Here is a 55629-nt window from a genome sequence, read left to right on the forward strand (position 1 = left end):
TCGGCCAGCAGGGAGTCCAGGTCGGCGGACCCGGAGTGCAGGAACGGGTAGAGCGACTCGATGCTCATGACCATCGGCCTCCGTGCCGGGCCGGTCCGGAAGGGTCCACCCTGGCGATGGCCTCGCCGGCGTGCACGAGGACGGTGTCACCGACCACGGCGTCCACGAGCGCGACGCTGACCTCCTCCTCGGTGCCCGGCCCCGCGCCGGTGTCCACCATGGCGAGCCCGTCGCCGAGCAGGGCGGTGACCGTGACCGCCACCGCCGTGTCGGAGCAGGTGATGCACACCTCGCCCGGGTGCGGGTCGGGAGCCGGGTTCATGCCAGCACCTCCGGAGCGTCCAGGAAGACGTGCACGAGCTCCCACAGCACGTGGTAGACGGTCACCTGGCCCTCGCGCACGATGCGGGTGTCGTCGGAGCGCACCGCGATGACGTGGTCGAGGCCCCCGAGCGACGCGACGAGGCCGCCTTCCCCGCCCAGCAGCGCGACGGTCAGGAGGCCGCGGTCCCGCGCCGCCGCCAGGCCGTCGGCGAGAGCGGCGTCGCCGCCGTCGGGCGCGATGCCCAGTGCGATGTCCTCGGGCTCGCCGAACAGACCGAGCTCGGCCCGGAACCCGGTGGATCCCCCGGGCAGCGACAGCGCGGGCAGCGCACGTTTGCCGATGATCACCGGATGCACGAACTCCACCACCACGTGCGCGGCGTCGGCCGCGGAGCAGCCGGTGCCGAACGCGAGCAGGCGGCCCCCGCGGTGGAAGCGCCGCGCCATGGCGTGGCAGGCGGCGGCGAGCGCGGGCGCGTCAGTGGCCAGCAGGCCGATCGGCCCGTCGCGCCGCGTGAACACCGTTCGTGTATCCGCAGCTGTCAGCTCGACGGTCAATTCGGCTCCCCTCGGGGCATCCCCGCTTGGCGGCGGCGACCACCCGGGCGTAGCGATCGAGGAAGATGTGCAGGGCCTCGTGCGTCTGCTCGAGGCTGTCGGCGAGCGAGTCGAGGCAGGTCACCCCGTCCTGGGTGACGTAGTAGGTGCGCCGGGCCGGGCCGACCTCGGAGGTGTGCCACTCCGAGCGGACCAGTCCTTGCCGCTCCAGGCTGCGCAGCGCGCGGTAGACCCCGCCGGCGTCGCCGTCCCCGTCGTGCATGGGACGGAGCCGCGCGGCGAGCTCATAGCCGTGGTCGGGCTGCTCCCGCAGGAGCAGCAGCAGGCAAGGCTGCAGGAAGTTTCGCGGTTCGAGCTCGGCCATGGTGGGCGTTGCCCTCCGGGTCGGCGGTGGTGGGCGCCTGACCTGGCCGATGTTCCCACTGTGTGACGCGAACCACAAGACAGGTCGGTCTCACGGGTGGACGACATCGGCCCCCCCGACCGGGTGTAGCGGCTATCACATCGGGCGATAACCCGTCGAGAACGGGATAATCGGCCCCGGATCGCGAACGTTCCTGGTAATCGCGCGCCTCTCGTTGACCGTTCCTGCTGGCCCGACTACCCTTTCCTCGCACGCGTGAGACAGACCTGTCTCCTTCTGCCGTCCTGCCTATTCACATGTCTTCGCCGCCGGCACCGAGTACCGCGTCCGTCGATCACGCCGAGCCCGGCGTCCGCGTGTCCAGGATTCTCGAGGAGGAGATCCACAATGGCCTACGACCCGCGCACGGCCACCGGAGTCCCCACCGAGCCGGTGGGCTCACTGCCCCGGCCCGCGAAACTGCAGGAGGCCTACGCGAAGTACGACGCAGGCGAGATCAACAAAGATGACCTCGAGAAGCTGCAGGACGCCTCGGTGAAGGACTCGATCGAACGGTTCGAGGCCACCGGCTCACCGATCATCTCCGACGGCGAGCAACGGTGGTCGTCGTTCGCCACCTATCCGATCGCCGACACGTTGGCCGGCACCGGACTGGCACCGGGACTGGCCCCGGGCGGCCAGTTCTTCGCGATCTTCGCCGACGGCCACGGACGTCAGCTGCCGAAGCTGGAACACGGACCGTTCCGCTACAACCAGCATGCGGCCGACACGCTGCGCAAGTCGATCCCGTACGCGAGCAGGCCGATGAAGCAGGCCGTGATCGCGCCGTCGATGCTGGCGCTGCTCCACCCGTTGAAGGACCCGGTGGAGGGCTACAGCCGCGAGGAGTTCGAGGCGGCACTGGTCGACGAGTGCGAGAAGGACATCCGGGAGGCCTTCGCCGCCGGGGCCGAACGGGTGTCGGTCGACTTCACCGAAGGCCGGCTGGCCACCCGCGAGGATCCCCGCAACCCGTGGACCGGAGCCGGTCTCCTGCCGCACTTCATCGAGCTCAACAACCGAGTGATGGCCCGGTTCTCCGCCGAGGAGCGCCGCACCATCGGCATCCACACCTGCCCCGGCGGCGACCGCGACTCGGTGCACTCGGCCGATGTGCCCTACAACAACCTCCTCGGCACGATGTTCGACATCAACGCCGGGTACTTCCTGATCCAGCTCGCGTCGGAGCGGGAGAAGGACCCCGTCTACGCGACCATCGGCAAGAACCTGCGCTCCGACGCCGGCGGTGTCGCGCAGATGGCCTACATCGGCGTCACCAACCCGCAGAACCCGCGGGTCGAGAGCCCGCAGGAGATCGCCGACCAGCTCATCCGGGCGGCCAACTTCATCCCGAAGGAACAGCTCGGCTCCACCGACGACTGTGGGTTCTCCCCGTTCTCCATCGACGAGAAGCCCAACCACGGCTCACCCGACTACGCCAGGGACGTGGCCTTCCAGAAGATCACCTCCCGCGTGGAGGGTGCCCGCCTGGCCGCCGAGAAGCTGGGCCTCTGAGGGGGTGCGCGACGCCCGGTCAGTCCGGGACGCCGTGGGCCCGGAGCAGCAGCACGCCCAGCTCACGGGCGGCCGACGCCGCGCCGGCATCGCCCTCGTGGGCCGCCATGATGGAGCCCTTCATCAGCACGTGCCACTGCCGGGCCACCTGGTCCGGGTCGGCCACGCCCGCGGCCTCGGCGAGCTCCCGGAGGTAGCCCCGGATGCGCGCGAGGTGCGCCACGCTCGCCTGGAACACGGGGCTGCCCTTGTCGTTGACCGCCATCATGGTGGTGAGGAAGGCGCAGCCCTCGAAATCGGGCCGCTCGAACCATTCCGAGAACAGGTCGAAGATGGCCAGCAGCTGATCCTGGGGGCGCGTGCCACGCAATTGGCTCTCGTGCTGGAGCCATTCCTCGGTCCACAGCCGCTCACGGCGCCGGAGGAAATCGAGGATCAGGTCGTCCTTCGACGGGAAGTTGCGGTACAACGTCATCTTGGCGGTGCCGGCGCGAGCGATCACGGCATCCACACCGACGTCCCGCACGCCGTTGCGGCTGAACAGCTCATAGGCGGCACGGCGGATCCGCTCGCCGCCACTCTCCGGCAAGCGTCGGGAACCGTCACTACCCGTTGTCGTCACCCGCATCCGTTCAGCCGTGGTTCGCCGAAACGATACCTCCCCGATCGGGCGGCAAACGGGTCGCGGCGTGGCGTTCCGGTGACCTGCGGCGGCACAGACGGCACGGTTGTCAGCGGTGACCGGACCGGCTGATCCGCACGACCGCGAAAGCCTGCACCGCCGCGGCGGCGAGCAAGACGGCGATGGCAGGCGGGTAGCCGCCCGCCAGGTCGACGAGCAGCCCCATCAGGAGCGGTCCGAGCCCGGCGACGGTGTACCCGACGCCCAGTGCCATACCGCTGGTCGCCGCGCTGGCAGCGGCGTCCGGCGTCCGCCACGCGACCACGGCGAGCCCGAGCGGGAAACCGGCACCGGACCCGATCCCGACGAGCACCACCCACGGCCACGGCCCGGCCGGCGGGTTCGCGGGAGCCAGCAGCAGCCCCGCCGTGCCGACGGCGGTGCAGGCCAGCGCCACCGCCGACCAGAACCCCCAGCGGCGGTGCCGCTCGGCCAGTGCCGGGAGGAACAACGCCCCCGGGATCTGCGCCATCGCCCACACCGCGAGCAGCAGGCCGGCCCGCTCCCCGCTCCACCCCAGGCTCGAGACGTAGGGCGCGAGCCAGGTCATCCAGCCGTACACGATCAGCGACGCGCCGGCCTGGTGACAGGCCACCAGGCGGGAGAACCCGTCGCGCCACGGCAGGCGCGGGCGCGCCGGTGCGGCCGCAGCGGCGGGTACGCCGCGCGTGACCGCGCGCCAGCCGGCCAGCGCCAGCACCGCCGGTACGGCCCACCCGGCCAGCGCGAGCGACCAGCCGCCGACGACCACGGCGAGCGGCACCGCCACCGCGCTGGCCACGGTGGCCCCCACCATCATCGCCACCACGTAGCCGCCGGTCACGGCGCCCGCTCGCGCGGGGAGGTACTCCTTCACCACGCCGGTCAGGAGCACGCCGGCGAGCCCGATGCCGAACCCGACCAGCAGGCTGCCTCCGATCAGCGCGACGATCGCGGGGACGCCGCGGGCAAGACTGCCCGCCGCGACGAGGCCCACCGCGGCACCGAGCGCGCGCTCGGAACCCAGCCGGACTCCCAGCGCGGGACCGGCGAACGACCCGGCCGCCATCATCAGGACCGCCGCGGTCTGCACGAAGCCCGCCTCGGCCGCAGAGATCCCGAGGTCGGAGCGGACGCCCTCCAGCAGCGGCGGGTAGCCGGCCAGCGCGGCCCTCAGGTTGAGGGCGACGGCCAGCACGCCCAGCAGCACCGACCCCGGGCGGACCCGGGATGCGACGGATGTCGAGCCCGGCACGGCCATCACCTCTCGAAAGGGATGTAAGGTCTCTTCATCCATTACCTTACGAAGGGCGTGTAAGAGGTGCAAGTCCTGTTGGACGATTACGTGCTGGGAGCGGCCGTGGCCACGGACCTCGTCAACACCGCCCCCGAGGTGATGGTGAACACGGGCGACACCCTCGCCGACCCCGACGCGTTGCTGGCCTTCCTCACCGCGCACGACCTGCGCCTGGACGCGCTGGACGGCGGCACCGTCCCGCTCTCCCCCGCCGACGTCGCCTCGGTGCACGCCCTGCGCCGGACACTGCGCGACCTGCTCGACGCCCCGGACGCCGGGGAGGCAGCCGCCCGCGCGGGCGTCCTCAGCGCGGCCGCCGGAACGGGACCCGCGCTGCGGCGCGACGCCGAGGGGCGATGGCGCTGGGAGGTCGGCTCCCGCGACGGCGCCGGCGTGGGTGACGAGCTCGCGCTCCTGACGGCCACCGCCCTGCTCTCCGTGCTGCGCACCCTCGGGTTCGACAGGTTCCGCCACTGCGCCTCACCGATCTGCACCGGGATGTTCGTCGACACCAGCCGGGCCGGACGCAGGCGCTACTGCGTCCCGGAGGTCTGCGGCAACCGGATCAACGTGGCCAACCACCGGGCCCGCCGCCGGGCAGCCGGCCGCCTGTGACGTCCAGCCCTCACGTCGGCTGCGCCGTCGCCCGCCGCTCCCGGTGGACGGCCACCCCCGCCACCACCAGCACGACTCCGAGGATCTCGACGGCGCTCGGTACCTGGACCAGCACGACGATCCCGATCACCGTCGCGGTCGCCGGCAGCAGCGACACCATCAGGGCGTAGGTCGCGCGGCGCAGACGCGCCATTGCGAGCTGGTCGCAGACGTAGGGGATCACCGATGACGACACTCCGACCCCGATCCCCGCGGCGAGCGCGACCGGGTCGGCGAACGCGGGTGCGGCGTCCACCACGCCCGTCGGCAGCGCGACGACGGCGGCCACCAGCATGGACAGGGCGAGGCCGTCGATGCCTCGCACCTGCGGGCTCTGCGCCACCCGGTGCCCGAGCACGATGTAGAACGCGAACAGCACCGCGTTGGCGGCGGCGAACACGAACCCCCACGGCTCGGCGACGAACCGTACGTCGGTCAGCAGCCAGACCCCCACCACGGCCAGCAGCAGCGCGACCGCGTTGCGCCCGGTGCGGGCGGCCAGCGCGGCCAGCGCGATCACGGGCACGAACTCGATCGCCGCGACCGTTCCGAGTGGCAATCGGTCGATCGCGAGGTAGAAGACGCTGTTCATCACGGCCAGCACCGCTCCCCAGCCGACGAGGAGCCACCGGGTGGCACGGTCGAGCCTCAGCCACACACGCCATGGCCTGCGCCACAGCGCGAAGACGAGCGCCGCCGCCGCGATCCGCAGCCAGGCCACACCGAGCACGTCGACCCGTGCGAAGAGCAGCACCGCGAACGCGGGTCCGAGGTAGTGGAACACCGCGCTGACGAGGAAATACACGTGCGGCGGGACCCGGGTTTCGTCCATGGTCCTATCGTCGAAGGCTGCGATCGGGTGGGCCATGGGCATCGAAAGGTGGAGTAGGCGTTATGACCACGACCGGCACGCCACGCCCCCCTAATGGCCTTCCGGATGGAAAGTCACTGCTCGACGAGGTCAACCGGCGCATCCTCGCCCTGTTGACGGAGGACCCTCGGCAGAGCAGCGCCGAGCTCGCGCGCCGGGTCGGGATGTCGGCTCCCGCGGTACGGGAGCGCGTGGCACGGCTCGAGCAGACCGGTGTGATCCGCGGTTACCGCCTCGACATCGACCCTGCTGCGATCGGGCTGCCGGTCACGGCGTGGGTGCGGGTGCGGCCCGGTCCCGGTCAGCTCCAGAAGATCAGCGAGCTCGCCCGGCGCGTGCCCGAGGTCAGTGAGTGCCACCGCATCTCGGGCGAGGACTGCTTCCTCCTCAAGGTGCACATTCCAGCCATCGACGCCCTCGAGGCCGTCCTCGACCGGTTCCTGCTGCACGGGCAGACCACGAGCTCCTTCGTGGTGTCGACGCCCGTCCCGCCGCGACACCCGCAGGCCGGTGCGACCACCGAGCCGGCGTAGCGACACCCCCGGGTCAGGACGGTGCGGCGGGCAGGCTCGGATCCGACTCCACCGGATTGAGCTCCGGCGGCCGCGGCGGCCGGGCTGACGCACCTGCCGCCCGCAGCGGAAACCACAGCACGAAGGTCGCGCCCGCACCGGGAACGCTGTGCACCGCGATGGTGCCGCCGTGGCTCTCCACCACCTGACGGACGATCGCCAGCCCGAGGCCGGTTCCACGGTCGCGGCGCCCGCTCCCCTCGGGGCCTCTCCAGAAGCGGTCGAACACCCGCTCCTGGTGCTCGGCGGTGATCCCCGGGCCGCGGTCGCGGACGGCCAGCCACGCCCAGCCTGCACGCCGCCCCGTGGCGATCAGGAGCTCCCGGCCCGGCGGCGACGCGCGCAGCGCGTTGGACAGCAGGTTGTCCGCGGCGCGGCGCAGCGACTCGGCGTCGCCGATCAGCACCAGCCCCGGCTCCAGGCGGCGTACCAGCTCGTGGCCACCGCTGTCGGCCAGCAGCGCGAACCCGTCCGCAGCCTCGGCGGCGACGAGCGTGAGGTCAACGTCGGTCTCGCTGAAGGCGGGCGCGGTCCGGCGCGCCGCGGCGAGCAGGTCCTCGATGAGAGTGCCCATCCGCTGGACGGCCCGGCCGGCCACGGTGCTCGCGCGCTGCCGCTCGGCCGCCCCGACGTCGTCGCGCGAGAGCACGGCGTCGAGGTTGACCTGGATGACGGCGAGGGGGGTGCGCAGCTCGTGGGAGGCGTCGTCGATCATCCGCCGCTGGGCGGAGAAGGCCCGGTCGAGCCGGCCGAGCATGTCGTCGACGGTGTCGGCGAGGTCGTGCAGCTCGTCCTGCGGACCGTCGAGTGCGATGCGACGCGACAGGTCCGTGGCCGTGATCTCCCGCGCCGTGGCCGTGACCCGCCGCACCGGACGCAGCACCCGGCCGGCCAGCCACCAGCCCACGCCGAAGCTCGCGACCAGCATGACGCCGAGCACCAGGACCAGTGCGCCTCGCAGCTTCTCCAGAGTCTGGAAGTTGACCGCCCGCTGGACGCCGGCGAGGTCGGCGGCCTGGAACGCCTGGCCCTCGCGCAGCTGGAGCTGTCCACCGACCTCCGTCACCTTCTCCACCGTGATCGGGTCGAGCGGCGCGGCGTCGACGCTGCGGTACATCACCACGTAGACCGCGACCAGGACCAGTGCGACCACACCGAACTGCACCAGTGAGTAGGTGACGGCCAGCCGGAAGCGGATCGTGCGGGTCCACGGGGGCCGCAGGTGTCCCGCCCACCCCCGGGCGGCGGTGGTCACGCCGGCTCCCGCAGCCGGTACCCGCGCCCGATCACGGTCTCGATCACCGGCTGCTCGCCGTCCCGGGTGAGCTTGCGACGCAACGTCCCGACCGTCACCCGCACGGTCTGGGTGAACGGGTCGGCGTTCTCGTCCCACACGTGGTCGAGCAGCTCCTCGGCCGACACGACGTGACCCGGCCGGTTCATCAGGTAGCGCAGCACGGCGAACTCCTTGCGGGTCAGCGTCAGCTCACGGCTCCCCCGGCTGGCGATGTTGCGGCCGTCGTCGAGCGACAGCTCGCCGACGGTCAGCACGGACGTTCCGCCGCTGGTGTCGCGGCGCAGCAGCGCCCGCACCCTGGCCAGCAGCTCGGGCAGCGCGAAGGGCTTCACGAGGTAGTCGTCAGCGCCCTCGTCGAGGCCCCGGACGCGGTCGGTCAGCTCGCCCCGGGCGGTGAGCATGAGGATCCGCAGCTCGGTGCCGCCGGGGCCGGCGATGCTGCCGTCGCGGACGTGACGGCACAGCGTGAAGCCGTCGACGTCGGGCAGGTTGAGGTCGAGCACCAGCAGGTCGTAGGTGTTCACGGCGAGCTTGGCGGCCGCGTCGCCGCCGGTCAGCGCGATGTCGACCGCGTAGCCCGCCCGCCCGAGACCGACGCGCAGCGCGCTCGCGAGGTCGGCGTCGTCCTCCACCAGCAGCAAGCGCATGGCCCGACGGTAGCGAGAATGCCGCGCTCCTCCCACGTGTTCTTTCGGTCCGTCTTCGCTGCGGTTTCCGAGGGTTTTCGGGTTCGGCTGTTCTGATGTGCCGACCGATGACGGTTCCTACCCCGCCGCCGCTCCCCTGACCGGTCCGGCCGCCGCCCGTCCACGGCGGCCGGACCGGAACCGACGTGCGCGCGAGATGGACAGGAGCGTCGTTCGAATCGGGCGAGAACGACGCCCACGTTCATCTCACGGCGCTCGCCCCTCGGTTCGGCTGCGCCGGAGCGTTCCGGGCGACGGGGAACCGTGGGGCGTGGGGGCGTAGCTCGCCCACCGGTCGCGCTTGCGCGAGGGCGGCGAGGAACTCGCGCGGGCCGTCGAAGTCCGGCATCTCGACGTAGGCGGCGCCGAGGCCCGTGACGTCATGGGCGTCCGACCCGGCGGTGACCGGCAGGCCGTGCCGGGACGCGAACGCCGCCGCAGCGTCGTTGTGGGCGGGGTCGTGCACCTTGGCGTTGAACACCTCGACCAGGTCGACGGCGCCTTCGGCGCAGAGCGCGTCGGCGACGGCCCCGGCGCCTGCACGCAGCGGGTCGAAGGGATGCGGAAGGCCGACCAGCCCGCCCTGGGCTCGGATCCGGCGCACCACCTCCCGGATCGGGAGGACATAGGGGATCCGCTCGGTGAGGAACAGCCCCAGCACCTCCCCGTCGGCGGTGCGCACCTCCTCCCCCACCTCGATCCGGACGCCCAGGTCGCGGCCCTGCGCGGCGAGCGCGGCCGAGGTCTCGTTGTGGTCGGTCACGAACACGACATCGAGACCCAGCTCGACCGCCCGGCACGCGAGCTGCTCGACCCGCAGCACCGCGTCCCCAGAGGCGACGGTGTGCACGTGGCAGTCCACGCGGATCCAGCCCGCCGCCGTCATCTGCTCGGGATGGCGATGCCGAGCTCGTTCAGGAGGTCCTGGGAGTAGGCGATCCGGCCGGTGAGGGCACGGCCGCCGTCGGCGGGCGGGTGGCACAGCGCGAGCGCGGCCTCCGCCATCACGGCCGGCGCTTCGGCGTCGGGCGCGTCCTCGGTGGTCAGGTGGTGGAAGACGGTGCCGGGTGTGGGCACCACCCGGTTCGGCGACAGCGCGTTCACGGCGATCCCGTCGGCGTAGAGCTCAGCCGCGAGACCGGTGGAGAACCGCTCCAGGGCGGCCTTGCACATCCCGTACACCGTGCCGCCACGGGACGCCCGGCCGGTCGGCGGGAGCTGCGGGTGGATGGCGGCGCGCGAGGAGATGTTGAGGATCGTCCCGGCGCCGCGCTCCCGCATGCCGGGCAGCACCAGCTGCGCGAGGTGCATCGGCGCCTTGACCTGCACCTCGAACATGAGATCGACGCGCTTGGCGGTGAACTCGGCGACCGGTGTGAACCAGGTGACGGCCGCGTTGCTCACCAGGATGTCCACCGGCCCGTGCGCGGCGGTGACCCGCTCGACGAGCGTCACGCGGTCCTCCGCGCGGGACACGTCGGCCGCGACGGCCTGTGCCGTGCCGCCGGCCGCCTCGATGGAGGCGACCGTGTCGGTGAGCGACCCGGCCAGCGGCGAGCTGCCGGGGTCGAGCGTGCGGGCCGTCGCGATCACCGTGGCGCCCTCGGCCGCGAACCGCCTGGCGATCTCCGTGCCTATCCCCCGGCTCGCCCCCGTGACGAGCGCGATCCTGCCGTCGAGCACACCCATGTCCACCCACTCCTCATCTGGTCGGGGTCGTCGTCGCGGCCCTCCGGCTGATGGCGTGCACCTGACGCCCGACCGTGGAGGCGACCAGGCAGAGCACCGACATCACCGCCATCAGCCCGAAGGCCCACCGGTAGCCGGTGACCAGGTCCTCCAGTGCTTCCGGAGAAACCTGCGACAGCGATCCGTCGAAGAGCTGCGGGCGCAGGGCGACCGGCAACGGCGCAGCCACCAGCGTGAGCGCCACGGCCGTGCTGATCACCACCCCGGAGCTCTGCGCCATCAGCCGCACCGCGTTGGTGATCCCGAGCCGGTCGGGCGGCAGGTCCTGCAGCATCGCCGTGCTGTTCGCGGGGATGAATGCGCCCGATCCGATCCCGAGCACCACGACGGCGCCGATCAACACGGGATACGGGGTGTCGACGGAGATCGTGAACAGCAGCAGGGTGACGCCGACCAGCGAGATCGCGCACGCGGCCACGGCCACCGTGCGCGGGGCGATGCGGCGCAGCAGCGCCCCGGCCAGCGGCGCGGCGATGATCGACGCGATGGCGATCGGCAGCACCTTCAGCCCCGCCTCGGCCGGGGTGTCGCCGGAGACGGCCTGGAAGTACAGCCCCATCAGCAGCACGACGGCGAACCGCGGCACCGTTGCGAGGAACCCCGCGAGCGTGCCGATGCCGACCACCGGGTCGCGAAACGTCCGCAGGTCCACCACGGGTTCGGCGACCCTGCGCTCGACGAGCAGGAACGCCGGCACGGCGAGCACGAAGACCCCGAGGCCACCGAGGACGAGCGGGTCGTCCCAGCCGGACGTCCCGACCTGGGACAGCGCGAGCAGCAGCCCGCCGAGTCCGAACAGGACGAGCAGGTTGCCCACGGGGTCGATCCGCAACCGTTGGCGACGGCGCGGGACGCGCTCCATCACCCGCAGCCCCCAGAGCAGGCACACCACACCGACCGGCACGTTCGACCAGAACGTCCACTGCCAGCCGAACTCGGTGGCCAGGAGGCCGCCGAGCGTCGGTCCGAGCAGCTGGGCCAGCGAGAACGACGCCATGTAGATGCCCAGGCCCTGCCCCAGCAGCCGGCGCGGGAACGCCGCGGTGACCAGCGCAGCGCTGTTCGTGATGAGCATGGCGCTGCCGACCGCCTGGGCCACCCGGCAGGTGATCAGCAGGCCGACGGTCGGGGCGAACCCGGCGGCCAGACTCGACGCGGTGAACAGGGCGACGCCGGTGAGGTACATCGGACGCCTGCCCAGCAGGTCGGCCAGCCGGCCGAAGAAGACCATCAGCGAGACGTTCGTGAGCTGGTAGGCCAGCAGGATCCAGGTGGCCTCGAACACGGTGGCGTCGAAGCTCCCGACGATCGCCGGGAGCGCGATCGTGAGCGAGCTGTTGTTGAGGCCGCTCATCAGCGACGCGAGGCAGACCACCGACAGCACGCGCCAGGCGTAGCGGGTGCGCTCCCGCTCCTCGGCGGTCTCCTCCGTATCGCCGGGGGTGTCGACGCTGATCCCCCTGGAACCGTTCACAGGCCGATCGACACCGCCAGCCGTTCCCGGTGGAACGCCGGGTCGCCGAGGAACAGCTTCGTGGCCGCCGCCCGCTTGAGGTACAGGTGGGCGTCGTGCTCCCAGGTGAACCCGATGCCGCCGTGGATCTGGATGTTCTCGGCTGCCGCGGCGAAGAACGCGTCGGAGCAGTAGGCCTTGGCGAGGCTCGACACCGCGGGCACCTCGTCGGAGTCCCGCGCCACCGCCCACGTGGCGTAGTAGGCGGCGGCCCGCGCCGACTCCACCTGCAGGAGCACATCGGCCGCCTTGTGCTTGAGCGCCTGGAAGCTGCCGATCGGGCGATCGAACTGCTTGCGGACCTTCGCGTACTCCACGGCCATCTCCAGCGCGCGCTGCGCGCCGCCGACCTGCTCCAGTGCGAGCGCGACCGCGGCCCGGTCCAGCGTGCGCCGCAGCGTGGAGCCGGCAGCGCCGTCCGTGCCGACCAGCCGCGCCGGCACGCCGTCGAACTCCAGCCGGGCCAGCCGTGAGGTCTGGTCGAGGGTGGGCAGCATCGTCCGGACCAGGCCGGGCGCCGAACCGTCGACGGCGAACAGCGACGCCCCGGCGGCGGTCCGCGCCGACGCCAGCACCAGGCCCGCGAGGTGTCCGTCCGGCACCTGGTCGACGCTGCCGCGCAGCACCCACCCATCTCCCGCCGGCTCGCTCGACAACGCCGGCACCTCGGGATCCCACCGGCCGTCGTCCCCGGAGGCGGCGAGCGTGGCGATCGTCGACCCGTCCGCGATGCCGGGGAGCAGCTCCTCCGCTGCCGACGGGTCGGCGGCGTCCAGGACGGCGTGCGCCGCGAGCACGACCGTGCTGGCGAACGGCCCGGGCAACAGCGCCCGTCCCACCTCCTCCTGCACTACGGCGAGCTCCACGAACCCGTAGCCGCTGCCGCCGAACTTCTCGGGGATGGCCAGGCCCTGCAGGCCGAGCTGCTCGGCCATCTGCCGCCAGACCGCGGGGTCGTACCCGGCCGGGTCCTCCATCACCGCGCGGACCGCCGGCATCGGGGACTTGTCGGCGAGGAACCGCCGCACGGACGCGCGCAGCTGCTCCTGCTCGGGGCTGAACACCAGGTCCATCGCCGCTACCGCCCGTTCCCGGTCACGGCGGGCTTGAACGTGCGCTCGACGAGCTCGGCCAGCCGTTCGGGCTCCCACGGGCCGTCCGAGACGATGTGCCGGACGGGAGCCGGCTTGTTGTACAGGTGCACCTCGTAGCCGCGCGCGCCGACGATCTGCCCGGTGAGCCAGTCCGACGCCTCGCTCGCGATGTACGCGACGATCGGAGCGATGTTGTCGGGCGAACGCTCGTCGTCGTCGCGGGGAGCGCCGGACTTCCGCTCGCCGGGGATCGACGCGGTCATCCTGGTGGCGGCGCCCGGCGAGATCGCGTTGGCGGTGACCCCGTAGCGACCCAGCGCGTTGGCGCAGGAGTAGGTGAGCCCGACGATGCCCATCTTCGCCGCGGCGTAGTTCGGCTGTCCCGGGGCGCCGTGCAGCCCGGAGACCGACGTGAAGTTGATCAGCCGGTAGTGGCCGTCGGGGTTGCGCTGGTCGCGCCAGTACGCGGCCGCGGGCTTCGTGGTGTTGTAGTGGCCCTTGAGGTGGACGCGGATGACGTCGTCCCACTCCTTCTCGCTGAGGTTGAAGATCATCCGGTCACGCAGGATGCCGGCCACGTTCACCAGCACGTCGAGCTTCCCGAACTCCTCGATCGCCGTACGGACGAGCCCGTCGGCCTGGTCCGGGTCGGAGACGTCACCGCCGTCGGCGATCGCGGAGCCACCGGCCTCCGTGATCTCCCGGACGACCTCTGCGGCGGGGCCCTTGTCCGCACCGGAGCCGTCCAGCTCCACTCCGAGGTCGTTCACCACCACCGACGCGCCGTGCGCGGCCAGCAACCGGGCGATCCCGGCGCCGATGCCACGTCCCGCTCCGGTGACGACCGCGACCCGTCCGTCCAATGTCGTCATGCCCTCGCCCCCTTCGGCTCAGCCGGGCGCGGCTCCCTCGGGAGCCCGAGTGCGCGTTCGGCGATGATGTTGCGCTGGATCTCGCTCGTGCCGGAGTAGATCGTTCCGGCCCGGCTCGCGAGGAAGACCTGCTGCCAGCGGGAGAGCCGGTAGCCCTCTCCGTCGGGGCGCACGAGCGCGGCGGGCCCCAGCAGCTCCATCGCGATCTCCCCGGCCCGGCGCTCGTACTCGCTCCAGAAGAGCTTCGTGATGGACGCCTCCGGGCCCGGCTCGCGCCCCTCGGCCAGCTGGGCGAGCAGCCGCAGGCCCTGGTACCGCATGATCTCGACGTGGGTGTGCGCCCACGCGAGCTGCTGGCGCACCAGCGGGTCCTTGTCCCGGCCCACCTCGCGGGCCAGCTCGACCAGCGCGGCGAGCTGCCGCTGGTACTTCAGGTGGCCGATCGTGGCGCTGCCGCCCCGCTCGTGGCCCAGCGTCGTCATCGCGACGCGCCAGCCGTTGTTCAGGCCGCCGATCACGTTGAACAGCGGTGCCCTGGCGCCGTCGAAGAACTCCTCACCGAACTCGGCGTTGCCGGTGAGCTGGCGCAGCGGGCGGGCGTCGATGTTGTTGTCCCGCATCGGGAGCAGCACGTAGGAGATGCCCCGGTGCTTGGGCGCCGCGGCATCGGTGCGGCACAGGACGAAGATCATGTTCGCCCGGGCGAACCCCGAGGTCCACACCTTCTGCCCGCTGATCACGATCTCGTCGCCGTCCACCACGCCGCGGGTCTGGACCGCCCCCAGGTCGGAGCCGTGGTCGGGCTCGGAGAAACCCTGGCAGTACACGTCCTCGGCACTGATGATCCGGGGCAGGAAGTGCTCCTGCTGCTCGGGGGTGCCGTGCACCATCACCGAGGGGCCGACCATCCCCTCGCCGAACCCCCGCCGGATCCGCGGCACGCCGGCCCGGGCGCACTCCTCGCTGAAGATCGCGTTCTCCACGGCGCCCCAGCCGCGGCCGCCGAACCGCTCCGGCCACTGCGGGCAGATCATGCGCTCGGCCAGCAGCCTGCGCTCCCACTCCGCGTGCTGCGGGCTGTCCTGGGCCCGCGCGTGGCCGGAGTGGTCCCCGGCCGTCATCGGCGGGGTGTTCCAGTCGATCAGGTCGGCCAGGCCGTCGGGCGCGTTGGCGGCGATCCAGTCCCGGGTCTCCTGCCGGAACGTGGACGCCTCCGGTCCCAGGTCGAGTTCCACGTCGTCGCCTCCTCGGGCGGTGTCGACAGCTGTGTCGATCAAGCGGGTCGATCAGCTGGGCCCGGTCACCACGAGCACGTCGAGGGCCTCGACGTCCGACCCGTCCACCCGGAGCGGGTTGATCTCCAGCACCTGCAGGGCCGGGCCCAGCGACCGGGCACACTCGGCGACCCTGGTCGCCACCTCGGCCACGGCCTGCAGGTCCACGGGAACCGTCCCGCGCGCGCCGGCCAGCACCGGCGCACCGCGCAGCTCACCGAGCATGCGCACCACCTCTGTGGGGTCGACGGGCAGAACCCGCAGGCTGACGTCGCGCAGCACCTCGATGAACACCCCGCCGAGGCCGACGGCGAGGACCGGCCCGAAGGACGCGTCCACCGTGACTCCGACGAAGAGCTCCGTACCGCCGGTGCGCATCGGGCTCACCAGCACGCCCTCGACGTCATCGGTGACGGTGCGCCCGGCCGCGATCACCCGGGCGAAGGCGGCCCGGACGGCGTCGGCATCACCGAGACCCAGCGCTACGCCCCCGACGTCGGACTTGTGGGCGATGGCGGCGGAGCAGACCTTCAGCACCACCGGGTAGCCCAGGAGCTCGGCGGCAGCGACGGCGGCGTCCGCGTCGGCCACGAGCTCGGCGGGCACCACCGGCACGCCTGCCGCGGCCAGGAGGTCGCGGGCCCGTGCCTCGGACCACGCCCCGCCGGGCAGGTCGTCCGATGCGACGCGCGGAGCGGGCGCCGGTGCGGCCGCCGGGCGGGAGGCGCGGTCCTGCCGTACCTCGTTCCACCGGATCGCGTGCCCCACGGCGGTGAGCCCGAACTCGATCCCCCCGACGACGTGCAGGTCGTGGCGGTCGAGCAGGGAGCCGCCGAACTCGGAGAGGTCGCTGCAGGTGGCCGAGAAGTTCACCACCGGGATCGGTGAGCGCTCGATCGTCGCGGCGATGTCGGCGATCCGGCGCTCGGGAATCGACGGGTCGGGAGGCATGGCCGCGGGCAGGCTGACCAGGTTGAGCACGAAGTCGAGGTGGGGGTCGGCGGTCACGGCGGTGAGTGCGGCGTCGCCGAGGTTGGCCTCGGCCGAGGTGCGGTCGGCCAGGATGATCCCGGTGACGTCCAGCGGGTTGCGCGCGGCGGCGAACGACGGCAGCACCTCGCGCAGCCGCGCGGTGGTTGGCTCGCTGAACTCGACGATCTCCACGCCCTCGTCCGCGGAGCGGTCGGCGATGATGTCGCAGGCCCCTCCTGATGCGGTGACCACGCCCATCCGGCGTCCCGCCGGCACCTGGCCCGAGCCGAGCAGGCCCGCGGTGATCAGCAGTTCCTCCAGACTGTCCACCCGGATCACGCCGAACTGGCGCAACGCCGCCGCGACCACGGCATCGTCACCGGCCACGGCGCCGGTGTGGGCCAGCGCCGCGAGCTGCCCAGCCGGGCTGCGTCCGACCTTGAGCGCGACGATCGGCTTGCCGACCTGAAGCGCCCGCAGGGCCAGCGCCGCGAACCGCTGCGGGTCGCGGATCGTCTCGAGGAACAGGCCGATCACACGGGTGTCCTCGTCGGTGATGAGGTGCTCCAGCACGTCGGCCGCCGTGATCACCGCTTCGTTGCCCATCGAGGTGAGCAGGCTGATCCCGATCCCGTGTGCCCTGGCGAACGCCAGGACGTTGCTGGTGAGCGCACCGCTCTGCAGGACGACGCCCACGTGGCCCCTGCGCAGGGGTGGCGCGATGTGCAGGCCGAAGGGCGCGACGGCGGCCGACGCGTTCACGAAACCCAGGCAGTTGGGACCGAGCAGGGTGAGGTCGAGCTCCACGGCGCGCTCGACGAGCCGCCGTTCGCGCTCGCGACCCTCCTCGCCACCGCCGTCGCCGTACCCGGAGGCCAGCACCACGAGGTTGTGGATCCCGGCAGTGGCGGCATCCTCCAGCACGCCCTCGACGGCGTGGGTCGGCGCCAGCACGAACGCGAGGTCGACGTTCTCGTCAAGGGCACGCAGGCTCGGCACGGTGGGGCGCCCGAACACCTCGGCGCGGACGGGGTGGACGAGCCGCAACGGCCCGGCGAAACCCGCCGTCTGCAGGCTCTCCATGATGAACCGCGCCCAGCCGGATCCGTCCGACGCTCCGACGAGGGCGATGCTGCGTGGAGCGAAGAAGGACCGGAGGCGCTCAGGCGCTGCCAGCATCCTGCGTGCCCGGTCGTGCTGCTCGCCGTCGGGCCCTTCGTCGAGCACCGCGACGTGATCGGCCTGTGCCATACCGGTTCCCCCGCCCGTCTCACCTGGAGGCCAGTCGTGAACCTTCATCCTAGAATTGGATTCTTCTATGAGAGCCCACCGTTCGATGGCTGTCAACGGTCTTGACAAGGGCCCGCGGCGACACTGAGGCTTGTCCTAGAATCGTGTTCCAACTTCGCCCGCGGGAGGTGCGATGGCACTGGACCACAGCCTCGTCGGGGTCGCGTCCGAGCCGGCCGACCGGTCATGGGACGCCACGGACGCGCTCCTCTATGCGCTGGGCGTCGGGGCCGGCGCAGGCGATCCGACCACCGAGCTCCAGTTCACCACGGAGAACACCGCCGGGATCCAGCAGCAGGTGCTCCCGACCTTCGGTGTGCTCGTGGCCGCGGCCCGCACCGGTCGCCGGCTCGGTGACTTCGACCCGGCGAAGCTGGTGCACGCCGAGCAGTCGTTCGAGCTGCACGCACCGCTGCCCGTCGCCGCGGCGGTCCAGGTCACCTCGCGGGTCACCGGGATCCAGGACAAGGGCAGCGGCGCGCTCGTGACCACCGAGAACACCGCGGTACTCGACGGGCGACCGCTGGTCACCACGCGCGGCGGCCTGTTCATCCGCGGCGAGGGCGGCTTCGGCCGGGAGCCGGGGCGCAGCGACCCGTGGACCCTTCCCGACCGCGAGCCCGACGCGCAGGTGCGGTACCGCACGCGGCCGGACCAGGCGTTGCTCTACCGGCTCTCCGGCGACCGCAACCCCCTGCACTCCGACCCCGCGTTCGCCGCACGCGGCGGCTTCGACCGGCCGATCCTGCACGGGCTCTGCACGTATGGCTTCACCGGCCGGGCGCTGCTGCACGCCGTGTGCAGTGGCGACCCGAAGCGGTTCGGTGGCATGTCGGCGCGTTTCAGCAGACCGGTGCTGCCCGGGCAGGAGCTCGTCGTCTCGATCTGGACGGGGGACGGCGGGCCGGACGACGCGCTGTTCCGCACGAGCACCACCGACGGCACCGTCGTCATCGACCGCGGCCGGTTCCGGCTGCGCTGACGGGACCCAGGCCGGCAGACGGCGAAGGAGACAGCCATGGCACCGCGACGAGCGGCGATCGCCGGAGTTCACGAGCACCCGCTGCGCCGGGCCCCCGGCCGCAGCAAGCTGCAGCTCAAGGCCGACTCCGCCGCGCGGGCACTGGAGGACGCCGGGCTGGGGTTCGCGGACGTCGACGCGCTCTACGACGCCGGCGAGACCGGCCCGATGTCGGGCATCACGGTGGCCGAGCACCTCGGCATCGAGCCGAGGGTGATCGACACGACGTCGCTGGGCGGCAGCTCCTACGAGTTCCACGCCGCCCATGCGGCCCGTGACATCGCCGCAGGCCGCGCGAACGTGGCGTTGCTGACCTACGGTTCCACCGCCAAGAGCGAGGCCAGGGCGATCGGTACCGGGGGGCGCGCCACGCCGGACCCGGTGCCCGGCACGAACATGGAAATCCCCTACGGGCTCCCGCTCATCGGGAACTACGCCCTGGTGGCCCAGCGGCACATGCACGAGTACGGCACCACACCCGAGCAGCTGGCCGAGATCGCCGTGACCACCAGGGCACACGCCCTGCGCAACCCGGAGGCCGTCGCCGGGCTGCGGGACATCGGGATCAAGAACGTCGGGGAGCTCACCGTCGACGACGTTCTGGGCTCGCGGCTGGTGGCCGACCCGTTGCGCCTGCTGGAGTGCTGCATCGTCTCCGACGGCGGCGGCGCCGTCGTGATCGTGGGCGAGGACGTCGCTGCCGGGATCCGCAAGCCTCCCGTCTGGATCCTCGGCAGCGGTGAGGCGGTGGGCTACCCGGGCAACGCGCGCGACCTCACCACGAGCGCAGGAGCGCTCTCCGGCCCACCCGCCTTCGCCCAGGCGGGCGTCCGGCCGGACGACGTCGACATCGCGATGATCTACGACTCGTTCACCATCACCGTGCTGACGCTGCTGGAGGACCTCGGGTTCGCCAAGAAGGGCGAGGGTGGCTCCTACGTCGAGGGCGGCAGGCTGCGGTGGGACCGGCCGGGCGCACCGGCGCTCAACACGGACGGCGGCGGGCTGTCGTCCAACCACCCGGGGATGCGCGGGATCTTCCTGCTGATCGAGGCCACCCGGCAGCTGCGCGGCGAGTCGACCTCCCAGGTGGACGGCGCCCGGCTGGCCGTCGCCCACGGCAACGGGGGGCAGCTCGGCACGCGCCACTCCGCCGCCACCGTCGTCCTCGGAAGGGACTGATCATCGTGGTCGCCACCGCCGACACCGCACCCGCACGCCCGCTGCCGGTGCCGGACGAGGCCGACACGGGCCCGTTCTGGCGGGCGTGCGCCGAGCACCGGCTCACCTACCAGCGCCGAAGCGACACCGGCGAGGTCGTGTTCTACCCCCGCGGTCACGACGACCCCGACCTGGTGACCCTGGACTCGGCCGGGCTCGGCACCGTCTACACGTTCACCGTGGTGCGCCAGCACGGCCATCCGTTCTTCCGTGCCCACACGCCCTACACGGTGGCCTACGTCGATCTCGACGAGGGCTTCCGCATCCTCACCGAGATCGATGCCGAACCCGGTACCGTGCACGTGGGGCAGCGGGTGGAACTCCACTGGGAGGACCACGACCACACCTCCGTACCGATCTTCCGGCCGGCCGGGTAGGACGGGTCGGACCCGCGTGTGCCCGGCATGCTGGCACGATCAGTCTTCCGCGACAGCACCCGGACGGCCGGGGAAGACTGAGGAGGCGCCGTGACAACGCAGAACGTCGGCCGTGGTCGCAGCGCCGGTCGGCAGTGGGGCAGCACCGAGCAGACGCGCATCCAGCTTCTGGACGCCGCGCGGTTCGTGTTCGCGCAGCGCGGGTTCGCCGAGGCGAGCGTCTCCGACGTCGTCGAGAGGGCGGGGTCGAGCGTCGGCAGCCTGTACCACCACTTCGGGGGCAAGAGCGAGCTGTTCACCGCGCTGTGGGAGCGGTACCGGGACGAGCAGCACGCCGTCGCCGCCAGCGCCGTCGCGGCCGCGAAGGAGGCCGGCACCACCGACCCGTTCGAGCTCTTCGAGGCGGGGGCGCGGGCGTACCTGCACGCCACCTGGCCCAACCGTGACCTGGTGAAGCTCATCCACGACGGCGACACCCCGCCCGGTTTCCAGCGACTGCTGCGACAGAGCGGCAAGGAATGGGTGAAGTCGAACTTCCGCCTGTTGCGGGTCGACAACCGGCCGGTCAACCGCGTGCTCGTCGCCCTGCTCACGAGCTTCACCGGTGAGGCGCGCCGGGAGATCGCCTCGGCCCGCTCGGCCAAGGAGGCCAAGCAGATGGTCGAGGCGATGATGGACGTACTCGCCCGGATGCGCACGGTCATCGAGGCCGACCTGTTCTCCGAGACGCCCGTCTGACCGAAGCGCCTCGGCGACCGGCGCTCAGTCCCCGATGCCGCCGAGCCGCACGTGGCCCTTCAGCAGGTTGCGGGCGATGGTGCGGCGCTGTATCTCGTCGGTGCCCTCGAAGATCCGCAGCAGCCGCAGCTCGCGGTACCACCGCTCGATGGGCAGTTCCTTCGTGTAGCCCATGCCGCCGTGGATCTGCAGCACCCGGTCGACCACGTTGTTGGCCGTCGTGGCGCCGTGCAGCTTCGCGATCGACGAGGCGTGTCGGGGGTCGAGCCCGCGGCTCACCCGCCACGCCGCGTACAGCGTGAGCCACTTGGTGGCCTCGATCTCCACCTGCGAGTCGGCGATCTGCCACTGGATCGCCTGGTAGTCGGCGATCTTGTGGCCCATCGACTCCCGGATGTTGGCGTAGTCGATCGCCATCCCGAGCAGCCGCTCCGCGGCACCCACTGCGCGCGCCGGGATCATGAAGCGGCCCTGCCCGATCCAGCGCATGGCAAGGTCGAAGCCCCTGCCGACCTCGCCGAGCACGTTGGCCGCCGGCACCCGCACGTCCTGGAAGCTCAGCGCAGCCGGGCCCCACTGCCCCATCGTCGGGATCGGGGAGGACTTCCAGCCCATGTCCCGGTCGACGAGGAAGCAGGTGATTCCGCCGTCGGCACCCTTCTCCCGGTCGGTCACCGCGAACACCATGCAGAAGTCGGCCTCGTTGCCGCCGGTGATGAACGTCTTCTCGCCGTTGATCACCCAGTCCGCACCGCTGCGGGTGGCCCGGGTGCGGATGTTGCGGGCGTCCGAGCCCGCCCCCGGCTCCGTGATCGCGAAGCAGGAGCGCCGCTCCCCCGCGATCGTCGGGAGCAGATAGATCTTCTTCTGCTCCTCGTCGGCGCCGTAGAGGATGTTGTCCGCGGAGCCCCCGAAGCTGAACGGCACGAAGGTGCGGCCCACCTCCATCGCAAGGATCGCGCTCATCACCGCCCCGAGTGCGATGCCGCCGTACTCCTCGGGGGTGTTGATCCCCCAGAAGCCGGCCCGCTTCGCCTTCTCCTGCAGCTCGCGCAGCACCCCCGGCTCCAGCCCCGGCAGGCCGGCACGCTCGTTGCGCAGCACCTCGTCCTCGAGCGGCATCACCTCACGCTCCACGAAGGTTCGGATCGTGTCGCGGATCTGCCGCTCCTCGTCGCCAAGCGAGAAGTCGATCATCTCACCCTCCGAGGCTCATTCTGGAATCCAGTTCTAGACCAGAGGGTCGTCGAGCGCCACCGGACCTGTCAAGCCCTCGATCCAGACGTAACGGACCTTGACACGGACATGGGCACGTATCACGCTCTGATGAAGTTCTAGAGCCTGGTTCTAACCACGATCCGATGGCCGACGAGCGCACCGAGCCCCAACGAGGAGGCTGTGTGGACTCCGACGTGAACCCCGAACCCCTGCTGCAGATCGAGGAACTCCGGGTCGAGTTCCCCACCGCGTCCGGCACCGTCGAGGCGGTCAGCGGCGTCAGCTTCGCCGTGGCCGCCAACCAGACGGTCGCCGTGGTCGGCGAGTCCGGGTCGGGCAAGAGCGTCACCGCGCTGGCCGTGCTGCGGCTGCTCGACGGCGGCCGGATCAGCGGGGGGCGCGTGCTGTGGGACGGCCGCGACCTCGCCGAGCTGGACGGGCGGGGAATGCGCAGGATCCGCGGCGACGAGATCGCCATGATCTTCCAGGATCCGATGACCTCGCTGGACCCGCTGTACTCGGTGGGCCATCAGGTCGTCGAGGCCATCCGCCTGCACCGGCGGATCTCGAAGCGGGCCGCCCGGGAGCGCGCGGTCGAGCTGCTCGACCAGGTGGGCATCCCCGACGCACGCAGCCGCATCGACGCCTACCCGCACCAGCTGTCCGGCGGACAGCGTCAGCGGGTCATGATCGCGATGGCGCTCGCCTGCTCGCCGCGCCTCCTCATCGCCGACGAGCCCACCACCGCACTGGACGTCACCATCGAGGCGCAGGTCCTCGAGGTGCTGCGTACCGTGCAGCGGGAGTACAGCACTGCGCTGCTGCTCGTCACCCACGACATGGGCGTCGTGGCCGAGACGGCGGACTGGGTGGTGGTCTTCTACGCCGGTCAGGTGGTCGAGCAGGGCCCCACCGCGCAGGTGCTCGGCGATCCGCGCCACCCCTACAGCGCGGCGCTGCTCGCGGCCGTCCCCACGCCCACCACTGACAAGTCGCTTCCCCTCGCCGCCATCCCCGGCGCCGTCCCGAGCCTGCACGAGACACCGACCGGATGCCGGTTCCACCCGCGCTGCCCCCACGCATGGGACGAGTGCGCGAGCACCGTGCCCGAGCTGTACGAGCTGAGCGGGGGCCGGACGAGCCGGTGCCTGCTCCAGCGCGACGCCCGGGGTGCGGCCGCGGTGGTGGCGGTCGGACGCGAGAGCGCCTGATGTCCTCCACCGCCGAACGAGCGCCGGTACCCGGGCCCGCCACCGACCAGGACGTGCTCGCGGTGCGCGACCTGGTGAAGCATTTCCCGATCACCCGCGGGCTGCTGCGCCGCACCGTGGGCCACGTCCGCGCGGTCGACGGCGTGTCGTTCACGGTGCGGGCGGGCGAGACCGTCGGCCTCGTCGGGGAGTCCGGGTCCGGGAAGTCGACGGTGGCCCGGCTGGTGCTGCGGCTGCTCGACCCGACGAGCGGGAGCATCCGGTTCGAGGGCCGCGAACTCACCGGGCTGCGCGCCCGCGAGCTCATGCCGCTGCGGCGCCGCATGCAGATCGTCTTCCAGGACCCGGTGAGCTCGTTCGACCCGCGGATGACGGTCCTCGCGGTGGTCTGCGAGCCGCTGGAGGCCCAGGGCATGACGGACCGGCGGGCGAACCGCCGGCGCGCGGCCGAACTGCTCGAGCTGGTCGGGCTCTCGGCGAGCGACCTGGACAAGTACCCCCACCAGTTCTCGGGAGGCCAGGCGCAGCGCATCGGCATCGCACGGGCGCTGGCCACCGACCCCCGGTTGCTGGTCTGCGACGAGGCGGTGAGCGCGCTCGACGTGTCGGTGCAGGCCCAGGTGCTCAACCTGCTGCGCTCGCTACAGCGCGAGCTCGGCCTGTCCTACCTGTTCATCGCCCACGACCTCAACGTCGTCCGTTACGTCTCGGACCGGATCTGCGTGATGTACCTGGGCGAGATCGTGGAGCAGGGACCCGCCGACGAGCTGCTGACCGACCCGCGCCACCCCTACACCCGCTCGCTCGCGGCCGCCATCGCCAGCGCCAACCCCACGGTGGCCCGCACGCGGGGGCGGCAGGTCGTGCGCGGGGAGATACCGAGCCCGAGCGCGCCCCCGCCCGGGTGCCGCTTCCACACCCGCTGCCCGTCGGCGTTCGACACCTGCCGCACCACCGCGCCGGAACCGGTCGCCGCGGGACCAGGACGCCTTGCGGCGTGCCACCTGCTCGGTGGGGAGGCGCCCCGTGGCTGAGTACGTGCTCCGGCGTGCGCTCTACGGCGTGCTCGTGGTCGCGCTCGTCACCGTCTTCGTGTTCCTGACGCTGCGGCTCATCCCCGGCGACGCGGTGCGGCTGCAGCTGGCCGACGCCCCGGGCGTCAGCGAGGAACAGGTGGCGGCGCTGGCCGCGCAGCTCGGCCTGGACCAGCCACTGCTGACGCAGCTGGGCACGTTCGTCACCGACGCGGCCCGCGGCGACTTCGGCACCTCGTTCCAGAGCCAGGAACCGGTCACCGCCCTGATCGCGGAACGGCTGCCGATCACCCTGCAGCTGGGCGTGATGGCGATACTGGTGAGCGTCCTCGCCGGCATTCCACTGGGGCTGCTCTCGGCCGTGCGGCAGAACAGCTGGCTGGACCAGGGCCTGCGGGTCGTCTCGGTGGCGGGGATCTCGATCCCGAACTTCTGGCTCGGCCTGCTGCTGGTGACCTACCTGGCGCTGTGGTTCGGCTGGTCACCCCCGCTGGTCTACCGGACGCCGGCCGAGGACCTCGGGAGCAACCTCGTCCACATGGCACTGCCCGCGATCGCGCTCGGGGTGGCGGGCATGGCCGCGATCGCGCGGATGCTGCGCTCGTCGTTGCTGGAGGTGCTGCGCTCCCCCTTCGTCCGCACGGTCCGGGCCAAGGGCGCGTCCGAGGCCCGGGTGTTCACCCACGCCGTGCGCAACTCGCTGGTACCGGTGTTCACGCTGGTCGGCCTCCAGGTGGGGGCGATTCTCGGCGGCACCGTGATCCTGGAGTCGATCTTCGGGATCCCCGGCATGGGCATGCTGATCTTCGAGTCGGTGCAGCTGCGGGACTACCCCGTCGTGCTGGGGTGCGTCGTGGTCTACGGCGCCGTGTTCGTGCTGGTGAACCTCGTGGTCGACCTGCTCTACGGCGTGATCGACCCGCGCATCCGCTACGCGTAGGAACGGGAGGCGAGTCGGATGACCGAGATCGTCGCGGGCCGGGTGCCGGTGGCGCGCCGAACCGCGCGGCGAGGGCTGGGCCACCTGGTCCGCACGCAGCCGCTGGGCGCGGTCGCGATGGTGCTCATCGCGCTGTTCGTGCTCGCCGCGATGCTGGCCCCGGTGCTCGCGCCCTTCGACCCGGTGGCGCAGCAGCGGGAGTTCTTCCAGCAGCCCCCGAGCGCGCAGTTCCTCATGGGCACCGACGACCTCGGCCGCGACATCTTCAGCCGGGTGCTCTACGGGGCTCGCACCTCGCTGCTGGTCTCGGTGGCCACGCTCGCCGCGGGCGGCACCCTCGGTATCGCGATCGGGGTGGCGTCGGGCTACTTCGGCGGCAGCCCGCTCGACACGGCGCTGCAGCGCGTGATGGACACCCTCATGGCGATCCCCGGGATCGTGCTGCTGCTGTTCATCGCCGCCCTGCTCGGCCCGAGCGTGCGCAACACGGTGATCGCGTTGAGCCTGCTCGTGATCCCCTCGTTCAACCGCGTGGCCCGCGGCGAGATGCTGCGCATCCGTGAGGAGCTCTACATCGAGTCGGCGCGGGCCAGCGGGTGCAGCACCTGGCGGATCCTGCGTCGGCACGGGCTGCCCAACCTGGTCGCCCCGCTCCTGGTGGTGACGAGCCTGCTGTTCGCCATCGTGATCATCGCCGAGTCCGCGCTGAGCTTCCTGGGAATCGGAACACCACCCCCGACGCCGTCCTGGGGCGCGATGCTCAGCGAGGGTTCGCGGTACATGGAGATCGCCCCGTGGATGGTCGTGTTCCCCGGCGGGATCCTGACCGTCGCCGTGCTCGCCTTCAACCTCCTCGGCGACGCGTTGCGTGACTTCTTCGACCCGAAGCAGATCCGTTGACCAGCAGGGAGCGCACCATGCGACGCGTCCGGCGCAGGACCCGACTGCAGCTGATCGTCACGCTCGTCGCCGTGGCCCTGCTCGGCACCGGCTGCTTCTCCGCACCCGGGGGCCGCGCCCCGGCGGGCGGATCGGCCGAGCAGGACGCGGGGCCGCCGCAGCAGGGCGGCATCTTCCGCTACGCGCTGCCCTCGGACGCCCGCTCGCTCGACCCGCACGCCCAGTCGTCCTACAACACCCACATCGCCATCGGCTCCACCTACAGCAAGCTCGTCGACTTCGACACCGGACCGGACATTCCCTACGGCTCGCCGCAGCTGGAGGGCGACCTCGCCGAGAGCTGGGAACCCACGGACGACGGCCGCACGTGGACGTTCCACCTGCGCCACGGCGTGCGCTTCCACGACAAGCCCCCGGTGAACGGCCGCGAGCTCACCGCGGACGACGTGCTCTGCACGATGCAGCGGATCCGGCAGCTGCCGGGCCACCAGGTCAATCTCATCAGCATGGTGCAGGACATCAGCGCGCCCGACCCCTACACCGTCGTCTTCCGGCTGGACGGGCCGTATGCGGAGTTCGACACCAACATGGCCAACCACTTCATGTGGATCCTGCCGTGCGAGGCCACCCGCGGGGAGTTCGACGTCTCCACCACGGCGATCGGCACCGGTCCGTTCGTGCTGGAGCGGTGGGTGCGCGACCGGGAACGCGTGCTGACGGCGAACCCGCACTACTACCGGGAGGGCACGCCGCACATGGCGGGCGTGCACGTCTCGATCGTGCCGGACCAGGCCTCAGCCATCGCCGCGCTGCGCACCGGCCAGATCGACTTCCTCAGCGCTCTGTCGTCGGACAAGGCCCAGATCGACCGGCTGCTGCAGCAGGACCCCGAGCTCGTGCTCCGCGAGGAGAAGGGCCTGTCCCAGGTGCGGATCTTCATGAACCAGGAGACCGAGCCGTTCGACGACCCCCGGGTGCGGCGGGCCGTCGCGCTCGCGATCGACCGGGAGGGGATGCTCTCGGCGATCCGATCCGGCGGCGACCTCACCGGGCCGGTTACCCCCACCTTGTTTGGCGGACTGCCCTCGGCGGAGAGCGCTCAGCTGCAGCCGCACGACCCGCAGCGGGCGCGACAACTGCTCGCCGAGGCCGGGTTCCCCACCGGGTTCAGCACGCGCATGATCCTCACCGACGGCTACGGCGAGACCATCGTCCGCGAGGCGCAGTGGGCCCAGCAGGATCTCGCGGAGGTCGGCATCCAGGTCGAGCTCGACGTCCAGGACTACGCCACGTACTTCACGGAGAGCTTCGCCGGGAAGAACTACGCGATGGGCTTCGGCCTGCAGACACCGATGCTCGCGGCCGACGAGTACCTCAGCAGCGAGTGGCTCTCCACCGGTGCCCGCAACTGGTACGGGATCACCGACCCCGGGCTCGACCGGATGATCACCGAGCAGCGCGGGATCCTCGATCCCGCCGCCCGCCTGCAGGCGCTGCTCGACATCCAGCGCTACATCGTCGAGAACGTGTCGAACCCGGTGCCGCTCTACGTCTACGACGGTCAGTCGATCCTCGCGCCCTACGTCCACGACGTGTTCCCGCACCCGGACTACGGAACCCGCCACCAGGCCGACATGTGGCTCGGCCCGGATGCACCCGGGCGGAGGTGAGGCGGCGGACCCTCAGGCCACCGTCACCGTCATCGCCCCGATCCCGCTGATCGACATCTCCAGCTGCTCGCCGGCGGTGATGGGGCCGACCCCGGGCGGGGCTCCGGTGAAGAGCACGTCGCCCGGCAGCAGGGTCATCACCGAGGAGGCGTAGGCGACGATCGCCGGCACCGGGGTGAGCATGTCCCGGGTGTTCACCGACTGGCGGACCGTGCCGCCGGACGTGAGGCGGATGTCGAGGTCCGAACCGTCGCCGAGCTCGTCGGTGGTGACGAGGTACGGGCCGAGCGGGCTGAACCCGTCGTAGCTCTTGCGGCGGGAGCGGTCCGCGGCGCTGCGGACCGTGATGTCCAGGCCCGCGGTGAACCCGAGGACCGCGTCCATCGCCTTCTCGACCGGGATGTCCTTGCCACCCCGGCCGATCACCACGACCAGCTCCGACTCGTGGTGCACCTCGTGGCCGGCGGCCACGACGTCGCGCGGGAGCACGATCCGCCCGCCCGGCCCGACGATCGACGACGGCGCCTTGAGGAAGACGTCGAAGTCCATCATCCAGGCCTCGACGCGACCGAGGGTGCGCTCCTGCACGACGTGCATCTCGGCGACGTGCTCGCCGTAGTTGCTCGCCGCGGCGATCACCTTGGACGGGCCGAGCACGGGCGCGTGCAGCACCACCTCGGAGACGGGCCGGGCCCGGCCGTCCTCCGCCGCGGCGCGCAACGCCCCGGAGAGCTCGTCGAAGTCGCGGGCGAGGCCCCGCCACCAGCCGGCCGTCACCGGGTCGGGGTCGTGCGGGCCGGGCAGTGCGGCGGTGACGTCGACGATCACGTCACCGTCCGGGGAGGACCGGACGACACCGAGCCGGTAGTCGTCGAACAGCGCGAGCTTCACGAACGCTCCAGGAGTCAGCGGGGGGAGAAGAGGTCGGTCACCGGTTGGGGAGCAGTCAGCGTCTGCTCGCGGTACAGGCCCAGCGCGCGAAGCACCGGTGCGTCGGAGACGACGAACACCTCGGCGTGTTCCTCGGTCCCCTCGGCGAAGTGCTCGGTGTCGACGAAGTGCTCGACGGCCGACCAGGACGGCACCACGAACATGTCGCCGGGCCCCCAGTCGAAGCGCCGGCCGTCGATCACGCTGGAACCGTGGCCGCTGAACACGACGTGCACCGAGTTGCCGGTGCGGCGCACCGGAAGGCTGTGGGCGCGGGCCCGCACCCGGTAGGCCGCACACGACATCGTGGGCATGACGCTCGCCCCGGACTCCGGGTCGGTGTACTCCACCGACAGCAGCGGGTCCTCCGACGCCGCGGTCAGGCGGTCGAGCTCGGCGACGGTGTCGGCCCAGCGGTAGATCATGAGCTTCGAGTGCTGCGGGCTCAGCACGTCGGAGACGGCACCGTCGGTGTAGCGGACGCCGCCGGCGTGCACCCGTTCCGACACGTTGTGCTCGGCGGGCTCCGGCTGGCTCTCCCCGGGCCCGGGGTAGGACTCGAAGAAGATGCTGTCGAGGGCCGACACCATCGGCAGGTCCAGGCCGTCGAACCAGAACATCTCCCCGTCGCCTGCGTTGACGTGGTCGTGCCAGTTCATCGACGGGGTGAGCACCAGGTCGCCGGGGTGCATGTCGCAGGCGTCGCCGTTGACAGTGGTGAAGACGCCCTCGCCCTCCAGCACGAACCGGATCGCCCCGGGCGAGTGGCGGTGCGCGGGCGCGACCTCCCGCGGGCCGAGGCACTGCAGCGCGCCCCAGAGCGTGCCGGCGGCGTAGGGCAGGCCGGAGAGACCGGGGTTCTGCAGGCTGAGCACCCGCCGCTCGCCGCCGCGCTCCACGGGCACGAGCTGGATGGCGCGGCGGGCCAGCGGCTTCATCGTCGCCGCCGACCACAGCCAGGGAACGGCCCTCGGCCGGGGGGTCGGGGTGAGCAGCTGTTCGGTGATGGTCCACAACGGGGCGAGGTCGACCGCGGACAGGTCGCTGTAGAACTCCTCGAGTGCCGCGTCCGTCTCGACCGGGTTGACGGTCATCTGGCTTCCTCCAGTTCCAGCTCTGCAGGTGGCGTGCCGACCCCGAAGCGCTGCACGCTCTCGAGGAGGGACACCCGCCGAATGTAGGCCCGTGCCCGCTCGGGGTCGGCGGCAATTGCCCGCATGTCGTCCTGGTGGCTGCGCCGGACGGCCTCGTCCGTTTCGCGCAGGCGGTCGGTGTTGCGCTGGGTGTCGGCCTGGACGTACTCCACCGCCACCGTGCGCCGGACGCGGTCGTAGGTGGCCAGCTCGGCCTCGATGTCGACACCGCGGTCCGGCAGGCCGTGCCCGGCGGCCGCGGCGATCCGGCCGAGCCGGCGCGCGGCGTCCATCGCGTCGTGGATCCCCGAGTTGAGCCCGACCCCGCCGACGGGCGAGTTGATGTGGGCCGCGTCCCCGGCCAGCAGCACCGGACCCACGCGGAAGGCCGCGGCAACCCGCTGGTGGACGTTGTAGAGCTGGTGGTCGATCACGGGGTAGCCGGGCTCGTAGGGCGCCACCCGCTGCAGCTGGCTCTGCAGCCGCTCCGGTGCGCTCGCCTCGTCGGCGGAGAGGTCCTCCGGCACCGGCCACACCACGCGCCACGACTCCGGCGTCCGCAGGATGAACAGCCACTCCTGCGGGTCGGCGACGTAGTTGACGTGACCCAGGTCGGGCAGCAGCTCCTGCAGGTCGACCGACGTGCTCGTGATCGCGAAGCGCTCGGGGTAGGTGAAGCCCTCGAAGCCGACGCCCAGCTCGCCACGGACGGTGCTGCGTGGCCCGTCCGCGCCGATCACGTACGAGGCCAGGAGCTCACGCTCCCCCGCCGGGGAGGACAGCCGCAGCCGCGCCCCGTCCGCGGTGATGTCCAGGCCCGTCAACCGGGTGCCGAAGAGCAGCCGGACGCGCTCGTCGCGCTGGAGCCGCTCGGCGAGCATCCGGACGAGATGCTGCTGGTTGAGCTGCAGCCGGTAGGGGAACCGGGTCTCGTCGGCCAGCAGGCGGAAGTCGAACTGGGCGATCAGCCCGTCGCGGCGGTCCCGGAACTGGTAGGTGGGGACGACCAGCCCCTCGGCGTGCATCCGGTCGGTGATCCCGATCGTCTCGAGGAGCTCCAGGGTGGCGGCGTGGAACGTGCTGGCCCGCCAGTCCGGACGCGGCTCGGGCGAGAGCTCCACCAGTGCGACGGGCAGACCCTCGGCGGCCAGCGCGGCGGCGGCGGTCATTCCCACCGGACCGCCGCCGACGACGACGACCGGACGCTCGGGGCTCACCGGCGCGGCAGTGGCGGGATCCCAGATCATGGCCCTGAGGCTAGACATCCATTCCGTTCTGAGAGAAGGCGGTTGGCTATTGTTCCTGCATGTCGAACAACAGGCCGGCCGACCATGGGACGCCGACCACCTCGGTGGACAACGCCTTGTGGCTTCTCGAGCTGATCGGTGAGCGCCAGGCGTTGCGGGTGGCCGAGGCGGCCGACCTGCTGGGCGTCGCCCGCTCCACCGCGCACCGGCTGCTCACCGCCCTGCGCCGGCGCGGGTTCGTGATGCAGGACCGGCCCAACGGCGCCTACCGGCCCGGGCCCGCGCTGGTGGAGATCGGCCTGGCCGCGGTCAGCCGCATCGACATCCGCCGCGTCGCCCGGCCCGTGCTGGAGGACGTGCGGGAACAGACCCAGGAGACGGTGAGCCTGGCCGTGCTGGAGGGTACGTCGATCCGGTTCGTCGACTGCGTGGAGAGCCCGCGGTCGGTCCGGGTGGGCAACCGCACCGGCGTGGTCCGGCCCGCGCACGCCTCGGCCGTCGGCAAGGCGATCCTCGCCGGGCTGTCGGCCGCCGAGCTGGACCGCCGCTACCCCCACGAGGAGCTGCCGCCCGCCACCACCGGGGCGGCGCTCACCAGCCGCGCGGTCCTGCAGGCCGAGCTGTCCCGCATCCGCGGCCAGGGCTACGCCCTGAACTGGGAGGAGAGCGCCGACGGGGTGTGCGCGGTGGCCGTGGCACTGCGCGACACCGTCGGGCAGCCGCTGGCCGGGCTCGGCGTCGCGGCCCCGAGCAGCCGGATGGGCAGCGCCGAGGCGATCCGGGCGCTCGCCCCGGCCGTGCTGCGCGGGGCCGAGCTGGTGCACGAACGGCTCCGCTCACCCCACTGACCTAGCCCACCACCGCCTGGTCGAGGTCGACCGGGGCGTCGACCAGCTTGTAGTCCACCATCAGCCCCATCACCAGCTCCAGCGACTCCCGGTCGGTCGTCCCCCGCCACTGGTTGATCCGCACCTTCTCGGCCAGTGCCGGATCGGTCTGGCTGATCCTGGGAAGTGCGGCGCGAAACGACTGCGGGTCCGCGGCGATGGAGTCGGCGGTGGCCTTGACGGCCTGCTGGAACTTCGTCACCAGCTCGGGGTCGGAGCCCACCAGCTTCTCGCTCATGAGGTAGGTGCCGATCTGCAGGCCGGGCCGAAGGTCGGTGTACGGGCGGCCGATGATCTTCAGGCCCTGCCCCTCCGCCACCGTGATGAACGGCTCGATGAGCATGCCGGCGGCCACGTCCCCGCGCTGGATCGCCGGCGCCATGTCCGGGAACGGGATCTCGACGAACTGCACGCTGTCGTAGCTCAGCCCGGCTTGCTGCAGCTGGTGCCCGAGCACGATGTCGTTGATGTTGCGCAGGCTGTTGACCGCGATCTTCTGCCCCGCGAGCTGGCCGATCCCCGTCACGGAGCTGCTCGGCGCGACCATGAGCGCCGAGAAGTCCTGGGCCGGGTCGTCGGCGGTGCTGGTGCCTGCGGCCACCATCCGGATCGGCAGGCCCTGGCTGATCGCGATGATCCCGGACACGACGTTGGAGCCCGCGACGTCGAGGTCGCCGCTCACCAGCTGCGGGATCACGGTGGCCCCGCCGCTGGACGAGGAGATCTCGAGGTCGATCCCGGCCTTGGCGAAGTGGCCCTGCTCGTCGCCGTAGGTGAGGAAGTTCAGCGGTGCCCCCGCCGTCTCCGCGATGCGCAGCGTCGTCAGTCCGTCCGCGCCCGCCTGCGGGGCCGAGCCGGAACCGCCGCCACAGGCGGTGGTGAGCAGTGCCGCGGCGGCGACGGCGACGCCGAGGCGTGACCAGGTCTTCATCGGTGCCTTTCGGGGAGATCGGGAGGGAGGGATCAGCCGGGGAGGACGGCCGGGTCGGGCGCGCGGAGGCTCGACAGGACGTGCGAGCGCAGCTCGCCGAACCGCGGCAGCTGCTTGGTGGCCAGCTGGTCGCGCTCCGCCGGCAGGTCGATCTCGACGACCTCGTGCACGTGGGCGGGCCTGCGCAGCACCAGCACCCGCTGCGCGAGGTACACGGCCTCGTCGATGTCGTGGGTGACGAACAGGACCGTGATGTCGTAGCGGCGCCAGATGTCGAGCAGCAGGTCCTCCAGGTCGGCGCGGGTCTGCGCGTCGACGGAGGCGAACGGCTCGTCCATCAGCAGGATGCGGGGCTGGTAGGCCAGCGCCCTGGCGATGGCGACGCGCTGCTGCATCCCGCCGGAGAGCTGCCACGGGTAGCTGTCGCCGCGGTCGGCGAGACCGACGGCGGCCAGCGCCTCGGCCGTGGCCGCGGCGACCTGCGCCTTCGACAGGCCCTTGTAGGGCAGCGGGAAGCCCACGTTCCCGGCGACGGTCATCCACGGCAGCAGGGAGCGGCTGTAGTCCTGGAAGACGAACGCCATGTCCTTCGGCGGCCCGTCGACCGGCACGCCGTCGAGCGTCACGGTGCCGGACGTCGGGGCGACCAGGCCGGACAGGCAGCGCAGCATCGTCGTCTTGCCGCAGCCCGACGACCCGACGATGCAGACGAACTCGCGCTCGCCCACGGTGAACGTCAGGTCGACCATCGCCGGCGTGCCCGCCGGGTCGTAGGTCTTGGTCAGGTCACGGACGTCGAGCACCGGCTGCCTCCGTCGGGTTCGGGGTGGTGCGTCGGGAGCGACGGCGCGGTGCGCTGCTCGCCCGGCCGGTGGTCGCCCTTCCGGAGATGGCGAGGTGCCAGTGCAGGACGCGTCTCTCGACCGCGACGAACAGCGCGTTGGCACTGAACCCGAGCAGGCCGAGCAGCACGGTGCCCGCCCACATCTCCGGGATGTCGAACCCGCGCTGCGCGAGCTGCACGACGTACCCGACGCCGTTGTCGGCCCCGATCAGCTCGCTGACCACCATGAGGATGATCGCGATGCCCAGCGCGGTGCGCGCGCCCGCGAAGATCCGCGGCAGCGCGGCCGGCAGGACCAGCCGGGTGAGCCGCGCGTGCGCAGGCACCCGGTACGAGCGGGCCATGTCCAGCGCGGTGCGGTCGACCCCACGCACCCCGTCCACGGTGTTGAGCAGCACCGGCCACACCGCGCCGAGCGCGATCAGGAAGACCTTGGCGCTGTCGCCCGCGCCGAACACCAGCAGCGAGACCGGGATCAGCGCGGGCGGCGGGAGCGCCCTGAGGAACTGCAGCACCGGGTCCAGCGCCGTCGACAGCGTCCGGGAGAACCCGAGCAGCGTGCCGAGTGCGACACCGATGAGGACGGCGAGCGCGAAGCCCGCGAGCATCCTGACGAGGCTGGGGAGCAGGTCGGTGGGGATGCGGGTGAAGAGCCACTCGTCGGCGAAGGTGCCGCCGATCTCCGACAGCGGCGGGAAGAAGAAGTCGTCGGCCGTGCGCGCCCAGCCGTCGTAGGCCACGAGCAGCAGGACGGGCAGGACGAGCGCGAGCGCCCAGTCCGTGATGCGGTTGCGGATCACCGGCCACCTCCGGGGCGGAAGGACGGGTGCCAGTGCAGGAGCCGCCGCTCGGCCATCTGGAGAGCGCCGTTGAGCACCCACCCGAGCAGGCCGGCGGCGAGGATCCAGGCGTACATGAGGGCCTCGGCGCCGCCCGCGGACTGGGCGTCGGTGATCCGGACGCCGATGCCCGGCACGCCGACCACGATCTCGCTCGTGACGGCGAGGATGAGCCCGATCGCGGACGCGATCCGCAGGCCGGTGGCGATGTAGGGCAGCGCGCTGGGCAGCGTGACCCGCAGCAGCACCGCCCGCGGCGCGAGCCCGTAGGACCGGGCGGTGTCGCGCGCGGTCGGGTCGACGTCGTGGACGCCGTAGACCGTCTGCAGCAGCACCGGCCAGAAGGTGCCGAAGGCGATCAGGAAGACCTTCATGTCGAGGTTCGACCCGAAGATCAGCACGGCGGCGGGGATGAGCGCGACGGGCGGGATCGGCCGGAGGAACTCGAGCATGAAGCGCGTCAGCCGGTGGGCGAGCTCCAGCGACCCGATCAGCACGCCCAGCGGGACGGCGACGACGGTGGCGGCGAGGATGCCGAGCACCCAGCCCTGCAGCGTCTGGCCGAGCGGGACGAACAGCTCACCGGTGGTGACGAGCCCGGCGAAGTCGGGGAAGATCTCCGACGGCGGCGGGAACCAGGCCTGCGGCAGCAGTCCGGCGCGGACCACGATCTCGAGCAGGAGGACCACCGCGACCACTCCGGCGAGGCCCAGACCCAGGCGACGCAGCCCCAGATCCGCGGTGCGCAGCCGGGAACCTTCCCGCGCGACGCCACGCCGTGCCGGGGGCGGGGCCACCGCTGGCTCCCCCGGCGCAGCGGTGCCGGTCGTCGACAGCTGCACCTGGCGTCCTCCCTCGGGCGGCAGAACACGGGGCCGCATCGCAGTGTGGCCGGAGCCACCCATCCGGGGCGAAAGGTATATGCGGAACCCGCAGAGGGCTATATCCGGGCCCAGAAGTTCCTGTATGTCGAATTAGCCGGATCTGGGCTACCGTCACGGCATGATCGAGCCCGGGGCGGACCGCGAGAAGATCATCCTCACCGGCGCACCGGAGACGATGCTCGCCACCCTCTACGGCCGGGCCCTCGACAGCCGCTCGCCGCACCCGATCCTGCACGACCGGGCAGCCGACGACGCGGTGCGGCGCATCGACTACGACTTCGCCAGGACCGGGATGACCGCCACCTCCGGGGCCGGCGTCGCGCTGCGGGCCCGGCAGCTCGACCGGTGGACCGCGCAGTTCCTGGCCGCCCACCCGCACGCCACGGTGCTGCACCTCGCCTGCGGGCTCGACACCCGGGTGCAGCGGCTGGACCTGCCGCCGTCGGTCCGCTGGGTCGACGTCGACCACCCGGAGGTGATCGCCGTGCGCGACCGCCTGCTGCCGGCACCCGCGGGTGACTACCGCACGGTCGGCGCGTCCGTGACCGACGACGGGTGGCTCGACGACGTACCCGCCGACCGCCCCACCGTCGCGGTCTTCGAGGGTCTGACCATGTACCTGCGCAAGCAGGACGGCAGGCGGCTCGTCGAGCGCATCACCGGGCGGTTCCCCACGGGGCAGTTGCTCTTCGACTGCTACGGCTCCCTGGGCATCCGGCTGCAGCGGTTCGTGCCTGCGGTGCGCAACTCGGGCGCCACCCTGCACTGGGCGATCGACGACCCGCGGGAGCTCGAGAGCTGGCACGACGGGCTGGAGTGCCTCGACGCGCTGCGCAGCGTCGACATGCCGGGTGTGGAGGAGCTCCCCCGCTCCGGCCGGGCGAGCATGTGGGTGCTCGCCCGGCTCCCGGGCTTCCGCGACGTCGGCCGGATCCTGCGCTACCGGTTCTAGGAGGGTGCTGAACAACTCCGCTCGTAGCGAGCGGTGATCCATCCGAGTTGTTCAGCGCGCTCCTAGCGACTCGCGGGCGTTGCGCGTCAGCTCTCCTCGCCGTCACCCACGTTGACGAGCGCGCGGCGGCGCTTCCTGGCCACCGGCAGCACGACCGGGATGAGCAGCGCCAGTGCCACCACCACCCACAGGAACACCGTGATCGGCGACGACACGAGGATCGACGGGTCGCCCTCCGACAGCGTGAGTGCCCGGCGCAGCTGCTGCTCGGCGATCGGTCCGAGGATGAGCCCGACCACGGCGGGTGCCACCGGCACTCCCGCCTGGCGCATCAGCAGCCCGAGCAGGCCCAGCCCGCACAGCACCAGCAGGTCGACGGTGGTGCCGCCCGCGGCGAAGGCCCCGAGGGTGGCGAACACCAGCACACCGGCGTAGATCCCGTACGCCGGGATCTGCAGCAGCCTCGCCCACACCCGGGCCAGCGGCAGGTTGAGCACCAGCAGCATGACGTTGCCGACGTACAGGCTCGCGATCAGCGTCCAGACCAGCGGCCCGGACTCGGTGAACAGCTGCGGGCCCGGCTGCAGCCCGTAGGACTGGAACGCGGTGAGGATCACCGCGGCCGTGGCCGACGTGGGCAGCCCGATCGTCAGCAGCGGCACGAGCACGCCTGCCGCGGCGGCGTTGTTCGCCGACTCCGGCCCGGCGACGCCCTCGATGGCACCGTGGCCGAACTCCTCGGGGTGGCGGGTCAGCTTCTTCTCGACGCTGTAGCTGAGGAACGTCGGCACCTCGGCGCCGCCCGCGGGGAGGCTGCCGATGGGGAACCCGAGCGCCGTGCCGCGCAGCCAGGCGGGCCAGGACCGGCGGAAGTCCGACCGGGACAGCATCAGGCGCTCCCGCAGCGGCTGCACGGTGGAGTGCCCGGTGCCGGTGAGCAGGTGTCCGAAGGCCTCGCTGAGCGCGAAGAGCGCGACCACGACGATGACGACGTCGATGCCGTCCAGCAGCGCGTCGACGCCGAAGGTCAGCCGGGGCTGGCCGGTCTGCGAGTCGATCCCGATCAGCCCGATCGTCACGCCGACCAGCAGGCTGGCCACGCCCTTGAGCAGGTTGGGCCCGAGCAGCGCGCTCACCGTCACGAACGCCACGGCCATCAGCGCCACGTACTCCGGTGGCCCGAAGCCCGTCGCGAAGTCGGCCACGACCGGCGCCAGGAACGTCAGCGCCACCGTGCCGATGGTGCCGGCGACGAAGCTGCCGAGCGCCGCGGTGGACAGGGCGGCCGCCGCCCGCCCGGCCCGCGCCATCTTGTTGCCCTCCAGCGCGGAGATCATCGACGCGCTCTCACCCGGGGTGTTGAGCAGGATCGACGTGGTCGAGCCGCCGTACATCCCGCCGTAGTAGATGCCGGCGAACAGGATGAGCGCGCTGGAGGGCTCGAGCCGGAACGTGATGGGCAGCAGCAACGCGACCGTCAGTGCCGGGCCGATGCCGGGAAGCACCCCGACCGCGGTCCCGATGGTCACGCCGATCAGCGCCCACATCAGGTGCTCCGGCGTCAGCGCGCCGGCGAATCCCTCGAGGAGGAGCCCGAGCTGGTCCACCTCAGAACCCCCACGGACCGGCGGGCAGGGTGAGCCCGATCAGCCGGTCGAAGACCAGGAAGACGGTGGCGGCCAGCGCCCACCCGTACGCCACGACCTGCCAGCCGTGGGGAGCCCCCAGCAGCAGGGCCGCCGCCACGAACAACGCCGTCGCCGTCACGACGTAGCCCAGCAGCGGGAGCAGCAGGGCGAACGCCACCAGCGCCGCGACCAGCGCGAGCACGCGCAGCCCCGCCCGGGACTGCCACGGGGGACCGCTCACCGCCACCCGGAGCTTGAGGCGGGAGTCCACCAGCAGGCCGGCGCCGACGGCGCCGAGGAGCACCCCGACCGGCAGTGGCACCGCGGCCGGTCCCACCACGGCCGTGGTGTCCGGCAGCCGCACCGCGTCCACGATCACGAGCACGGCGGCCACCAGCATGAGCGCGCCGAAGGCCGCGGACGCGAGCACGGTGCCGCGGTCCACGCTCCCCGGCGCGGGGGGCGTCGGGTCGGGAGCCGGCTGCGCGGTCTCCCGGCTGGTCGTTGCGTCGCTCATCCCAGTCCGATCTCGTCGAGCACCCGTGACACCCGGTCCTGTTCGGTCCGGACGAACTCCTCGAACTCCGGGCCGGCGAGCGTCGCGTCCCCCCAGCCGCGGCGGTCGAGCGCCTCCCGCCAGGCGTCGGTGCGGGTCATGTCCACCAGCAGTCCCTCCAGCGCCTGCTCCTGCTCCGGGCTGATGCCGGCGGGCGCGACGACGCCGCGCCAGTTCTGCAGCTCCACGTCCACGCCGCTCTCGCGCAGCGTCGGCACGTCGGGCAACCCGGGCAGCCGCTCCGGGCTCGACACCGCGAGGGCGCGCACCGTGCCCGCCTCGATCTGGGACTGCAGCTCGGAGACCCCGGAGACGCCGATCGTCGAGCGACCGGACAACAGGGTCGTGAGGGCCTCCCCACCACCCGAGTGCGCCACGTAGCTGACCTTCGCCGGGTCGGCTCCGACGGCCTTCGCCAGCAGGCCGGCGAGGATCTGCTCGGCGCCTCCCGCCGACCCGCCCGAGATCGACACGGCCGCGATGTCGGCGCGCATCGCACTCACCAGGCCGGCCACGTCGGTGAGCGGCGAGCCCGCCGCGACCACCACCACCTGGTAGTCGGTGGTGAGCCGGACCAGCGGCGTGGTGTCGGCGAGCGAGTGCGGGGAGCCGTTGGCCTCCACCGCCCCGACCATGATCAGCCCGGTGGTCATCAGCTCGGTCGGGTCAGCGGTGCGCCGCACGAACTGGCTCAGCCCGATCGTGCCGCCCGCCCCGGCCACGTTGTAGACCTCGGTGCGCCCGACGAGCTCCCGCAACGCACCCTGCATCTCGCGCGAGGTCTGGTCCCAGCCCCCACCGGGAGCGGCCGGAGCCATGATCCGCAGCTGGCGCTCGCCGATCACGTCCCGCAGTGCGGAGCCTCCCGAGCCCGCGGTGTCCACCGGAGCGGTGACCACCACCGCGCCCGTCACCACGGCGGCCACCGCGAGCGGGGCGAAGCGGTACCAGCGGCGGCGCGGACCGGCGCGGCCCGCACCCGGCTCACCCTGGTCGTCGGCCGCGGCCGTCGAGCGTCGTCGCTCCATCCACCGTTCCTCACTCGTGCCTGGCACCGGCGCCCGAATGTCCGACACCGGGTCGGGTGCCGCATTCGTCACGCATGGTCGACAGTTGCATACAGTGATGGCGACCCGGGGACAAGTGGTGGTGGGCGAACACGGGGGTGGGACAGCGGTGTCGGAAACCGACGAGTCCGTCGACGTCGTCGTCGTGGGCGGGGGGAACGCCGGGTTCAGCGCGGCACACGCCGCCGCCGAGCGGGGCAGGCGGGTGCTGCTGCTGGAGAAGGGCGACCCCGCCACGGCGGGCGGCAACAGCTACTACACGGCAGGCGCGGTGCGGATCGCGCACCACGGGCTCGCCGAGGTCGCCGACCTGCTCGACGACGACGACCGGCACGCGGTCACGGTGCTCCCGCCCTACCCGCCCGAGGCGTTCGCCGCCGACATGTCCACGGTCACCCGCGGCCGCAACGACCCCGCCCTCACCGCGGTGCTGATCACCGAGAGCCAGGACACCGTGCGGTGGCTGCACGGGAAGGGACTGCGCTTCCGGCTGATGTACGAGCGCCAGGCCTACCCCGACGCGCAGGGCCGCCAGGTCTTCTGGGGCGGGCTGGCGCTGGGGAGCACGGGCGGGGGCAAGGGCCTCGTCGAGCAGCACACGCAGGCGGCGGAGAAGGCCGGCGTCGAGATCCGGTACGGCGTGCGCGCCGGGGACCTGGTGCGCGACGCCGGGGCGGTCCGCGGCGTCACGTGGACCGACACGGCGGGCGCGAGCGGCACGGTGCGTGCCGGGTCGGTCGTCCTGGCCGCCGGCGGGTTCGAGGCCGACCCCCGGCTGCGCCGGGAACACCTCGGCGCGGGCTGGGAACGGGCCAAGGTGCGGGGCACCCCGCTCAACACCGGTGACATGCTCACCGCCGCGATCGCCGCGGGCGCCGCCACCCACGGCGACTGGACCACCTGCCACAGCGTGGCGTGGGACGCGTGGTTCCCCGGCAACGAGAGCAACCGGGAGCTGACCAACCAGCTGACCCGGGGCGGCTACCCGCTCGGCATCGTCGTGAACGGCAACGGGGAGCGCTTCCTCGACGAGGGCGCCGACTTCCGCAACTACACCTACGCCGAGTACGGCGCCCGGATCCTCGCCCAGCCCGGCGGGCTCGCCTTCCAGCTCTTCGACGCCACCACGCGGTCCCGGCTGCGGACCGAGGAGTACGACATGCCCGGGGTGTCGGTCGTCGTCGGGCAGACGGTCGAGGAGCTGGCCGCCGGGATCGACGTGGACCCGGCCGCACTGCGCCGCACGGTGGACGGGTTCAACGCCGGGATCGACCGCGGCGTCCCGCTCGACCTCGCCGTCAAGGACGGGCGGGCGGCCCGGGTCGAGCCCCCCAAGTCCAACTGGGCGAGCCCGCTGGAGACGCCGCCGTACTACGCGTTCCCGGTGACGTGCGGCATCACGTTCACCTTCGGCGGCCTGCGCGCCGACACCTGTGGCCGCGTCCTGGACGATGCCGGGGTGCCCGTGCCCGGCCTGTTCGTCTGCGGCGAGATGCTCGGTGGCCTGTTCAGCGGCAACTACCCCGGCGGCACCGGCCTGACCTCGGGAGCGGTGTTCGGCCGCCGCGCCGGGACGCTGGCCTGAGCGCGAGTCACCCGCGGAATCCGGGCGACTCGCGCACCCGGAACGGGCGACTCGCGCGTCGGAGACGGGGCGGGGTCAGGCTTCCCCGGTCATCAGGGCAGCCGCCCGTTCGGCGATGGCGAGGGTCGTGGCGTTCGTGTTCGCCGAGACGATCGACGGCATCACCGAGGCGTCGGCCACCCGGAGACCCTCGACGCCGTGCACCCGCAGTTCCGGGTCGACGACCGCGGCCTCGCCGACACCGATGCGGCAGGTCCCCACCGGATGGAAGAACGTCGTCAGGCTCCGCCGGACGAAGTCGGCGCACGCCTCGTCGTCGCGCACGTCGGGGCCGGGGAACAGCTCCTGGTCGCGCCACGGCGAGAACGCCTTCGCCTCCCCCACCTCCCGCGCCCGCCGCAGACCGACGACCATGCGCTCGACGTCCCGGTCGTCGGCGAGGTAGTTCGGGTCGATGAGGGGAGCGCCCTCGGGGTTCGCGCTGTTCAACCGCATCGACCCGCGGCTGAACGGCGTCATCAGCGCGAACCTCATTCCGAACCCGTCCCCCGTGCCGAGTGTCCCCGGCGGACCGGACGGCGTGTCCACGAACAGCAGGTACAGGTCGACCGGGCCGGCGGGATCGCTGCGGAGCCGGACGTGGGGCTTGCGGACGAAGCTCGCCGCGCGGACGGGGCGCGTCGCGCCGTAGCCCACCGTGGACATCGGGTGGTCGTGCAGGTTCTCCCCCACCGCCACCAGGTCGGAGACGACGTCGATGCCGGCGTCGCGCAGCTGGGCCGCCGGTCCGATCCCGGAGAGCAGGAGCAGCTGCGGCGAGCCGATCGCGCCCGCCGCCAGCACGACCTCCCGCTCCGCGGCGGCGGCGCGCAGCTTGCCGTCCACCGTGTACTCGACGCCGCGGCAACGCCCGCCGTCGAGGACGAGCCGCCGCGCCTGCGCGCCCGTGACCACGTCGAGGTTGGGTCGGCCCAGCACCGGGGTCAGGTAGGCGTCGGCAGCGCTCTGCCGGGCCCCGGCCACGACGTTGTACTCGTTCCAGCCCACGCCGTCGTCGATGCCGTTGTTGAGGTCGTGCACGGCTGGGTGGCCCACCTCGAGCGCGGCCTCGAACGCCGCCTCCCACAGGACGTGGTCCGTCTCGCCCTCCGCGACGGTCATCGGGCCGTCCATCCCCCGGTAGCGCGGGTCGCGGTCGTCCACCGCACGCTCGGTGCGCTTCAGGAACGGCAGCATCGACGCGTAGTCCCAGCCGGTGGCGCCGTCGGCCACCCAGGCGTCGTAGCTGTCGCGATGACCCCGCGAGTGCATCATCGCGTTGATCGAGCTCGACCCGCCGAGAACCTTCCCGCGCGGCCACGAATGGACCGAACCACCGGTACCCGGCTGTGGAGTGGTCTCGAACGCCCAGTCGACCTCCGTCCCGAACAGGAGCGGCCAGCCCAACGGATCGGCCATGGCCGCCGGCCTGCCGGCTCCGCCCGCCTCGAGGAGCAGCACCCGCACTCCGGGGTCCTGGGACAACCGCGACGCGAGCACGCACCCGGCCGTGCCACCACCGACCACGACGTAGTCGTATTCCACACGTTCCCCCTCACCACCGATGCGCTTCGGCCCGGCAACGAATTCACAGTGCCACCGGGCCGCTGGCGGTAATAGCGATCGGTGGCGCCGGTCACCGCCGGGACGGGCGCACCGCGTCATGGCCAGATATCGCGCATTCTCGCCGCATCGGGCAGCCATATGTGTCCATGACGCTGAGTCCGCTCCGCGGGAACGACGTTGTGGGGCGCCGCCCCACCGGGCAGGGTGTCCGAATGCTGCGTGACTTCCGGTTCTCCTTCAACGTCTTCGGCATCCCGTCCCGTCAGGATCTGCAGGAACTCTGCCGGCGCGGGGAGAGCGCGGGGTTCCACACGGTCTTCGCCGCCGACCACCTCGGGGCACCGGCGCCGTTCCCGGTGCTGGTGGCGGCGGCCGACGCCACCGAGCGCCTGCGGGTGGGCACCCTCGTGCTGAACGCCCCGTTCTGGAACCCGGCACTGCTGGCCCGCGAGGTGGCCAGCACCGACATCCTCACCGACGGCCGGCTGGAGCTCGGGCTCGGCGCGGGGCACATGAAGTGGGAGTTCGACGCCGCCGGCATCCCCTGGACGTCCTTCGGCTCACGCGCTCGGTCCCTGGAGAAGACGGTCACCGAGCTGGAGCGGTTCTTCTCCGGCGACCTGGCCGCGCTCCCGGGCGGCACCGCGCCGCAACCGGTGCAGCGCAGCGGCTTCGGCGGGTCCGGGCCGCCGCTGATCGTCGGCGGCACGGGCGACCGCGTGCTGACGATCGCCGCACGCCACGCCGACATCATCGGCGTCGCCGGCGCCTACCAGGTGGCCGGCCGCCCGCCGGGGACGTTCCGGCTGGCCACCGCGGCGGAGACCGACGAGCGGATGCGGTTCGTGCGGGGGCTGGCCGGGGAGCGCAGCCGGCACATCGAGTGGCACCTGCTGGTGCAGATGGTGGTGCCCACGACCGACCGGCGATCCACGGCCGAGGACATCATCAGCAGGTTCGGCACGGAGACGACCGCCGACGAGGCGTTGGAGATGCCGTACCTGCTGATCGGCACGCCCGAGCAGATGGCCGAACAGCTGGTGGCGGCCCGGGAGCGTTGGGGGTTCTCCTACGTCACCGTGCACGAGCCGTACCGGGAGGCGTTCGAGCCGGTGGTGGAACGCCTCAGGTCGTAACGCGACACCATTCACAATCCAGGAAATACGCCGTCATCGACGCCATCCATGCTTTCCTCTGTTATCTGATGGCGCCATCGGACCCGGCTTCACTATTCTGATTCGATGACGGCCGGAAAAATCAGCTTCGCCGCCGCGTTGGAACTGCGCCCCTCCGATTCGGACATCGAGAGGTTCCGGGCTCCATCTGGGTGGGGTGGTCTCCGGCGGGCTGCCAGTCGTCCATGCTGCGCGGCGAGGCGGAGCTGCCCGCGTAGGCATCGGCGGCCGACCGGCCCGCTGATCGGTTGATGACCATTGCCGGGTTGCTCGCTACGGTCTGCGCGTGCCCGATCATGTCCCCGACCCACGATCCCTGCGCGTGTCCGACGCGGAGCGCGAACACGTCGTCGAACTGCTGCAGCGCGCCACGGGTGCCGGCCTGCTCGATCTCGACGAGTTCACCCGGCGGGTGGACGCGGCGCTGGCCGCGCGCACCCGGGGAGAGCTGAACGTGGTCCTGCTCGACCTGCCGGGCATGGCGCACCCGGAACAACCCGGCGCCACCGGCACACCGCACCGTTCCCCGGTGCGGCCGCAGTCGACGTCCGATGCGGTGATCACCTCGGGCTCCACCGAGCTGCGCAGCGTCCTCGGCTCCCTCACCCGGCGCGGCGACTGGGACGTGCCTGCCCGGCTGGTGGTGCGGACGAAGGTCGGGTCGACCGAGCTCGACTTCACGAAGGCCCGGATCCCGCACGACGTCGTCGAGATCGAGCTGGACGTGGTGGCCGGCTCGGTCGAGATGCGGATGCCGCACGGCGCCCGGGTCGAGCACCACGAGGTGCAGTCGGTGCTCAGCAGCATCGAGGACAAGAGGCGCGCCGGCTCGGACGGCACCCCCGGCCCGACCTTCCGGCTCACCGGCTCCGTGCGCGCCGGCTCGGTGGAGATCCGCTCACCGAAGCGGCGCTGGTGGCACGGCGACGAGTAGGGGCTCCTCGGTCGCGGAACCTCAGTAGCGCACGTCGCTCTGCAGCAGCGGCGGGTACACGGTGGAGGCCACACCGTCCACAGTGGCTCCCGCGAACTGCAGCATCGCGCGCTGCGCGCCGTGCATCGGTGCCGGGTAGTTCAAGGCCGGGGCCGAGACCTCGTCCAGCACGCGGAGGTGTTCAGGGGTGAGAGTCACCTCCAGGGCGGCGAGGTTGTTCTCGAGGTGCTCCACCCGCCGGGCACCGAGGATGGGCACGACGGTGCCTTCGCGGGCCAGCAGCCAGGCCAGCGACACCGCCGCGGACGTGGTCCCGAGCTCGTCGGCGACCGCGGCGACCGCATCGATGACCGTGAACTCGTCCTCGCCGGGGCCGCCGACGAAGGCCGTGCGCGCGGAGTCGCTGACCTGCGTGCCGCGGCGGTACTTGCCCGACAGGAAGCCGTTCCTCAGCGGGCTCCACGGAACCAGCGCCATGCCCTGGTCGAGCGCGAGCGGTGCGAGTTCGCCCTCGACGGTGCGGGCCAGCAGCGAGTACTCCACCTGGAGCGCGATCAGCGGCGTCCAGCCCTTCAGCAGCGCCGTGGTCTGGGCCTGGGCGGTGAACCACCCCGGCGTGTTGGAGAACCCGATGTAGCGGATCTTCCCCGCCCGTACCAGGTCGTCGAGGGTGCGCAGGGTCTCCTCGACCGGGCTGTGGCGGTCCCAGTTGTGCAGCCAGTACAGGTCGAGATGGTCGGTGCGCAGGCGGCGCAGGGTCTCGTCGAGCTGGGCGACGATCGACCCACGCCCCGCTCCCCCGCCGTTGGGGTCACCGGGGAAGAGGTTGCCGAAGAACTTCGACGCCAGCACCACGTGCTCGCGCCGGCCGGGACGGGCGGCGAAGAAGTCGCCGAGGATCTTCTCCGAGTGGCCGTTGGTGTAGAAGTTCGCCGTGTCGACGAAGTTCCCGCCGAGGTCCAGGTAGGTCGCGAGGATCTTCTCCGACTCCTCGACGCCGGTACCGGCACCGCCGGGATCCTCCCCGAAGGTCATCGCGCCGAGCGCGAGCGGGCTGACCCGCAGCCCGGAACGGCCGAGGGTGACGTAGTGGTCGAGAGGCATGCGCACGGCTCCAGCGGGTGTCGGAATGGTGAGACCATGCAAGCGCGAGCGACCTGGTCTGCGGTAGACCGATACGCGCGAGGTCTTGCCCGATCCTCTCGACTCCGACCCGCTGCCACCGTGGCCGCCCGCACCCGAAACGGGCGACTCACGCACCCGAAACGGGCGACTCACGCACCCGAAACGGGCGACTTGCCGACGACCACAGGAGCGTGGGGCGCCGACCGGCTCGACCGTCCCCCGGTGCCGAGCCGGCCGGCAGTCACCGGGGAGCGGCCTGGGTCAGCTCGGCGAGGATGGGGGCTGCGGTCGTCGCGGCATGGATACCGATCACGCTGACGATCGCGAGCACCTCCATGATCTCCCCGGCCGTCGCTCCGAGCCGGACCGCGTTCTGCATGTGCAGCTTCAGCCCCGGCACGTAGAGGTGGGTGGCCGAGGCGTCGAACGCGATGTAGATGAGCTCCTTGATCTTCGGCGGCAGGGTCCCGGTCTTCCAGGGCACCGAGGAGAACTCGATGTAGGCCTCGAACAGGTCGGGGTCGAGCTCGAGCAGGCCGTCCCAGAAGGTGTGCCAGTAGCCGCGGTTGGCCGTGAACTCGGCCTTGAGCCGCTCGCGGCGCTCGTCGAGCGGGGCGGGGCCGTCCCGCAGCCCCTCCTCCTCCAGCACCTCCAGCAGCAGTGGCACGCCGATGTTGCTGGCGTGGATGCCGAGCGTGCTGGTGAGCTCGATGACCTCCATGATCTCCTGCGGCGTGGCGCCGTGCTCCAGCGCGGCGGCCACGTGCTGGCGGATCCCGGGCACGTAGAGGTGCGTCGCCGCGGCGTCGGCGGCGATGTAGACGAACTCCTTGACCTTGGGCTCGAGGTGGGACTCCCCGGTCCAGGGCACGGCGGAGAAGTGCAGGTAGGCCCGGACGAACGGCGGGTCGAGCTCCAGCATCCGCTCCCACGCGTCACCCCAGGTGCCGCGCACCTTGATGAACTCGTCCTTGATCTCCTGCTGCTCTGCGGTCAGCGTCATGGGGTGCTCCTCGGATCGGGATCCGTCACCTCGCCGGCCCGCAGCCAGCGCACGATCTCGGTGTGGTCGGCATCAGGGGGGAGTGCCGTGGCCGCCTCGCCCCAGAGCTCGACGGTGCGGCCGATGAGCGCGGACGGCGCGCCCGTCGCCTCGGCCAGGCCCAGCGCGATGCGGATGTCCTTGACCATCAGCGCGAGCGCGAAGCCGGAGTCGTAGGTCTCGGGCACCACGAAGTTGGGCCACTTGTTCTCGGTGGAGCCGCTGCGCCCGCTCGAGGAGTTCACCGCGTCGAGCATCACGGAGGGGTCGAGGCCGAAGCGTTCCCCGGCCAGCAACGCCTCGGAGCTCGCGAGCAGGTGGGCCGCGGACATCAGGTTGTTGAGCGCCTTCAGCGCGTGGCCCGCGCCGACGGGGCCGACGTGGCGGACCCGGCCGAGGAGCGCCAGCAGCGGCTCGACACCCGCGACCGCGTCGTCCGGGCCGCCGACCATGATCGTCAAGGTGCCCTTGGTGGCGCCGGAGACCCCACCGGACACCGGCGCGTCGATCATGGTGGCGCCCCGGGCGGCCACCTGCTCGGCGAGCGCCCGGGTGCGCATCGGCTCCGAGGAGCCCATGTCCACCAGCACCGTGTCGGGGGTGAGCGCGTCGAGCAGCCCGTCGGCCAGCACGGCCTCGACGATGTCCGAGTTCGGCAGCATCAGCACCACGACCGACGGCCCGACCGCCACGACCTCAGCCGGCTTGTCGACGACCGTGACGACGTCGGCGAGCGCCTCCCGGGGGCCCGGGGCCGCGTCGTGGGCGCGCACCGCCACGCCGGCAGCGACGAGCCGCCGCACCATGGGGTCGCCCATCCGGCCCAATCCCACGAACCCGACGGGCCCCACCGGCGGCTCAGACACGACCGGTCCCGTTCCGCTCCGCCGCGAGCTCGCCGAGCACGCGCTCGGCCACCCGGAAGGACTCCAGCGCGGCGGGCGCGCCGCAGTAGGCCGCGGCCTGCAGGAGCGCCTCCTGGATCTCCACCTCGGTGCACCCGTTGGTGACCGCGCCCCGGACGTGGACGCCCAGCTCGTGGTTGCGGTTCAGCGCCGTGAGCATCACGAGGTTGAGCAGGCTGCGGGTGCGCCGGTCCAGGCCGGGCCGGCTCCAGATCTCGCCCCAGGCCGTGCGGGTGACGTACTCCTGCACGGGACGGGCGAAGTCGCTCACCCCGGCCAGCGACCGGTCGACGTGGGCGTCGCCCAGCACCTCCCGCCGGATCGCCAGCCCCTGCTCGTAGCGCCCGTCGGTCGTCGCTCCGCTGGTCATCGCATCGCTGGTCATCGCATCCCCGGTCATCGCTGCCCTTCCAGCGCCACCAGGGCGCGGTACTCGTTCTCGTCCACCTCGTCCAGCCACACGGTCGGGCCGAGCGACACGGCCAGGTGGGTCATCACGGTGTCCACCGTGCCGCCGTGCCAGTGCCGCTCGCCCGGGGGCACCCAGACCACGTCCCCGGCCCGGATCACCTCCGGCTGTTCGCCGTGCGTGCAGACCCATCCCCGGCCGGCCGTCACCACGAGGATCTGGCCGCCGGTGTGGTGGTGCCAGTAGGTGCGCGCGCCGGGGGTGAAGGTCACCGAGTTGATCGTGTTGCCCTCAGCGGTGGTGGGCAGCACCGGGTCACCCCAGACGGTGCCGGTGAAGGTCTCCGTGCGGGACTGGGTGGGGGTGGAGTCGGGGGCGCGGCCCCGGACGATCTGCATGGGTCATTCCTCCGTCTTGTCGTGGACGCGGGTCCCCCCGGCGACGTCACCGATCGCGTCCACCACCCGGTTGCTGATCTGGTCGCCGTAGCCGAGGCTCTCGGCCAGCCCGAAGCTCGCCAGCGGGCCCGCCGCGTTGAGGCTGGGCACCCCGAGCTTGCCGATGAGGTCGACGTAGAGCGCCACGTCCTTGGTCATCAGCCGCCCGGTCAGCCCACCTTCGAGGTAGTCGCCCTGCACGATCCGCGGGAACCGGTTGAGCGTCGCGAAGTTGACCCCGCTGCTGCTGTTGATCACCTCGAGCAGCTGGCTCAGGTCGAGCCCGGCACGCCGGCCCGCGACCATCACCTCGGCCGAGGCCGCGAGGCTCACCGCATTGAGGAAGTTGTTGAGCAGCTTCGCGGTGTGCCCGGCCCCCGAGGCGCCCATGTGGTGCACGTGCGCGGCGATCGGCTCGAACACCCATCCGATCTCGGCAAGCGCATCGGCGTCGCCGCCCGCCATGATCGTCAAAATGCCCTTGTCGGCGGCGGCAGCTCCCCCGGAGATGCCGGCGTCGAGATAGCGGACCCCCACCGCCGCCGCCTCGGCGTGCAGCGCGACCGTCGAGGACGGCGCCGCCGTGGACAGGTCGACGATCGTGGTCCCCGCCGCGGCGCCGGCGAGCACCCCGCTCGGGCCGCGGACGACCGCCTCGACGACGTGGCTGTCGGGCAGCGACATCAGGACCACCTCGGACGCCCTGGCCACCTCGGCCGGGTCACCGAGCAGCGTCGCGCCCACCGCCTCGACCCGGCCGGCCTGCGCGTCGAACCCCACCACCGGGATCCCGGCGTCGACCAGGCGGCGCGCCATCCGGCCACCCATGTTGCCCAGCCCGACCACTCCCACCGTCGGAGCGCTCATGACACCACCACTTCCTCTGCTTGCGTCCTCGTCCTGCCGGCGACCCGCACGACGAGGTCGGTGAGATCACCGGGCATGTCGGGCAGCCGGCCCGGGAACCGGTCGGGCACCGCGGCGTCGTGGCCCGCCAGGAGCAGCCGGCCCGGGTCGGCGGACATCTCGCGCAACAGGTCGAAGCCGCGGTACATGTCGACCAGGTCCGCCACCACGAAGAACGGACGGTCGCGTTCGAGCTCCTCGTAGAAGTGCAGCGCGTCGGCAGCCAGGATCACCGCGCCCGGTCCGCCGTCCTCGCCGTCGACGGCGACCTGGGCCACGAGCTGGCCCGGGGTGTGCCCTCCGACGACGACCAGCTCGAACCCGGGCGCGAGGTCGAGGGTCTTCTCGACCAGCCGCAGCCTGCCCTGCTCCCCCGCGGCGGCGAGCCGGTCGAGCTCGATCGCCTCCGTGGAGTGGGCGAACTGGGGGCGAGCGGCGTACGGGCCGGTCCAGAACTCGTACTCCCGGCGGGCGATGACGATCTCCGCGGCCGGGAAGCGCTCCAGGTTCCCGATGTGGTCGTAGTGCGCGTGCGTGACGACGAGCTGGCTGACCGAGCCCGGGTCGATGCCGAGCGCCATGAGCGCGTCACCCGGGTCGGCGAGCTGGGTGCGGCCCCGCCGCCGCCCGGCCTCGGCGCTGAACCCGCAGTCGACCACGATCGTGCGATCTCCGTCGCGGACGACCCAGAAGAAGTAGTCCATCGGCAGGTCCTCGTCGGGCTCGCCGTAGACGTGGAAGTTCAGGTAGTTCTCCGCCTTGCGCGCGAGCCTGGTCCCGTAGCGGACCGCCAGCACCTCGTACCCACTCATCAGAATCTCCTGCGTTCGTTCATCGGGTCGATCCTGCGGCGACGGCCGCATCGGCGTCCAACCCACGGCCGACGGTCTCGGGGAGCCACCGGGCCAGTGCGACGGTGCCGAGAACGGCGACGACGACCATGTACAGCGCGGGCAGGGTGCTGCTCCCGGTGCCCGCGGCGATGGCGGCCGCGATCAGGGGGCCCGGGCCGCCGATGAGGGCGAGCCCCAGGTTGAACCCGATCGCGCTGGACGTGGAGCGGGTCTGGGCCGGGAACAGCTCCACGAGCATGCACACGGTGGTGACGCTGACCATCGACTGGAACACCGAGAACAGCACCATGCCACCGACCACGCCCGCGGCGGTGCCGGTGCCCATCAGCGCGAACGCCGGCACGCTCACGATCGCCAGCCCGGCACCGCCCGCGAGGTTCACCCGGCGCCTGCCCACCCGGTCGCTCAGCGCCCCCGCCACCGGGCACAGCGCCGCGTAGACCAGGAGCCCGATGGCGACGAGCACCAGGGCGCGGGACTGCGGCAGCTTGACGGTGGCGGTCAGGAAGCTGATCACGTAGGTGGCGAGATAGTAGAAGCCGAGGCCCTGCACGCTGGAGAACGCGAAGGTGAGCGCGATCGCCCGCACGTCGCGTCCGGCGCGCCGCACCGGGGCGGTGCTGACCGCTCCCGCCTGCACCAGCCGCTGGAACACCGGCGTCTCGTCGATCCGCAACCGGATCCAGGTGCCGACCAGCGTGAGCGGCACCGCGACGAGGAACGGGACCCGCCATCCCCACGACAGCATCTGCTCCGGGGTGAGGCTCAGTTCGAGCGCGAGGACCAGCAGGCCGCCGAAGGCGGTGGCGAGGGCGGCGGTCGCGGAGACCACGCTCGCGAAGCGACCCCGGCGGTTCGTCGGCGTGTGCTCGACGAGGAACGCCGCCGACCCGGTCCACTCCGCCCCCGCGGAGAAACCCTGCAGGCAGCGCAGCAGCACCAGCAGGATCGGCGCGAGGACCCCCGCCTCCGCGTAGGTGGGCAGCACCCCGATCAGGGTGGTGGACAGGCCCATCAGGCCGATCGACAGCGTGAGCAGCGCCCGGCGCCCGCGGCGGTCACCCATCGCTCCGAGCACGAGGCCGCCGAGTGGCCGCATGAAGAACGCCACGCCGAAGACGGCCAGGGAGGCCAGCAGCGAGGCGGCCGGGCTCACGCCGGGGAAGAAGAGGCGCCCGAGTGTGGCGGCGAGGAAGCCGTAGATGGCGAAGTCGAACCACTCCGTGAAGTTGCCGACGGCCGTGGCCAGAGCGACGACGCGGCGGGCCTTCCCGAGATCCGCCTCCGGGTCCTGGACACCCTGCGCCATCGCACTCTCCTCGGTGAGCAGTCGATCGTCGTGGTCGATTGACATACTGTCAGACAATCCGAGCGCGCGCACAGCGCCCGGGTGACGCGGTCGAGCGTCGGCAGCTAGACGCGGCCCGCCGTGGGAGCGGTGCGGGCGTCGAGCGCGGCCGTGTCCCACGCACCGGCACCGCCGGAGGGACGCACGCTGTTGACGATCGACGCGCCGCCGTCGACCGAGACGGCCTCGCCGGTCATGTAGGCGGCGTCGTCGCTGAGCAGGAAGGCCACGACGGACGCGATCTCCTCCGGGCTGCCCGCCCGGCGCAGCGGGGTGGTCGAGGCGCGCTGCACCATGTCGGCGCTGCCGCCCGGACCATCCCCCGAGCCGAAGAGTGCGGTGGGGACGATGCCGGGCGCCACGGCGTTGACCCGCACGCCCAGCGGGCCGCCGTACACCGCGGCGTTGCGCATCAGCCCCAGCACGCCGTGCTTCGAGGCGTGATAGGGCAGCAGGTCAGAGCTGCCGCGCAGGCTCGCGATGGACGCCGTGATGACGATCGCGCCCGCGCTGCTCTGCAGGAAGTACTGCCGGAACGCGGCGCGGAGCCCGAGGAACGTCCCCCGCATGTTCACCGCGATCACCCGGTCGAACTCCTCGACGCCCAGATCGGGCAGGGCCGTCGGGGTGCCGGGGATCCCGGCGTTGAGGTGGTGCAGGTCGACCCGCCCGAACCGGTCCACCGCGGCATCCATGTACCGCTCGACGTCCTCCTCGCGGGAGACGTCGGCCGCGACGCCGATGGCCTCGCCCTCGAGACGGGCGGCCAGCGCCGACGCGGCGTCGCCGTCGAGGTCGACCAGCACGACGGATGCTCCCTCACGCGAGAGCCGCGCCGCCGTGGCACCACCGATCCCGCCGGCGGCACCGGTGACGACCGCGACTCGACCTGTGAGAGATCCGACCGGCATACCCACTCCTCAGTTCGCAACGCTCGCCTGACTGTATGACAATCGGACGAGCACTGCCAACCGAGATCGTCCGACCGGCAGACCGGGGTGGACCGGATGTCGGCGACCCACGACCGGCCGGCCCAGTGGGGGTCGTCCGAGTGGGGTCGGCCCCGCGGGACGGACCCAGCGCCCGGCGGGGCGGAACGTCAGCTGGTGGCGGCCACGAGCGCGTGCGAGGAGTGGCGGATCGCCTCGATACCGGTGCGGGCAGCGGCCCGGACGTGCGTGACCATGGCGTCGGCCGCGGCGCCCGCTTCCCTGGCCTCGACGGCTTCGACGAGAACCCGTAGCTCGGCCACGGCCTCCGGCGGGCGGGCGGGACCGGACGACAGCGAGCTCGCCCGCAGCAGGCTCACCCGGGCGTGCAGCTGGGACAGGCTCGCCCGCAACGCCGAGTTGCCCGCGCCGGTGAGCAGCACCTCGTACAGCACGTCCTTGGCCTTGAGCACGGCCACCGTGCCCTCCCGCCGCTCGACCACGCTCTCGAGCTGGGTGAACGCCCGGCGCAGTGCGACCACCTGGGCGTCGGACGCCCGCTCGACGAACTTCTTCACGAGGTGCCCCTCGAGGACCTCGCGCAGCTCGTAGAGCTCCTCCGCCTCCTCGGGCGACAGGGCGACGACGACAGCACCCTTCTGGGGGATGGTCTTGACCAGCCCCTCGGCGGCGAGCTCGCGCAGCACCTCGCGGATCGTCGTACGGGAGACCCCGGTCATGTCGATCAGCTCGCGCTCGATGAGGCGTTGGCCGGGGGCGAAGCGGAAGCTGAGGATGGCCTCGCGCAGCACGTCGAGCACCTGGCTGCGGAGGGGGGCGGCCACCCGGCCGATCTGCGCGGCGAGACTCGTCACCTGCTCGCTCCCGGCTTCGCTCACCGGCTCAGCGTACGGCATGATCGTCATACAGGGAGCGGATATCCGGTTCGGGCCGTTCGGACGAACACCCAGGATCGGACACGAGCCCACCATAGCGCCGAAGATCAGTCGCGCGCCAACGCGGCGCGGATCCGGCGGCGCGCCCCGCTCTACGCCACCCCGAGCGCCTTGCGGCGTGCGTGGTAGCGGCGCAGCAGCACCGGGCGCAGCCAGCGCACCGGCGGCGGGAAGTTCGCCACGATGGCGTCATAGCCCGGGGCGGGCGTGGGATCGGAGAGCAGCCCGAGTACCAGGTCCGGTCCGGACTTGGGGGCCGCCGCCACGATCGCCGCCCGCAGCGTGCGGATCTCGGCCGCGGACACCTGGGGGAACAGTGCGCGCAGCACGGGCTCCTCGTCGTCCAGGTGCCCGCCGAGGGCGTCGCGGCAGACGACGGCCTTCGGGTATCCCGTGGTCGCGGCGACCTGCACCGCCGCCCGGCGCTCCGCCGGAGTGCGGGCCGCGCCGAGCGCGCCGATGGCCTCCGACAGCGCGGTCAGGTTCGCGTCGAGCTCCTCGTGCTCCTGCGTGAGCCGGGTCAGGTCGTCGGCGGAGCCGGGGAAGAGCCGGCGCAGCAGCGGCCAGAACTGCGCGTCCTCGCTCCGGTGGTGATGGTGCAGGAAGCCGTTGTGCCACCGCGCCACGGAGACGAGCGCCCGGACGTCCACGGGACCGTCGTCCGCCAGCACCTTCAGCGACTGCGCGATCAGCTCCGACCCGCGCCGCAGGATCGTGTGCACGGCCAGCAGTTCGTCGTACATGCGCAGGCCCTCGGCAGGGTCGGGCTGCAGAGCGGTCATGGAGCACCTCGGATCAGGACGGGCAGCGGCGAGACAGTTTCAGGTGAACGGTAATGCAATCAATACCCTACGCCTGCATCGACCCCTAGACTCCGGGTATGGCTTCGACGCGCTCCTACCGCTCGCCGCGCCGGGAGAGCGACGCGGCCGACACGCGCCGCGACATCCTGCGCGGCGCCCGCGATCTCTTCGCGGCACAGGGCTACGCCCGCGTCACCGTGGCGGACATCGCCAGGCAGGCCGGCATCGCTGTCAAGACGGTGTACGCGAGCGCGGGCACGAAGGCCGACATCCTCACGGAGCTGCTGACCGACGCCGCCCAGAACGCGGGCGCGCAGGAGACCCTCGCCGAGGTGCTGCGGAGCGAGGATCTCGGCGCAGCCATGCGCGCGCTGGCCCGCGGCACGCGCGCCGGCAACGAGACGCACCACGAGACCATCCAGATCATGTTCTCGTCGATGGCGGGCAGCGACATCGCCGAGGAGATCTGGCACCGGTCCACGGACTACTACCGGGACACCCTCCGCCGCGTCGCCGAGCACCTCCACACCCGGGGGCTGCTCACTCCCGGCCTGGACGTGGACGCGGCAGCAGACCGCCTCTGGTTCTGCTTCGGGATCACCGCCTGGCGCACCCTCGTCGCGGACTGCGGGTGGACCTACGACGAGGCCGAGCGGTGGCTGTGTCGTCAGGCCGTCGGGATGCTGGGCGACGCCGCCCGCGCCTGAGCGTCCTCGGGGAAGGTCAGCTCCGTGGTCTTGCGCGGCATCAGCAGCACGGCCCCCACGATGACGACGCTGATCACGA

58 protein-coding genes (2 of these 58 only partly in view) are annotated in these 55629 nt (G+C 72.1%); 18 read left to right on the plus strand and 40 right to left on the minus strand.

What is annotated here, in order from left to right:
• The 4 genes in view from ACQPZA_RS21195 to ACQPZA_RS21210 are tightly spaced (each overlapping or abutting the next) and all read right to left on the minus strand, a layout consistent with a single transcriptional unit that may run on beyond the window.
• On the minus strand, positions 1-74 hold the beginning of the coding sequence (locus ACQPZA_RS21195) for a D-sedoheptulose-7-phosphate isomerase (RefSeq protein WP_433273035.1). 586 nt of this gene lie to the left of the window's left edge; 74 of the gene's 660 nt are visible here — the first part of the coding sequence; its start codon is at positions 72-74; its stop codon lies beyond the left edge, outside the window.
• Positions 65-322 carry a HypC/HybG/HupF family hydrogenase formation chaperone gene (locus tag ACQPZA_RS21200; RefSeq protein WP_169396398.1) on the minus strand — a complete coding sequence of 86 codons (258 nt, stop codon included), beginning with the start codon at positions 320-322 and terminating at the stop codon, positions 65-67. Before ACQPZA_RS21200 ends, ACQPZA_RS21195 begins: the two co-directional genes overlap by 10 nt.
• Complete coding sequence (locus ACQPZA_RS21205) at positions 319-846, minus strand: SIS domain-containing protein (RefSeq protein ID WP_312859134.1); 528 nt, start codon at positions 844-846, stop codon at positions 319-321. Before ACQPZA_RS21205 ends, ACQPZA_RS21200 begins: the two co-directional genes overlap by 4 nt.
• Positions 803-1246, minus strand: a complete 444-nt coding sequence (locus ACQPZA_RS21210; RefSeq protein ID WP_433273039.1) for a helix-turn-helix transcriptional regulator — start codon at positions 1244-1246, stop codon at positions 803-805. The genes ACQPZA_RS21205 and ACQPZA_RS21210 overlap by 44 nt, the downstream gene beginning before the upstream one ends.
• 387 nt (positions 1247-1633) lie before the next feature.
• Between ACQPZA_RS21210 and ACQPZA_RS21215 the strand changes: the two genes are divergently transcribed.
• Positions 1634-2800 (plus strand): 5-methyltetrahydropteroyltriglutamate--homocysteine methyltransferase, encoded by a 1167-nt coding sequence (locus tag ACQPZA_RS21215; RefSeq protein WP_433273041.1) that lies wholly within the window; start codon positions 1634-1636, stop codon positions 2798-2800.
• 19 nt (positions 2801-2819) lie between these two features.
• Here ACQPZA_RS21215 and ACQPZA_RS21220 read toward each other — a convergent pair whose 3' ends face one another.
• Positions 2820-3389 (minus strand): TetR/AcrR family transcriptional regulator, encoded by a 570-nt coding sequence (locus ACQPZA_RS21220; protein ID WP_246266371.1) that lies wholly within the window; start codon positions 3387-3389, stop codon positions 2820-2822.
• A 142-nt stretch (positions 3390-3531) separates the two neighbouring features.
• Positions 3532-4722 carry an MFS transporter gene (locus ACQPZA_RS21225; RefSeq protein ID WP_433282916.1) on the minus strand — a complete coding sequence of 397 codons (1191 nt, stop codon included), beginning with the start codon at positions 4720-4722 and terminating at the stop codon, positions 3532-3534.
• Between the two features lie 72 nt (positions 4723-4794).
• Between ACQPZA_RS21225 and ACQPZA_RS21230 the strand changes: the two genes are divergently transcribed.
• Positions 4795-5373: a CGNR zinc finger domain-containing protein gene (locus tag ACQPZA_RS21230; protein WP_433273043.1), complete on the plus strand. Its 579-nt coding sequence runs from the start codon at positions 4795-4797 to the stop codon at positions 5371-5373.
• Between the two features lie 10 nt (positions 5374-5383).
• Here the strand turns inward: ACQPZA_RS21230 and ACQPZA_RS21235 are convergent, their stop codons facing one another.
• The gene (locus ACQPZA_RS21235; RefSeq protein ID WP_433273045.1) at positions 5384-6244 is read right to left on the minus strand and encodes an EamA family transporter; all 861 of its coding nucleotides are present in this window, start codon (positions 6242-6244) and stop codon (positions 5384-5386) included.
• A 62-nt stretch (positions 6245-6306) separates the two neighbouring features.
• Here ACQPZA_RS21235 and ACQPZA_RS21240 point away from each other — a divergent pair, with 62 nt between their 5' ends.
• Positions 6307-6816, plus strand: coding sequence for an Lrp/AsnC family transcriptional regulator (locus tag ACQPZA_RS21240; protein WP_433273047.1), 510 nt, complete (start codon positions 6307-6309; stop codon positions 6814-6816).
• Positions 6817-6829: 13 nt separating this feature from the next.
• Here ACQPZA_RS21240 and ACQPZA_RS21245 read toward each other — a convergent pair whose 3' ends face one another.
• The 9 genes from ACQPZA_RS21245 to ACQPZA_RS21285 all read right to left on the minus strand — a co-directional run bounded on the left by ACQPZA_RS21245 (position 6830) and on the right by ACQPZA_RS21285 (position 17563).
• Entirely contained in the window at positions 6830-8110 is a 1281-nt protein-coding gene (locus ACQPZA_RS21245) for a sensor histidine kinase (RefSeq protein ID WP_433273049.1), read from the minus strand.
• Positions 8107-8799, minus strand: a complete 693-nt coding sequence (locus ACQPZA_RS21250) for a response regulator transcription factor (RefSeq protein ID WP_169396406.1) — start codon at positions 8797-8799, stop codon at positions 8107-8109. Before ACQPZA_RS21250 ends, ACQPZA_RS21245 begins: the two co-directional genes overlap by 4 nt.
• A 241-nt stretch (positions 8800-9040) precedes the next feature.
• A complete protein-coding gene (locus tag ACQPZA_RS21255) occupies positions 9041-9724 on the minus strand; it encodes a CehA/McbA family metallohydrolase (RefSeq protein ID WP_433273052.1) in 684 nt (227 codons plus the stop codon).
• Positions 9721-10527: an SDR family NAD(P)-dependent oxidoreductase gene (locus ACQPZA_RS21260; RefSeq protein ID WP_433273054.1), complete on the minus strand. Its 807-nt coding sequence runs from the start codon at positions 10525-10527 to the stop codon at positions 9721-9723. The genes ACQPZA_RS21255 and ACQPZA_RS21260 overlap by 4 nt, the downstream gene beginning before the upstream one ends.
• Before the next feature lie 13 nt (positions 10528-10540).
• Positions 10541-12061, minus strand: a complete 1521-nt coding sequence (locus ACQPZA_RS21265) for an MFS transporter (RefSeq protein WP_433273057.1) — start codon at positions 12059-12061, stop codon at positions 10541-10543.
• Positions 12058-13173 (minus strand): acyl-CoA dehydrogenase family protein, encoded by a 1116-nt coding sequence (locus tag ACQPZA_RS21270; protein WP_433273059.1) that lies wholly within the window; start codon positions 13171-13173, stop codon positions 12058-12060. Before ACQPZA_RS21270 ends, ACQPZA_RS21265 begins: the two co-directional genes overlap by 4 nt.
• A 5-nt stretch (positions 13174-13178) precedes the next feature.
• On the minus strand, positions 13179-14066 hold the full coding sequence (locus ACQPZA_RS21275; protein ID WP_433273061.1) for an SDR family NAD(P)-dependent oxidoreductase: 888 nt from the start codon (positions 14064-14066) through the stop codon (positions 13179-13181).
• Positions 14063-15301: an acyl-CoA dehydrogenase family protein gene (locus ACQPZA_RS21280; RefSeq protein WP_433273063.1), complete on the minus strand. Its 1239-nt coding sequence runs from the start codon at positions 15299-15301 to the stop codon at positions 14063-14065. Before ACQPZA_RS21280 ends, ACQPZA_RS21275 begins: the two co-directional genes overlap by 4 nt.
• A 51-nt stretch (positions 15302-15352) precedes the next feature.
• Complete coding sequence (locus ACQPZA_RS21285; RefSeq protein WP_433273066.1) at positions 15353-17563, minus strand: acetate--CoA ligase family protein; 2211 nt, start codon at positions 17561-17563, stop codon at positions 15353-15355.
• A 172-nt stretch (positions 17564-17735) separates the two neighbouring features.
• Here ACQPZA_RS21285 and ACQPZA_RS21290 point away from each other — a divergent pair, with 172 nt between their 5' ends.
• The 4 genes from ACQPZA_RS21290 (at position 17736) to ACQPZA_RS21305 (ending at position 20959) form a co-directional block, all read left to right on the plus strand.
• On the plus strand, positions 17736-18584 hold the full coding sequence (locus tag ACQPZA_RS21290; protein WP_433273068.1) for a MaoC/PaaZ C-terminal domain-containing protein: 849 nt from the start codon (positions 17736-17738) through the stop codon (positions 18582-18584).
• 36 nt (positions 18585-18620) lie between these two features.
• A complete protein-coding gene (locus ACQPZA_RS21295) occupies positions 18621-19805 on the plus strand; it encodes a thiolase C-terminal domain-containing protein (RefSeq protein ID WP_433273070.1) in 1185 nt (394 codons plus the stop codon).
• A gap of 5 nt (positions 19806-19810) precedes the next feature.
• Complete coding sequence (locus ACQPZA_RS21300) at positions 19811-20221, plus strand: Zn-ribbon domain-containing OB-fold protein (protein WP_433273072.1); 411 nt, start codon at positions 19811-19813, stop codon at positions 20219-20221.
• 90 nt (positions 20222-20311) lie between these two features.
• Positions 20312-20959: a TetR/AcrR family transcriptional regulator gene (locus ACQPZA_RS21305; RefSeq protein ID WP_433273074.1), complete on the plus strand. Its 648-nt coding sequence runs from the start codon at positions 20312-20314 to the stop codon at positions 20957-20959.
• Positions 20960-20983: 24 nt separating this feature from the next.
• Here the strand turns inward: ACQPZA_RS21305 and ACQPZA_RS21310 are convergent, their stop codons facing one another.
• The gene (locus tag ACQPZA_RS21310; protein WP_433282917.1) at positions 20984-22153 is read right to left on the minus strand and encodes an acyl-CoA dehydrogenase family protein; all 1170 of its coding nucleotides are present in this window, start codon (positions 22151-22153) and stop codon (positions 20984-20986) included.
• A 206-nt stretch (positions 22154-22359) separates the two neighbouring features.
• Here ACQPZA_RS21310 and ACQPZA_RS21315 point away from each other — a divergent pair, with 206 nt between their 5' ends.
• Genes ACQPZA_RS21315 through ACQPZA_RS21335 form a run of 5 tightly spaced genes read left to right on the plus strand, consistent with a single transcriptional unit; the run spans position 22360 to position 27932 of the window.
• Positions 22360-23388, plus strand: coding sequence for an ABC transporter ATP-binding protein (locus tag ACQPZA_RS21315; RefSeq protein ID WP_433273076.1), 1029 nt, complete (start codon positions 22360-22362; stop codon positions 23386-23388).
• Positions 23388-24422 carry an ABC transporter ATP-binding protein gene (locus ACQPZA_RS21320; RefSeq protein WP_433273079.1) on the plus strand — a complete coding sequence of 345 codons (1035 nt, stop codon included), beginning with the start codon at positions 23388-23390 and terminating at the stop codon, positions 24420-24422. Before ACQPZA_RS21315 ends, ACQPZA_RS21320 begins: the two co-directional genes overlap by 1 nt.
• Positions 24415-25362, plus strand: coding sequence for an ABC transporter permease (locus ACQPZA_RS21325; protein WP_433273081.1), 948 nt, complete (start codon positions 24415-24417; stop codon positions 25360-25362). Before ACQPZA_RS21320 ends, ACQPZA_RS21325 begins: the two co-directional genes overlap by 8 nt.
• 18 nt (positions 25363-25380) lie before the next feature.
• Positions 25381-26262 carry an ABC transporter permease gene (locus ACQPZA_RS21330; protein ID WP_433273083.1) on the plus strand — a complete coding sequence of 294 codons (882 nt, stop codon included), beginning with the start codon at positions 25381-25383 and terminating at the stop codon, positions 26260-26262.
• 17 nt (positions 26263-26279) lie between these two features.
• Positions 26280-27932, plus strand: a complete 1653-nt coding sequence (locus ACQPZA_RS21335; RefSeq protein WP_433273085.1) for an ABC transporter substrate-binding protein — start codon at positions 26280-26282, stop codon at positions 27930-27932.
• A 12-nt stretch (positions 27933-27944) separates the two neighbouring features.
• Here ACQPZA_RS21335 and ACQPZA_RS21340 read toward each other — a convergent pair whose 3' ends face one another.
• The 3 genes from ACQPZA_RS21340 to ACQPZA_RS21350 are packed head-to-tail and all read right to left on the minus strand — an operon-like array spanning position 27945 to position 31242.
• A complete protein-coding gene (locus ACQPZA_RS21340; protein WP_433273087.1) occupies positions 27945-28823 on the minus strand; it encodes a fumarylacetoacetate hydrolase family protein in 879 nt (292 codons plus the stop codon).
• Positions 28824-28837: 14 nt separating this feature from the next.
• A complete protein-coding gene (locus tag ACQPZA_RS21345) occupies positions 28838-29956 on the minus strand; it encodes a cupin domain-containing protein (protein ID WP_169396408.1) in 1119 nt (372 codons plus the stop codon).
• On the minus strand, positions 29953-31242 hold the full coding sequence (locus ACQPZA_RS21350) for an FAD-dependent oxidoreductase (RefSeq protein WP_433273089.1): 1290 nt from the start codon (positions 31240-31242) through the stop codon (positions 29953-29955). The genes ACQPZA_RS21345 and ACQPZA_RS21350 overlap by 4 nt, the downstream gene beginning before the upstream one ends.
• A 59-nt stretch (positions 31243-31301) precedes the next feature.
• On the opposite strand from ACQPZA_RS21350, the gene ACQPZA_RS21355 reads away from it, so the two are divergent.
• The gene (locus ACQPZA_RS21355) at positions 31302-32090 is read left to right on the plus strand and encodes an IclR family transcriptional regulator (RefSeq protein ID WP_169396410.1); all 789 of its coding nucleotides are present in this window, start codon (positions 31302-31304) and stop codon (positions 32088-32090) included.
• Between the two features lies 1 nt (position 32091).
• Here ACQPZA_RS21355 and ACQPZA_RS21360 read toward each other — a convergent pair whose 3' ends face one another.
• From ACQPZA_RS21360 to ACQPZA_RS21375, 4 genes are read right to left on the minus strand one after another with little or no spacing between them, the layout of a single operon-like run.
• Entirely contained in the window at positions 32092-33060 is a 969-nt protein-coding gene (locus ACQPZA_RS21360; protein ID WP_433273092.1) for an ABC transporter substrate-binding protein, read from the minus strand.
• Between the two features lie 32 nt (positions 33061-33092).
• A complete protein-coding gene (locus tag ACQPZA_RS21365; protein WP_433273094.1) occupies positions 33093-33863 on the minus strand; it encodes an ABC transporter ATP-binding protein in 771 nt (256 codons plus the stop codon).
• On the minus strand, positions 33847-34704 hold the full coding sequence (locus tag ACQPZA_RS21370) for an ABC transporter permease (protein ID WP_312859138.1): 858 nt from the start codon (positions 34702-34704) through the stop codon (positions 33847-33849). The genes ACQPZA_RS21365 and ACQPZA_RS21370 overlap by 17 nt, the downstream gene beginning before the upstream one ends.
• Entirely contained in the window at positions 34701-35585 is an 885-nt protein-coding gene (locus tag ACQPZA_RS21375) for an ABC transporter permease (protein ID WP_433273096.1), read from the minus strand. The genes ACQPZA_RS21370 and ACQPZA_RS21375 overlap by 4 nt, the downstream gene beginning before the upstream one ends.
• A 160-nt stretch (positions 35586-35745) precedes the next feature.
• On the opposite strand from ACQPZA_RS21375, the gene ACQPZA_RS21380 reads away from it, so the two are divergent.
• Positions 35746-36579 carry a class I SAM-dependent methyltransferase gene (locus ACQPZA_RS21380; protein WP_169396412.1) on the plus strand — a complete coding sequence of 278 codons (834 nt, stop codon included), beginning with the start codon at positions 35746-35748 and terminating at the stop codon, positions 36577-36579.
• Between the two features lie 86 nt (positions 36580-36665).
• Here the strand turns inward: ACQPZA_RS21380 and ACQPZA_RS21385 are convergent, their stop codons facing one another.
• The 3 genes from ACQPZA_RS21385 to ACQPZA_RS21395 are packed head-to-tail and all read right to left on the minus strand — an operon-like array spanning position 36666 to position 39791.
• Positions 36666-38186 carry a tripartite tricarboxylate transporter permease gene (locus ACQPZA_RS21385; RefSeq protein WP_312859140.1) on the minus strand — a complete coding sequence of 507 codons (1521 nt, stop codon included), beginning with the start codon at positions 38184-38186 and terminating at the stop codon, positions 36666-36668.
• Between the two features lies 1 nt (position 38187).
• The gene (locus ACQPZA_RS21390) at positions 38188-38724 is read right to left on the minus strand and encodes a tripartite tricarboxylate transporter TctB family protein (protein WP_433273100.1); all 537 of its coding nucleotides are present in this window, start codon (positions 38722-38724) and stop codon (positions 38188-38190) included.
• Positions 38721-39791 (minus strand): Bug family tripartite tricarboxylate transporter substrate binding protein, encoded by a 1071-nt coding sequence (locus ACQPZA_RS21395; protein WP_169396414.1) that lies wholly within the window; start codon positions 39789-39791, stop codon positions 38721-38723. Before ACQPZA_RS21395 ends, ACQPZA_RS21390 begins: the two co-directional genes overlap by 4 nt.
• Before the next feature lie 148 nt (positions 39792-39939).
• Between ACQPZA_RS21395 and tcuA the strand changes: the two genes are divergently transcribed.
• Positions 39940-41415: an FAD-dependent tricarballylate dehydrogenase TcuA gene (tcuA, locus tag ACQPZA_RS21400; protein WP_433273102.1), complete on the plus strand. Its 1476-nt coding sequence runs from the start codon at positions 39940-39942 to the stop codon at positions 41413-41415.
• 75 nt (positions 41416-41490) lie between these two features.
• Here the strand turns inward: tcuA and ACQPZA_RS21405 are convergent, their stop codons facing one another.
• The gene (locus ACQPZA_RS21405; RefSeq protein WP_433273104.1) at positions 41491-42999 is read right to left on the minus strand and encodes a GMC family oxidoreductase; all 1509 of its coding nucleotides are present in this window, start codon (positions 42997-42999) and stop codon (positions 41491-41493) included.
• A 233-nt stretch (positions 43000-43232) separates the two neighbouring features.
• On the opposite strand from ACQPZA_RS21405, the gene ACQPZA_RS21410 reads away from it, so the two are divergent.
• Together ACQPZA_RS21410 and ACQPZA_RS21415 are read left to right on the plus strand one after the other, a co-directional pair.
• Positions 43233-44156, plus strand: a complete 924-nt coding sequence (locus ACQPZA_RS21410; RefSeq protein WP_433273106.1) for an LLM class F420-dependent oxidoreductase — start codon at positions 43233-43235, stop codon at positions 44154-44156.
• Between the two features lie 325 nt (positions 44157-44481).
• Entirely contained in the window at positions 44482-45129 is a 648-nt protein-coding gene (locus ACQPZA_RS21415; RefSeq protein ID WP_433273108.1) for a DUF1707 SHOCT-like domain-containing protein, read from the plus strand.
• 21 nt (positions 45130-45150) lie between these two features.
• On the opposite strand, the gene ACQPZA_RS21420 is transcribed toward ACQPZA_RS21415, so the two are convergent.
• The 11 genes from ACQPZA_RS21420 to ACQPZA_RS21470 all read right to left on the minus strand — a co-directional run bounded on the left by ACQPZA_RS21420 (position 45151) and on the right by ACQPZA_RS21470 (position 54822).
• On the minus strand, positions 45151-46233 hold the full coding sequence (locus ACQPZA_RS21420; RefSeq protein ID WP_433273110.1) for an aldo/keto reductase: 1083 nt from the start codon (positions 46231-46233) through the stop codon (positions 45151-45153).
• Positions 46234-46495: 262 nt separating this feature from the next.
• Complete coding sequence (locus ACQPZA_RS21425) at positions 46496-47257, minus strand: carboxymuconolactone decarboxylase family protein (protein ID WP_169397257.1); 762 nt, start codon at positions 47255-47257, stop codon at positions 46496-46498.
• Positions 47254-48162 (minus strand): NAD(P)-dependent oxidoreductase, encoded by a 909-nt coding sequence (locus ACQPZA_RS21430; protein WP_433273112.1) that lies wholly within the window; start codon positions 48160-48162, stop codon positions 47254-47256. Before ACQPZA_RS21430 ends, ACQPZA_RS21425 begins: the two co-directional genes overlap by 4 nt.
• On the minus strand, positions 48155-48586 hold the full coding sequence (locus ACQPZA_RS21435) for a carboxymuconolactone decarboxylase family protein (RefSeq protein WP_246266653.1): 432 nt from the start codon (positions 48584-48586) through the stop codon (positions 48155-48157). Before ACQPZA_RS21435 ends, ACQPZA_RS21430 begins: the two co-directional genes overlap by 8 nt.
• A gap of 11 nt (positions 48587-48597) precedes the next feature.
• The gene (locus ACQPZA_RS21440) at positions 48598-49008 is read right to left on the minus strand and encodes a cupin domain-containing protein (protein ID WP_169397256.1); all 411 of its coding nucleotides are present in this window, start codon (positions 49006-49008) and stop codon (positions 48598-48600) included.
• Positions 49009-49011: 3 nt separating this feature from the next.
• The gene (locus tag ACQPZA_RS21445; RefSeq protein WP_433273115.1) at positions 49012-49914 is read right to left on the minus strand and encodes an NAD(P)-dependent oxidoreductase; all 903 of its coding nucleotides are present in this window, start codon (positions 49912-49914) and stop codon (positions 49012-49014) included.
• On the minus strand, positions 49911-50765 hold the full coding sequence (locus ACQPZA_RS21450) for an N-acyl homoserine lactonase family protein (RefSeq protein ID WP_433273117.1): 855 nt from the start codon (positions 50763-50765) through the stop codon (positions 49911-49913). The genes ACQPZA_RS21445 and ACQPZA_RS21450 overlap by 4 nt, the downstream gene beginning before the upstream one ends.
• A gap of 19 nt (positions 50766-50784) precedes the next feature.
• Positions 50785-52116, minus strand: a complete 1332-nt coding sequence (locus ACQPZA_RS21455; protein ID WP_169397269.1) for an MFS transporter — start codon at positions 52114-52116, stop codon at positions 50785-50787.
• Between the two features lie 104 nt (positions 52117-52220).
• Complete coding sequence (locus ACQPZA_RS21460) at positions 52221-53066, minus strand: SDR family NAD(P)-dependent oxidoreductase (RefSeq protein ID WP_169397253.1); 846 nt, start codon at positions 53064-53066, stop codon at positions 52221-52223.
• A gap of 188 nt (positions 53067-53254) precedes the next feature.
• Positions 53255-53983 carry a GntR family transcriptional regulator gene (locus ACQPZA_RS21465; protein ID WP_211174498.1) on the minus strand — a complete coding sequence of 243 codons (729 nt, stop codon included), beginning with the start codon at positions 53981-53983 and terminating at the stop codon, positions 53255-53257.
• A 149-nt stretch (positions 53984-54132) separates the two neighbouring features.
• Positions 54133-54822 carry a hemerythrin domain-containing protein gene (locus tag ACQPZA_RS21470; RefSeq protein ID WP_433273120.1) on the minus strand — a complete coding sequence of 230 codons (690 nt, stop codon included), beginning with the start codon at positions 54820-54822 and terminating at the stop codon, positions 54133-54135.
• Positions 54823-54920: 98 nt separating this feature from the next.
• On the opposite strand from ACQPZA_RS21470, the gene ACQPZA_RS21475 reads away from it, so the two are divergent.
• Positions 54921-55550 carry a TetR/AcrR family transcriptional regulator gene (locus ACQPZA_RS21475; protein WP_433273122.1) on the plus strand — a complete coding sequence of 210 codons (630 nt, stop codon included), beginning with the start codon at positions 54921-54923 and terminating at the stop codon, positions 55548-55550.
• Here ACQPZA_RS21475 and ACQPZA_RS21480 read toward each other — a convergent pair.
• A protein-coding gene (locus ACQPZA_RS21480) for an MDR family MFS transporter (protein ID WP_433273124.1) crosses the window boundary here: on the minus strand, positions 55511-55629 show its final stretch. Its footprint extends 1450 nt past the window's final position; 119 of the gene's 1569 nt are visible here — the last part of the coding sequence; the start codon falls outside the window, past its right edge; it ends in the stop codon at positions 55511-55513. The two genes, ACQPZA_RS21475 and ACQPZA_RS21480, sit on opposite strands and share 40 nt — an antisense overlap.

It is taken from the genome of Pseudonocardia xinjiangensis, from assembly GCF_050948425.1.
Taxonomy (GTDB): Bacteria; Actinomycetota; Actinomycetes; order Mycobacteriales; family Pseudonocardiaceae; genus Pseudonocardia; species Pseudonocardia xinjiangensis.

Bases quoted from the DNA above. Each gene is read 5' to 3' on its own strand.
- ACQPZA_RS21215 (WP_433273041.1), top strand. From the start codon at position 1,634: ATGGCCTACGACCCGCGCACGGCCACCGGAGTCCCCACCGAGCCGGTG.
- ACQPZA_RS21285 (WP_433273066.1), bottom strand. From the start codon at position 17,563: ATGGCACAGGCCGATCACGTCGCGGTGCTCGACGAAGGGCCCGACGGC.
- ACQPZA_RS21420 (WP_433273110.1), bottom strand. From the start codon at position 46,233: ATGCCTCTCGACCACTACGTCACCCTCGGCCGTTCCGGGCTGCGGGTC.
- ACQPZA_RS21360 (WP_433273092.1), bottom strand. From the start codon at position 33,060: ATGAAGACCTGGTCACGCCTCGGCGTCGCCGTCGCCGCCGCGGCACTG.
- ACQPZA_RS21240 (WP_433273047.1), top strand. From the start codon at position 6,307: ATGACCACGACCGGCACGCCACGCCCCCCTAATGGCCTTCCGGATGGA.
- ACQPZA_RS21210 (WP_433273039.1), bottom strand. From the start codon at position 1,246: ATGGCCGAGCTCGAACCGCGAAACTTCCTGCAGCCTTGCCTGCTGCTG.
- ACQPZA_RS21270 (WP_433273059.1), bottom strand. From the start codon at position 13,173: ATGGACCTGGTGTTCAGCCCCGAGCAGGAGCAGCTGCGCGCGTCCGTG.
- ACQPZA_RS21295 (WP_433273070.1), top strand. From the start codon at position 18,621: ATGGCACCGCGACGAGCGGCGATCGCCGGAGTTCACGAGCACCCGCTG.
- ACQPZA_RS21460 (WP_169397253.1), bottom strand. From the start codon at position 53,066: ATGCCGGTCGGATCTCTCACAGGTCGAGTCGCGGTCGTCACCGGTGCC.
- ACQPZA_RS21410 (WP_433273106.1), top strand. From the start codon at position 43,233: ATGCTGCGTGACTTCCGGTTCTCCTTCAACGTCTTCGGCATCCCGTCC.
- ACQPZA_RS21275 (WP_433273061.1), bottom strand. From the start codon at position 14,066: ATGACGACATTGGACGGACGGGTCGCGGTCGTCACCGGAGCGGGACGT.
- ACQPZA_RS21290 (WP_433273068.1), top strand. From the start codon at position 17,736: ATGGCACTGGACCACAGCCTCGTCGGGGTCGCGTCCGAGCCGGCCGAC.
- ACQPZA_RS21335 (WP_433273085.1), top strand. From the start codon at position 26,280: ATGCGACGCGTCCGGCGCAGGACCCGACTGCAGCTGATCGTCACGCTC.
- ACQPZA_RS21250 (WP_169396406.1), bottom strand. From the start codon at position 8,799: ATGCGCTTGCTGCTGGTGGAGGACGACGCCGACCTCGCGAGCGCGCTG.
- ACQPZA_RS21470 (WP_433273120.1), bottom strand. From the start codon at position 54,822: ATGACCGCTCTGCAGCCCGACCCTGCCGAGGGCCTGCGCATGTACGAC.
- ACQPZA_RS21455 (WP_169397269.1), bottom strand. From the start codon at position 52,116: ATGGCGCAGGGTGTCCAGGACCCGGAGGCGGATCTCGGGAAGGCCCGC.
- ACQPZA_RS21255 (WP_433273052.1), bottom strand. From the start codon at position 9,724: ATGACGGCGGCGGGCTGGATCCGCGTGGACTGCCACGTGCACACCGTC.
- ACQPZA_RS21450 (WP_433273117.1), bottom strand. From the start codon at position 50,765: ATGAGTGGGTACGAGGTGCTGGCGGTCCGCTACGGGACCAGGCTCGCG.
- ACQPZA_RS21440 (WP_169397256.1), bottom strand. From the start codon at position 49,008: ATGCAGATCGTCCGGGGCCGCGCCCCCGACTCCACCCCCACCCAGTCC.
- ACQPZA_RS21355 (WP_169396410.1), top strand. From the start codon at position 31,302: ATGTCGAACAACAGGCCGGCCGACCATGGGACGCCGACCACCTCGGTG.
- ACQPZA_RS21330 (WP_433273083.1), top strand. From the start codon at position 25,381: ATGACCGAGATCGTCGCGGGCCGGGTGCCGGTGGCGCGCCGAACCGCG.
- ACQPZA_RS21435 (WP_246266653.1), bottom strand. From the start codon at position 48,586: ATGACCAGCGATGCGATGACCAGCGGAGCGACGACCGACGGGCGCTAC.
- ACQPZA_RS21395 (WP_169396414.1), bottom strand. From the start codon at position 39,791: ATGGAGCGACGACGCTCGACGGCCGCGGCCGACGACCAGGGTGAGCCG.
- ACQPZA_RS21425 (WP_169397257.1), bottom strand. From the start codon at position 47,257: ATGACGCTGACCGCAGAGCAGCAGGAGATCAAGGACGAGTTCATCAAG.
- ACQPZA_RS21390 (WP_433273100.1), bottom strand. From the start codon at position 38,724: ATGAGCGACGCAACGACCAGCCGGGAGACCGCGCAGCCGGCTCCCGAC.
- ACQPZA_RS21475 (WP_433273122.1), top strand. From the start codon at position 54,921: ATGGCTTCGACGCGCTCCTACCGCTCGCCGCGCCGGGAGAGCGACGCG.
- ACQPZA_RS21445 (WP_433273115.1), bottom strand. From the start codon at position 49,914: ATGAGCGCTCCGACGGTGGGAGTGGTCGGGCTGGGCAACATGGGTGGC.
- ACQPZA_RS21350 (WP_433273089.1), bottom strand. From the start codon at position 31,242: ATGATCTGGGATCCCGCCACTGCCGCGCCGGTGAGCCCCGAGCGTCCG.
- ACQPZA_RS21235 (WP_433273045.1), bottom strand. From the start codon at position 6,244: ATGGACGAAACCCGGGTCCCGCCGCACGTGTATTTCCTCGTCAGCGCG.
- ACQPZA_RS21320 (WP_433273079.1), top strand. From the start codon at position 23,388: ATGTCCTCCACCGCCGAACGAGCGCCGGTACCCGGGCCCGCCACCGAC.
- ACQPZA_RS21380 (WP_169396412.1), top strand. From the start codon at position 35,746: ATGATCGAGCCCGGGGCGGACCGCGAGAAGATCATCCTCACCGGCGCA.
- ACQPZA_RS21260 (WP_433273054.1), bottom strand. From the start codon at position 10,527: ATGGGTGTGCTCGACGGCAGGATCGCGCTCGTCACGGGGGCGAGCCGG.
- ACQPZA_RS21345 (WP_169396408.1), bottom strand. From the start codon at position 29,956: ATGACCGTCAACCCGGTCGAGACGGACGCGGCACTCGAGGAGTTCTAC.
- ACQPZA_RS21225 (WP_433282916.1), bottom strand. From the start codon at position 4,722: ATGGCCGTGCCGGGCTCGACATCCGTCGCATCCCGGGTCCGCCCGGGG.
- ACQPZA_RS21200 (WP_169396398.1), bottom strand. From the start codon at position 322: ATGAACCCGGCTCCCGACCCGCACCCGGGCGAGGTGTGCATCACCTGC.